The sequence below is a fragment of the Rhodococcus quanlei genome, from assembly GCF_055231015.1.
Window position 1 is genome coordinate 112,662 of sequence record NZ_JBUYWD010000006.1, and the last position, 55,606, is coordinate 168,267.

The 55,606-nt window shown below is 64.2% G+C and carries 56 protein-coding genes, 2 tRNA genes, 1 other RNA gene and 1 pseudogene (2 of these 60 only partly in view); 31 read left to right on the forward strand and 29 right to left on the reverse strand.

Annotation, left to right across the window (positions count from 1 at the left end; translation table 11 throughout):
- Window positions 1-249 carry the end of a hypothetical protein gene (locus ACZI8Q_RS04740; RefSeq protein ID WP_463372476.1) on the forward strand. The gene continues 1,050 nt to the left of window position 1, outside the view, so only the last 249 of its 1,299 coding nucleotides appear in the window; its start codon lies off the left edge, out of view; its stop codon occupies window positions 247-249.
- A 5-nt stretch (window positions 250-254) separates the two neighbouring features.
- Here the strand turns inward: ACZI8Q_RS04740 and ACZI8Q_RS04745 are convergent, their stop codons facing one another.
- The 4 genes from ACZI8Q_RS04745 to ACZI8Q_RS04760 form a co-directional block, all read right to left on the reverse strand.
- Window positions 255-932: a methyltransferase domain-containing protein gene (locus ACZI8Q_RS04745; RefSeq protein WP_463372347.1), complete on the reverse strand. Its 678-nt coding sequence runs from the start codon at window positions 930-932 to the stop codon at window positions 255-257.
- The gene (locus ACZI8Q_RS04750) at window positions 929-1,408 is read right to left on the reverse strand and encodes a hypothetical protein (RefSeq protein ID WP_463372348.1); all 480 of its coding nucleotides are present in this window, start codon (window positions 1,406-1,408) and stop codon (window positions 929-931) included. Before ACZI8Q_RS04750 ends, ACZI8Q_RS04745 begins: the two co-directional genes overlap by 4 nt.
- On the reverse strand, window positions 1,405-2,655 hold the full coding sequence (locus ACZI8Q_RS04755; protein WP_463372477.1) for a molybdopterin-dependent oxidoreductase: 1,251 nt from the start codon (window positions 2,653-2,655) through the stop codon (window positions 1,405-1,407). The genes ACZI8Q_RS04750 and ACZI8Q_RS04755 overlap by 4 nt, the downstream gene beginning before the upstream one ends.
- Window positions 2,656-2,820: 165 nt before the next feature.
- Window positions 2,821-3,789, reverse strand: a complete 969-nt coding sequence (locus ACZI8Q_RS04760; RefSeq protein WP_463372349.1) for a prephenate dehydrogenase — start codon at window positions 3,787-3,789, stop codon at window positions 2,821-2,823.
- Window positions 3,790-3,838: 49 nt separating this feature from the next.
- Here ACZI8Q_RS04760 and ACZI8Q_RS04765 point away from each other — a divergent pair, with 49 nt between their 5' ends.
- The 3 genes from ACZI8Q_RS04765 to ACZI8Q_RS04775 all read left to right on the forward strand — a co-directional run bounded on the left by ACZI8Q_RS04765 (window position 3,839) and on the right by ACZI8Q_RS04775 (window position 5,005).
- The gene (locus ACZI8Q_RS04765) at window positions 3,839-4,393 is read left to right on the forward strand and encodes a tRNA adenosine deaminase-associated protein (protein ID WP_463372350.1); all 555 of its coding nucleotides are present in this window, start codon (window positions 3,839-3,841) and stop codon (window positions 4,391-4,393) included.
- Window positions 4,394-4,852 (forward strand): nucleoside deaminase, encoded by a 459-nt coding sequence (locus ACZI8Q_RS04770; protein ID WP_463372351.1) that lies wholly within the window; start codon window positions 4,394-4,396, stop codon window positions 4,850-4,852.
- A 62-nt stretch (window positions 4,853-4,914) separates the two neighbouring features.
- A tRNA-Ser gene (locus ACZI8Q_RS04775) sits at window positions 4,915-5,005 on the forward strand.
- 101 nt (window positions 5,006-5,106) lie between these two features.
- Here ACZI8Q_RS04775 and ACZI8Q_RS04780 read toward each other — a convergent pair.
- The 4 genes and pseudogenes from ACZI8Q_RS04780 to ACZI8Q_RS04795 all read right to left on the reverse strand — a co-directional run bounded on the left by ACZI8Q_RS04780 (window position 5,107) and on the right by ACZI8Q_RS04795 (window position 7,427).
- Window positions 5,107-5,312: pseudogene (locus ACZI8Q_RS04780) on the reverse strand (tyrosine-type recombinase/integrase).
- Window positions 5,313-5,633: 321 nt separating this feature from the next.
- Entirely contained in the window at window positions 5,634-5,852 is a 219-nt protein-coding gene (locus ACZI8Q_RS04785; protein ID WP_463372352.1) for a hypothetical protein, read from the reverse strand.
- Window position 5,853: 1 nt separating this feature from the next.
- Window positions 5,854-6,375 carry a hypothetical protein gene (locus tag ACZI8Q_RS04790; RefSeq protein ID WP_463372353.1) on the reverse strand — a complete coding sequence of 174 codons (522 nt, stop codon included), beginning with the start codon at window positions 6,373-6,375 and terminating at the stop codon, window positions 5,854-5,856.
- A gap of 65 nt (window positions 6,376-6,440) precedes the next feature.
- On the reverse strand, window positions 6,441-7,427 hold the full coding sequence (locus tag ACZI8Q_RS04795; protein WP_463372354.1) for an alpha/beta fold hydrolase: 987 nt from the start codon (window positions 7,425-7,427) through the stop codon (window positions 6,441-6,443).
- 103 nt (window positions 7,428-7,530) lie between these two features.
- On the opposite strand from ACZI8Q_RS04795, the gene ACZI8Q_RS04800 reads away from it, so the two are divergent.
- From ACZI8Q_RS04800 to tgt, 7 genes are all read left to right on the forward strand, one after another.
- Entirely contained in the window at window positions 7,531-9,276 is a 1,746-nt protein-coding gene (locus tag ACZI8Q_RS04800) for a sigma-54-dependent Fis family transcriptional regulator (RefSeq protein ID WP_463372355.1), read from the forward strand.
- 41 nt (window positions 9,277-9,317) lie between these two features.
- Complete coding sequence (locus ACZI8Q_RS04805; RefSeq protein ID WP_463372356.1) at window positions 9,318-9,773, forward strand: RrF2 family transcriptional regulator; 456 nt, start codon at window positions 9,318-9,320, stop codon at window positions 9,771-9,773.
- Between the two features lie 106 nt (window positions 9,774-9,879).
- Entirely contained in the window at window positions 9,880-10,485 is a 606-nt protein-coding gene (locus tag ACZI8Q_RS04810; RefSeq protein ID WP_463372357.1) for a TetR/AcrR family transcriptional regulator, read from the forward strand.
- Between the two features lie 63 nt (window positions 10,486-10,548).
- Window positions 10,549-12,885, forward strand: coding sequence for an MMPL family transporter (locus tag ACZI8Q_RS04815; protein ID WP_463372358.1), 2,337 nt, complete (start codon window positions 10,549-10,551; stop codon window positions 12,883-12,885).
- 75 nt (window positions 12,886-12,960) lie between these two features.
- Entirely contained in the window at window positions 12,961-14,691 is a 1,731-nt protein-coding gene (locus ACZI8Q_RS04820) for an ABC transporter ATP-binding protein (RefSeq protein ID WP_463372359.1), read from the forward strand.
- Window positions 14,691-16,619 carry an ABC transporter ATP-binding protein gene (locus ACZI8Q_RS04825; RefSeq protein ID WP_463372360.1) on the forward strand — a complete coding sequence of 643 codons (1,929 nt, stop codon included), beginning with the start codon at window positions 14,691-14,693 and terminating at the stop codon, window positions 16,617-16,619. Before ACZI8Q_RS04820 ends, ACZI8Q_RS04825 begins: the two co-directional genes overlap by 1 nt.
- Window positions 16,620-16,643: 24 nt before the next feature.
- Window positions 16,644-17,894, forward strand: coding sequence for a tRNA guanosine(34) transglycosylase Tgt (tgt, locus tag ACZI8Q_RS04830; protein WP_463372361.1), 1,251 nt, complete (start codon window positions 16,644-16,646; stop codon window positions 17,892-17,894).
- Here the strand turns inward: tgt and ACZI8Q_RS04835 are convergent.
- Window positions 17,885-18,610, reverse strand: coding sequence for a queuosine precursor transporter (locus tag ACZI8Q_RS04835; RefSeq protein ID WP_463372362.1), 726 nt, complete (start codon window positions 18,608-18,610; stop codon window positions 17,885-17,887). The genes tgt and ACZI8Q_RS04835 overlap by 10 nt on opposite strands.
- A gap of 133 nt (window positions 18,611-18,743) precedes the next feature.
- Window positions 18,744-19,664, reverse strand: coding sequence for a hypothetical protein (locus tag ACZI8Q_RS04840; protein WP_463372363.1), 921 nt, complete (start codon window positions 19,662-19,664; stop codon window positions 18,744-18,746).
- A gap of 139 nt (window positions 19,665-19,803) precedes the next feature.
- Between ACZI8Q_RS04840 and ACZI8Q_RS04845 the strand changes: the two genes are divergently transcribed.
- Entirely contained in the window at window positions 19,804-20,358 is a 555-nt protein-coding gene (locus ACZI8Q_RS04845; RefSeq protein ID WP_463372364.1) for a DUF4190 domain-containing protein, read from the forward strand.
- Between the two features lie 3 nt (window positions 20,359-20,361).
- On the opposite strand, the gene gluQRS is transcribed toward ACZI8Q_RS04845, so the two are convergent.
- From gluQRS to ACZI8Q_RS04860, 3 genes are read right to left on the reverse strand one after another with little or no spacing between them, the layout of a single operon-like run.
- On the reverse strand, window positions 20,362-21,270 hold the full coding sequence (gene gluQRS / locus ACZI8Q_RS04850) for a tRNA glutamyl-Q(34) synthetase GluQRS (RefSeq protein ID WP_463372365.1): 909 nt from the start codon (window positions 21,268-21,270) through the stop codon (window positions 20,362-20,364).
- Between the two features lie 31 nt (window positions 21,271-21,301).
- Window positions 21,302-21,910 carry a TetR/AcrR family transcriptional regulator gene (locus ACZI8Q_RS04855; RefSeq protein WP_463372366.1) on the reverse strand — a complete coding sequence of 203 codons (609 nt, stop codon included), beginning with the start codon at window positions 21,908-21,910 and terminating at the stop codon, window positions 21,302-21,304.
- 50 nt (window positions 21,911-21,960) lie between these two features.
- Window positions 21,961-22,629 (reverse strand): lysophospholipid acyltransferase family protein, encoded by a 669-nt coding sequence (locus tag ACZI8Q_RS04860; protein ID WP_463372367.1) that lies wholly within the window; start codon window positions 22,627-22,629, stop codon window positions 21,961-21,963.
- A gap of 49 nt (window positions 22,630-22,678) precedes the next feature.
- Here ACZI8Q_RS04860 and ACZI8Q_RS04865 point away from each other — a divergent pair, with 49 nt between their 5' ends.
- Entirely contained in the window at window positions 22,679-23,296 is a 618-nt protein-coding gene (locus ACZI8Q_RS04865) for a TetR/AcrR family transcriptional regulator (protein WP_463372368.1), read from the forward strand.
- Here the strand turns inward: ACZI8Q_RS04865 and ACZI8Q_RS04870 are convergent.
- The 3 genes from ACZI8Q_RS04870 to ACZI8Q_RS04880 are packed head-to-tail and all read right to left on the reverse strand — an operon-like array spanning window position 23,215 to window position 26,066.
- Complete coding sequence (locus ACZI8Q_RS04870) at window positions 23,215-24,684, reverse strand: metallophosphoesterase family protein (RefSeq protein WP_463372369.1); 1,470 nt, start codon at window positions 24,682-24,684, stop codon at window positions 23,215-23,217. The genes ACZI8Q_RS04865 and ACZI8Q_RS04870 overlap by 82 nt on opposite strands.
- 21 nt (window positions 24,685-24,705) lie before the next feature.
- On the reverse strand, window positions 24,706-25,260 hold the full coding sequence (locus ACZI8Q_RS04875) for a TIGR03086 family metal-binding protein (RefSeq protein ID WP_463372370.1): 555 nt from the start codon (window positions 25,258-25,260) through the stop codon (window positions 24,706-24,708).
- Window positions 25,257-26,066 carry a helix-turn-helix domain-containing protein gene (locus tag ACZI8Q_RS04880; RefSeq protein WP_463372371.1) on the reverse strand — a complete coding sequence of 270 codons (810 nt, stop codon included), beginning with the start codon at window positions 26,064-26,066 and terminating at the stop codon, window positions 25,257-25,259. Before ACZI8Q_RS04880 ends, ACZI8Q_RS04875 begins: the two co-directional genes overlap by 4 nt.
- Window positions 26,067-26,132: 66 nt before the next feature.
- Between ACZI8Q_RS04880 and ACZI8Q_RS04885 the strand changes: the two genes are divergently transcribed.
- Window positions 26,133-26,633, forward strand: coding sequence for a COG4315 family predicted lipoprotein (locus ACZI8Q_RS04885; protein ID WP_463372372.1), 501 nt, complete (start codon window positions 26,133-26,135; stop codon window positions 26,631-26,633).
- A gap of 2 nt (window positions 26,634-26,635) precedes the next feature.
- Here the strand turns inward: ACZI8Q_RS04885 and ACZI8Q_RS04890 are convergent, their stop codons facing one another.
- From ACZI8Q_RS04890 to ACZI8Q_RS04900, 3 genes are all read right to left on the reverse strand, one after another.
- Complete coding sequence (locus ACZI8Q_RS04890; RefSeq protein WP_463372373.1) at window positions 26,636-27,379, reverse strand: ATP-binding cassette domain-containing protein; 744 nt, start codon at window positions 27,377-27,379, stop codon at window positions 26,636-26,638.
- Window positions 27,380-27,452: 73 nt separating this feature from the next.
- Window positions 27,453-27,540 (reverse strand) — tRNA-Ser (locus ACZI8Q_RS04895).
- Between the two features lie 59 nt (window positions 27,541-27,599).
- On the reverse strand, window positions 27,600-28,091 hold the full coding sequence (locus tag ACZI8Q_RS04900) for a hypothetical protein (protein WP_463372374.1): 492 nt from the start codon (window positions 28,089-28,091) through the stop codon (window positions 27,600-27,602).
- Window positions 28,092-28,232: 141 nt separating this feature from the next.
- Between ACZI8Q_RS04900 and ffs the strand changes: the two genes are divergently transcribed.
- From ffs to ACZI8Q_RS04915, 3 genes are all read left to right on the forward strand, one after another.
- An RNA gene (gene ffs, locus ACZI8Q_RS04905) (signal recognition particle sRNA small type) lies at window positions 28,233-28,327 on the forward strand.
- Between the two features lie 44 nt (window positions 28,328-28,371).
- Entirely contained in the window at window positions 28,372-29,661 is a 1,290-nt protein-coding gene (locus ACZI8Q_RS04910; RefSeq protein ID WP_463372375.1) for an aminotransferase class I/II-fold pyridoxal phosphate-dependent enzyme, read from the forward strand.
- 190 nt (window positions 29,662-29,851) lie between these two features.
- Window positions 29,852-30,229, forward strand: a complete 378-nt coding sequence (locus ACZI8Q_RS04915; protein WP_463372376.1) for a hypothetical protein — start codon at window positions 29,852-29,854, stop codon at window positions 30,227-30,229.
- A 75-nt stretch (window positions 30,230-30,304) separates the two neighbouring features.
- Here the strand turns inward: ACZI8Q_RS04915 and ACZI8Q_RS04920 are convergent, their stop codons facing one another.
- From ACZI8Q_RS04920 to ACZI8Q_RS04930, 3 genes are read right to left on the reverse strand one after another with little or no spacing between them, the layout of a single operon-like run.
- The gene (locus tag ACZI8Q_RS04920; protein ID WP_463372377.1) at window positions 30,305-30,970 is read right to left on the reverse strand and encodes a response regulator transcription factor; all 666 of its coding nucleotides are present in this window, start codon (window positions 30,968-30,970) and stop codon (window positions 30,305-30,307) included.
- A gap of 2 nt (window positions 30,971-30,972) precedes the next feature.
- The gene (locus ACZI8Q_RS04925; protein WP_463372378.1) at window positions 30,973-32,403 is read right to left on the reverse strand and encodes a sensor histidine kinase; all 1,431 of its coding nucleotides are present in this window, start codon (window positions 32,401-32,403) and stop codon (window positions 30,973-30,975) included.
- A 9-nt stretch (window positions 32,404-32,412) separates the two neighbouring features.
- The gene (locus tag ACZI8Q_RS04930; RefSeq protein WP_463372379.1) at window positions 32,413-32,724 is read right to left on the reverse strand and encodes a hypothetical protein; all 312 of its coding nucleotides are present in this window, start codon (window positions 32,722-32,724) and stop codon (window positions 32,413-32,415) included.
- Between the two features lie 165 nt (window positions 32,725-32,889).
- Between ACZI8Q_RS04930 and ACZI8Q_RS04935 the strand changes: the two genes are divergently transcribed.
- Window positions 32,890-33,471 (forward strand): HhH-GPD-type base excision DNA repair protein, encoded by a 582-nt coding sequence (locus ACZI8Q_RS04935; protein ID WP_463372478.1) that lies wholly within the window; start codon window positions 32,890-32,892, stop codon window positions 33,469-33,471.
- 26 nt (window positions 33,472-33,497) lie between these two features.
- On the opposite strand, the gene ACZI8Q_RS04940 is transcribed toward ACZI8Q_RS04935, so the two are convergent.
- The gene (locus ACZI8Q_RS04940) at window positions 33,498-34,796 is read right to left on the reverse strand and encodes an ammonium transporter (RefSeq protein WP_463372380.1); all 1,299 of its coding nucleotides are present in this window, start codon (window positions 34,794-34,796) and stop codon (window positions 33,498-33,500) included.
- Window positions 34,797-34,978: 182 nt separating this feature from the next.
- Here ACZI8Q_RS04940 and ACZI8Q_RS04945 point away from each other — a divergent pair, with 182 nt between their 5' ends.
- From ACZI8Q_RS04945 to ACZI8Q_RS04970, 6 genes are all read left to right on the forward strand, one after another.
- On the forward strand, window positions 34,979-37,174 hold the full coding sequence (locus ACZI8Q_RS04945) for a DNA polymerase III subunit gamma and tau (protein ID WP_463372381.1): 2,196 nt from the start codon (window positions 34,979-34,981) through the stop codon (window positions 37,172-37,174).
- Window positions 37,175-37,322: 148 nt separating this feature from the next.
- Window positions 37,323-38,537 carry an acetyl-CoA C-acetyltransferase gene (locus ACZI8Q_RS04950; RefSeq protein WP_463372382.1) on the forward strand — a complete coding sequence of 405 codons (1,215 nt, stop codon included), beginning with the start codon at window positions 37,323-37,325 and terminating at the stop codon, window positions 38,535-38,537.
- 28 nt (window positions 38,538-38,565) lie between these two features.
- The gene (locus tag ACZI8Q_RS04955) at window positions 38,566-40,734 is read left to right on the forward strand and encodes a 3-hydroxyacyl-CoA dehydrogenase NAD-binding domain-containing protein (RefSeq protein WP_463372383.1); all 2,169 of its coding nucleotides are present in this window, start codon (window positions 38,566-38,568) and stop codon (window positions 40,732-40,734) included.
- Between the two features lie 159 nt (window positions 40,735-40,893).
- The gene (locus tag ACZI8Q_RS04960; protein ID WP_463372384.1) at window positions 40,894-41,544 is read left to right on the forward strand and encodes a MerR family transcriptional regulator; all 651 of its coding nucleotides are present in this window, start codon (window positions 40,894-40,896) and stop codon (window positions 41,542-41,544) included.
- A 219-nt stretch (window positions 41,545-41,763) separates the two neighbouring features.
- Complete coding sequence (locus ACZI8Q_RS04965; RefSeq protein ID WP_463372385.1) at window positions 41,764-43,209, forward strand: MFS transporter; 1,446 nt, start codon at window positions 41,764-41,766, stop codon at window positions 43,207-43,209.
- The gene (locus tag ACZI8Q_RS04970) at window positions 43,206-43,931 is read left to right on the forward strand and encodes a DedA family protein (protein ID WP_463372386.1); all 726 of its coding nucleotides are present in this window, start codon (window positions 43,206-43,208) and stop codon (window positions 43,929-43,931) included. Before ACZI8Q_RS04965 ends, ACZI8Q_RS04970 begins: the two co-directional genes overlap by 4 nt.
- Here the strand turns inward: ACZI8Q_RS04970 and ACZI8Q_RS04975 are convergent.
- Together ACZI8Q_RS04975 and ACZI8Q_RS04980 are read right to left on the reverse strand one after the other, a co-directional pair.
- Window positions 43,873-45,177: a class I SAM-dependent methyltransferase gene (locus tag ACZI8Q_RS04975; RefSeq protein WP_463372387.1), complete on the reverse strand. Its 1,305-nt coding sequence runs from the start codon at window positions 45,175-45,177 to the stop codon at window positions 43,873-43,875. The two genes, ACZI8Q_RS04970 and ACZI8Q_RS04975, sit on opposite strands and share 59 nt — an antisense overlap.
- Window positions 45,174-46,628 (reverse strand): FAD-binding oxidoreductase, encoded by a 1,455-nt coding sequence (locus ACZI8Q_RS04980; RefSeq protein WP_463372479.1) that lies wholly within the window; start codon window positions 46,626-46,628, stop codon window positions 45,174-45,176. The genes ACZI8Q_RS04975 and ACZI8Q_RS04980 overlap by 4 nt, the downstream gene beginning before the upstream one ends.
- 225 nt (window positions 46,629-46,853) lie before the next feature.
- Here ACZI8Q_RS04980 and ACZI8Q_RS04985 point away from each other — a divergent pair, with 225 nt between their 5' ends.
- From ACZI8Q_RS04985 to ACZI8Q_RS05005, 5 genes are all read left to right on the forward strand, one after another.
- Window positions 46,854-47,288, forward strand: a complete 435-nt coding sequence (locus ACZI8Q_RS04985; protein ID WP_463372388.1) for an SRPBCC family protein — start codon at window positions 46,854-46,856, stop codon at window positions 47,286-47,288.
- Window positions 47,289-47,353: 65 nt separating this feature from the next.
- Entirely contained in the window at window positions 47,354-47,698 is a 345-nt protein-coding gene (locus tag ACZI8Q_RS04990) for a YbaB/EbfC family nucleoid-associated protein (RefSeq protein WP_463372389.1), read from the forward strand.
- Window positions 47,699-47,707: 9 nt separating this feature from the next.
- Window positions 47,708-48,316 carry a recombination mediator RecR gene (gene recR, locus ACZI8Q_RS04995; protein ID WP_463372390.1) on the forward strand — a complete coding sequence of 203 codons (609 nt, stop codon included), beginning with the start codon at window positions 47,708-47,710 and terminating at the stop codon, window positions 48,314-48,316.
- Window positions 48,316-48,876 carry a TetR/AcrR family transcriptional regulator gene (locus ACZI8Q_RS05000; protein ID WP_463372391.1) on the forward strand — a complete coding sequence of 187 codons (561 nt, stop codon included), beginning with the start codon at window positions 48,316-48,318 and terminating at the stop codon, window positions 48,874-48,876. Before recR ends, ACZI8Q_RS05000 begins: the two co-directional genes overlap by 1 nt.
- A gap of 97 nt (window positions 48,877-48,973) precedes the next feature.
- Window positions 48,974-50,392 (forward strand): MFS transporter, encoded by a 1,419-nt coding sequence (locus ACZI8Q_RS05005; protein WP_463372392.1) that lies wholly within the window; start codon window positions 48,974-48,976, stop codon window positions 50,390-50,392.
- A gap of 137 nt (window positions 50,393-50,529) precedes the next feature.
- On the opposite strand, the gene ACZI8Q_RS05010 is transcribed toward ACZI8Q_RS05005, so the two are convergent.
- The 4 genes from ACZI8Q_RS05010 to leuA form a co-directional block, all read right to left on the reverse strand.
- Window positions 50,530-51,237, reverse strand: a complete 708-nt coding sequence (locus tag ACZI8Q_RS05010; RefSeq protein WP_463372393.1) for a type 1 glutamine amidotransferase — start codon at window positions 51,235-51,237, stop codon at window positions 50,530-50,532.
- Window positions 51,230-52,483: a MurT ligase domain-containing protein gene (locus tag ACZI8Q_RS05015; RefSeq protein WP_463372394.1), complete on the reverse strand. Its 1,254-nt coding sequence runs from the start codon at window positions 52,481-52,483 to the stop codon at window positions 51,230-51,232. Before ACZI8Q_RS05015 ends, ACZI8Q_RS05010 begins: the two co-directional genes overlap by 8 nt.
- Before the next feature lie 48 nt (window positions 52,484-52,531).
- A complete protein-coding gene (locus ACZI8Q_RS05020; RefSeq protein WP_463372395.1) occupies window positions 52,532-52,909 on the reverse strand; it encodes a PLDc N-terminal domain-containing protein in 378 nt (125 codons plus the stop codon).
- 102 nt (window positions 52,910-53,011) lie between these two features.
- Window positions 53,012-54,820 (reverse strand): 2-isopropylmalate synthase, encoded by a 1,809-nt coding sequence (leuA, locus tag ACZI8Q_RS05025; protein WP_463372396.1) that lies wholly within the window; start codon window positions 54,818-54,820, stop codon window positions 53,012-53,014.
- Window positions 54,821-55,023: 203 nt separating this feature from the next.
- On the opposite strand from leuA, the gene ACZI8Q_RS05030 reads away from it, so the two are divergent.
- Together ACZI8Q_RS05030 and ACZI8Q_RS05035 are read left to right on the forward strand one after the other, a co-directional pair.
- Window positions 55,024-55,380: a hypothetical protein gene (locus ACZI8Q_RS05030; protein ID WP_463372397.1), complete on the forward strand. Its 357-nt coding sequence runs from the start codon at window positions 55,024-55,026 to the stop codon at window positions 55,378-55,380.
- A 43-nt stretch (window positions 55,381-55,423) separates the two neighbouring features.
- Window positions 55,424-55,606 carry the 5' portion of a hotdog fold domain-containing protein gene (locus ACZI8Q_RS05035; protein ID WP_463372398.1) on the forward strand. It continues 324 nt past the right edge of the window, so only the first 183 of its 507 coding nucleotides appear in the window; the start codon lies at window positions 55,424-55,426; its stop codon lies off the right edge, out of view.

Below are 55,606 nucleotides of genomic sequence, written 5' to 3' on the forward strand. Positions count from 1 at the left end.
GTGTTCACGTGGTCCCGTATTCGGGGGTTGTCGCCGGTGAACGTGCTGGTGCTTGCCGCGCTGGCAGCAGTGGCCGCGGCCGACGCGAGCGGACTGAGCAAAGCCGAGGTGGAACGTATCTGGTTGCCCTTCGCAGTGTGGCTGCTCGCCGCACCGGCGCTCCTGCCCCGCCGAAGCCACCGGACCTGGTTGGTGGTACAGGCTGTCGCGGCGTTGGCGATCGTCCACCTGATCTTCACCAATTGGTGACGGCGTCACAGTAATTCGAGCCGTACGAAGGAGCGGTCCGCGTGTGTTCGCACGTTCACCACACGCAGCCGGGCGGCATAGGCCAGATCGCCGATCGTGGCGACACCCACGCGGGCCCATGCGAACCACTGCCCGACGAGCGTGTCCGTCTCCCACCGGCGAAACTCGCAGCGAAAGTCGATAGCGCGATGTGCTTCCACCTCGGCGACGAGCGTGCCTTGCCGGTCGAGCAATTGGCGTGCGCGGCGGAGTACTTGGACGGGGTCACCGCCGATCCCGATGTTGCCATCCGCCAACAGAACGTGCGCCCAGTGGCCGGTGTGCGGCAGCGAGTCAAAGATGTTGCGGCGCAGAGCGAGCCCACCCCGTTCGATCGTCATCCGCACCGCCGTCGACGAGATGTCGACACCTAGCGCGTCCACGCCCCCGGCGACGAGCGCGGCCGTCAGACGGCCCGGACCACACCCGAGATCGAGGGTCGGGCCGTGACAGTCGGCGAGCATCACCGCGTCGGCGCAGCGGTCTGTAGGGGTTGCGGCTTCGCCGCCTAGCCATCGGCCCGCCGGCACCGGGTGGCGTTGTCCGAACGAGGTGCGAACCCAGCACGGCAGTCCGGCGGCGGCCCGGGTCAACAGGACGTCGGTGGATACCGGGTCGAGTGGGTCGGAGACGATGCGTGTCATGGTCGGCCCGCATCTGCTCGCTGGGCCATGACCGTCCGCACGGCGAAGGCGACACCGGAAGCGGTGAAGAATCCCGCGGTCAGGAATAGCCAGCGGGTCGAGAACGGATCCTGCGTCTGCCCGGTCGCGGCGAAGTAGGCCTCGGACCCTTGCTCGATGATGCCGGGGAAGAAGAGGACGAACGTCAGTGCCGAGGCAAGCGCCGGGACACGCAAGTAGTTGAGCGCTCGCACCCTCACGAGAGGTTCACTTGCAGTGAGCGCCCGGTCGGCGAGCGAATACAACGGGAACAGGGCCAGGTCGTGGAGGACCAAGGCTCCGATGAACCACACCGAGATCGACTGCCACCACACGTCGGGATTCCACAAGGTGCGCACGCCGACCACGTGCAGTGAGTAGGCGACGAGGGCGATCGTGAACAGCATCGCCAGCAGATGGGGGAGGCCGGTGCCGTAGTGCCGGGTGAACCAGGTCATGCGCTCACCCCACGGAATTCGATCGATTGCACCCACTTCGTGTTGTGGACGCCGGGCAGCGCGGGCACGATCACCCGGGCCGGGTAGCCGTGGTCGAGCGAAAGGTCGACGCCGTTGACTCTGAGCGCAAGAAGTGAGTCGTCGTCGCGCGCTTGTCCCTCGTTCAGGATCGCCTGATTGAAGGCTCCCGAGCGTTCCAGCGATATCACCTCGGCGGAGTCGAACGAGTCGATCCCGGCGGCCGCGGCAAGATCGCGCAGACGCACGCCTGTCCAGGTTTCGGTGGTGGACCAGCCTTCGACACAGGCGATCGGCAGCATTGCCGTGTGGAGATTCATGGCCGCCAACTGTGGTCGGCTCAGCTCCAGCGGCGCTGATCCGCCGAGGATCACGAGGTGCCACCTGGAGTCTGTGAGATCCGGCGTGATGCCGGCGGCTTCTGCGGTGCGATTGACAGGGAAGCCGTTCGGGCCATCGCCGTGCGTGCGTCCACGGGGAAGCAAAAGAGCTGCGCCACGCAGAAAGCCGCCGATCGTCTGACCCACGGAGAGCACGGCGAGCATGAGCGCGCCGCCCCCCACGAGGGCCAAGGCGCCGCGTCGGCTCACGGTCGCCTTGTCCGGATGTTCTGCCACCAGCCCGTGCTCGTCACGTGGTTCCGGTTCAGTGCCGGAAACCCCGGTATGCAGAACCTCACGCATCGATCGGGACCGCAACGAGCGCAACATCATCGGGAACTTCAGGCAGGTATGGGAGACGAACCCGGCGATGAAAACCCACGCTCCCCAGTAGTGGGCGGTGTAGAAGTCGAACCCGAAGATGTAGTCGTACTGGATGTTCAGCACGCCCGTCACGATTTGGAACAACACCCCGCCTACCAATGTCAAGAGTGACAAACGCTCGAGACCCTGCGCCACCGACCGCACAGGTGGCCGTTCGAACAGTTTGGGTATCACCGACCACAACTTCGCCAATATCACCGGTATCAGGATCAGTCCGAGAATCACATGCAACCCCTGCGTGAGCCGGTAGAGCCACGACGGGCTCGTCGGCCACGCGAAGTACGGCAGGTGCAGCCAGCCGACGTCGGCCGGCCGGGCCTGCCCGAACTGTGGACCGTACGCGATATACGACAACAGACCGGTGAGAGCGACGATCGGTAAGCCGATCAACAGGACCGAACCGAACACCGAAGTCAACCAGGGCCCACGCAGTGGGCTTCGCCAACGCAGGCGGTGTCTCCTCATCGCGCGCACACCCCGTAGGCCGGACTTACGAGCTTCTGACGGTGATTCGGTGCCCAGGTCGGCGTCGATCGGTCGGCGTTGGGTCAGCGACAGGGGCAGGGCAGACATACCCCTGGACTCGACGTGCTAATCGGATGAGCCACAGCGACGGACCCGGTCCCGCTATTAGAGGCGACGGACCCGGCCGCCGCGCCTTCCAGCTTCGCGCATGGCGTCGATCCACCCGTCGTCGCCCGGAGTGATCCCGGTGATGTCCGACGTCTGCTGATTTTCGTAGGCGGTGCGCGCGGCATGCCCGGCCTCCACCAGCGTGGCGGTGGAGCCGTTCTCGGCAAGATCGCGCCGGGCCCGGGTCAGTAGGTCGAGAGCCTCGTCCACGGCGATGAGCAAGCCGTCGCGATTGCCCTCGCACATGGCGCGCACCAATGAGGGCGCACTGCCCGCCACCCGCGTGCCGTCGCGAAACGATCCGGCGGCCAGACCGAGCGCGAGCGGACCACCGTCATCTCCGGTGACAGCCAGCGTCTCGGCGAGGATGTGCGGCAGGTGGGAAATACGTGCTGCCGCCCGGTCGTGTTCGGCGGACTCGGCGGGAACCACCTCCGAACCGCAGTCCAACGCCAACTGTGCAACCTGAGACCACACCGTCGGGTCGGCGTCGTCGTCCGTCGCCACCACCCACACAGCGCCGCGGAACAAACCGGCGTCACCGGCTGCCCATCCCGACTCGGAGGTACCGGCCATCGGATGCCCACCGACGTATCGGCTCGCGAGCCCGTGGCGTGAGACGGCTGCCGAGATCTCCGCCTTCACGCTGACGACATCGGTGAGTGGGCAGTCGGGCGCATATTCGGTTATCGCCGCGAGAACGGCATCGACTGCCGGGACCGGCACCGCGACGACGATGAGCGCTTTGTCCGCTTCAGCACGCTTCAACGTCGCGACGAGATCGCTGTCGGCGTCGAAACCGTCGGCACGCGCTGCCTCCACGGTGTCGCTCGAGCGGTTGTATCCCCAGGCCACACGTCCTCCAGCCACGGCGGCACGCAACAGCGAACCACCGATCAAGCCCAGACCGAGCACGCAAACAGGAACAGGTTGTCGAGTGTTGGACACCCGAACAGGTTGGCACATTTCGTCACAGACTTCATTCAGTGGCGTATTGCGGGCTACCGTTGCTCGCATGGGTGCACAGCGGACAAGCGATAACCGCACGGTAGAGAGTAGGACCTCTATGGATTCCGCGGAGGATCTGGAGGGCTTCGGTGTTGCTGTCGTACACGAGGACGGCCATTGGAAGGTCAAAGCGCTCGATCAGGCGTGCCTGACCAGTCTTCGCACAGCCGAGCAGGAACTGCGCGGGCTACGAAGCCAAGGTGCCCTGTTCGGTCTACTGGACGTGGACGACGAATTCTTCGTGGTGCTCCGCCCGTCACCCTCCGGTACGCGGATGCTGCTCTCCGACGCCACCATGGCCGTCGACTACGACATCGCGGCGGACGTCCTCGAAGCACTCGACATCGACGTCCCGGATATCGACCCGGATGATCTCGACGATGTCGAGCCGTGGGAAGAAGGCGACCTGGGTGTGTTGTCCGATCTCGGTCTGCCCGAGCCGATGATGGCAGTGATCACCGCGGAAACGGACCTGTACCCGGACGAACAGTTGGGCATGATCGCGCAGCGCCTCGGCTTCACATCGGAACTGTCCGCCGTGATGGACAAGCTCCCGCGTTAGATGGGTCTGCCCGACGACCAGCGCATGATCCGGGTCGCCATCGAGGCGGCACGAGACTCGAACAGCGCAGACGTACCGGTGGGGGCGGTGGTGTTCGCTGCCGACGGGACCGAACTCGCGCGTGCCGCCAACACCCGGGAGGCCTCCGGAGATCCCACCGCGCACGCCGAGATCACGGCGCTACGGGCGGCCGCGCGGGTACACGGTGACGGATGGCGGCTCGAAGGTGCCACGCTGGCGGTCACCCTCGAACCGTGCACGATGTGCGCAGGTGCCCTCGTCCTCGCGCGGGTCGGACGGGTGATCTTCGGGGCCTGGGAACCCAAGACCGGGGCCGTCGGCTCGCTGTGGGACGTGGTGCGCGACCGCCGACTCACCCACCGTCCACAGGTTCGCGGTGGTGTGCTCGAAAGCGAGTGCGCCGCCCTGCTCGACGACTTCTTCCGCGAACACCGATAGCCGCCGCACCCGCCTCACCAGCCGATTTCGGCTCAGGCGTCACCTCCGGTAATGTCTCCGGCGGTGGCGTGTCCGAGCGGCCGAAGGTGCAGCACTCGAAATGCTGTGTACGGTAACCCCGTACCGAGGGTTCAAATCCCTCCGCCACCGCCATAGCTCCCCACTTGTTCACGCAGGTGGGGAGCTTTTTTTTGTGCCCTGATCGAGTCTGATCCGGTGTCCCGTGCCCACGTTTGCCGATGTGTAGGCGTCATTCAACGAGCCGCTACCCCGTCCAAGTCGGAGTCGAACAGGTCGCTGTAGGTGTCCAACGTGACCTTCGCGCTCGTGTGTCCGAGCATCCGCGCCAGCGCCAGTGCGTTCACCCCGGAACTGATCGCCAGCGAGGTGTCGTGTGCCGCAGATCGTGTGGTGTGACCCGCTGGACCCCCCTCGTCGGCCGGACAGCGAACCGTTCGATTGTCTGGCCCCGGCCCTCACCTCGAGATCACCGGCGGGCTTTCTGTGTCTCAGCCCGTGCCCGAGATCGCATCACCGACGCTCGCGCCGAACGCCACGTGCGCCGCAGAAAAGTCAGCGGCACGCATTGCCTCGATTGCACGGACGATTCCGACACCGAGCGGCAGGGCTACGTCGCGGACTGTCCACGCGCCAACTTCTCCCGTGCTCGAGGTCCAGGTCGTAACCGTCTTGCCAGATGTCGCGATTGTCGGACGCTCGTGCACACGGTGGATAGTGCTTCGACGGCCGAGCGTTACGCCCAGTGGAAGAACCAGGGGGGTTACGTGGCCGAAGCGAGTTCTTTGCCGGTGAAGTAGCGCGAATGGGTGCGCTGCAAGGTCGCTAGTGAGCTACTCAACAGTGCGGCGATCTCGACATCGGGGTCTTGCCGTTCCGCCTCCAGACGGAGTCGATAGCGCATCGCTTCGTGGTGGTCGGGGAACTCATGCACGCGCCTGTCGCGAGTCCGACGATTGAACTCGATGACGTATCCTGGCATGTCAACCAACCTCCATAGCGTCAAGAGTACGTGCCATCTTGCGCAAGCTCGTAACATACTCCTCATGCGCTGCTGAAACAGATCGTTCAAGTTCCGCTGCGAGTCGCACGTGAGCATCGTAGTCTCCGTCACGATCAGCCTTCGGCACCGCGTCCAGCCGCGAGTATTCGTTGGCGAGCTGTTGCTGAGACTGCTCCAACGTGGCTATACCGCGCGATGTGGCATGAAGAGCCTCGACAATAGCGCGAATCTCTGGATATTCGTGAGCCTCTCCGTAGCGAATTCCGCGGCCAACCTTGTCGGCAAGACGCTCGAATGCATTCGCCCAAGCGCTCTGTGCGACGGTTCGGAACTGGATCTCGGCACGTCCGGCCGGCACCCGCACCCAAACGTGAACGGCGCGGTAACCACTATGGGGATCTGCCCGTATGTCTCGAACCGAACAATTCTCACCGAAGAACGACGCGACCTCACCCGCCAAGGCGGACTGAACATCAAGGGTGAAGTCAGCATCCACTCGCACCCCTGCCAGATCCTGAACCTGATCGAGCGTCAGCTTGGGGGCGGCCCGGTAGGCCGGGCTCGGACTCAGTTCGGGACCGCGTGAATCCGCTGCCTGCCCGTCAATTCTTCGCCGTGGCGCGCCGCGGACAGGAGTCGGTCCAGGGCGGCGCCGACGACGAGTGGCTTCTCGTCGATGACCATGTGTCCGCAGCCGGGAACGCGTACGAGTTCAGTGTCGGGTAGCTCGTCCGCAATCGATGCGGAGTGGTGGAAGGGTGTGATCCTGTCTTTGGCCCCGCACACGACGACGGTCGGGATGCTCGCGAGCAACGGCAGTGCGGCGGTTTCGTCGTGTTCGGCCAGCGCACTGAGAAAGCCCAGCATCGTGCGGGTTTTCGTGCCACGAATCGTGGCCGCGGTCCGTTCGGCGGTGGGAGCGTCGCAGAACTTCTTACCGAATGCGTAGTGCCGTACCGCGGTGTCGATGACGGGGTTGAGTGCGCCACGTGCGACGTCGGCGAGGGGGCCGATACGCCGGGCAGTGGCCTGAACGGTCGGAACCAAGGGGCCGCGCAGTAGCTGGGCGACTCCCGAGTGCTTCAGTTTGGCGGCCGCGGTGGACAGCAGTGCAGCGCCGACGACAGTGGTACCGACCCGCTCGGGGTGACGGCGAGCCCACGCGAGGATCGTCATGGCTCCCATCGAGTGACCCACGAGAACGACCTTCGACCGCGCGGGCAGGGTGCGCAGCAGCGCCTCGAGGTCGTCGCCGAGTTGCGACACCCGGAACGTGTTGCGGTGACCTTCGCCGGACCGGCCGTGGCCACGCTGATCGTAGGAGACGATTTGGACTTCGGAACCCCATACACGCTGCAGGTATTCCTTCTGGGCGCCCCAGCATTCCTTGCGCATGGTGAAACCGTGAATGAAGACGACGGTGAGCGGAGCCTTGCGCGGACCGCAGGTTTCGACAGCAAGTGGCACCCCGTCGTCGGTGACGATCGTGGATCGCCGCGTGCGAGAAATGACGGTCACATTGGACATGTCGGTGGTTCTGTCGAAACTGGTCATATCTTTAATCAACCATGGCGATTATGTGAGGCGCGTCTCAGTCTGAGACACTTGTGACATAGATCAGGGCGTAACGCTTTGACATGCAGCGAAAAGGTGAAACGTGCCCAAAAGTTCGTCGGCGCTGACGATCCGGACCGCCCGCGAAGCGTTCATCGGCGGTGAAGATGTTGCTTTCGACGCCGTTCCGCGTGCGATTCTCGACTCGTGGAAGCGTTCGAAGGCATGGAAGGTCGATCTCGACCGTCCAGACCTGCGATTCGTGCGTGAACCCAACCCGGAATCGCCGTTCACCAGGGCGGCACTTCCCGTCACGGCCCAACTCATGGGTGATCTCGCAGGGAAATCGGTGGGCATCATCCTGGCGTCGGCGGACGGAGTGGTGCTCGACCGCACGCGAGACGGACGGATGTCTTCGGCCTTCGACAAGCTGGGCGTAGAGACCGGATACAGCTGCGCCGAGGAGTTCTTCGGCACCAATGCGGTCGGTGCAGCCATCGAGTCTCGAGAATCGGTGCGGGTGCACGGCAGTGAGCACTACGTGGAGAAACTGGCAACGGTGTCGTGTGTCGGCGTACCGATCCTTCACCCCCTTTCGGGATCCTTGCTCGGTGCGCTCGATCTCACGTGCCCGGTGACCGATTCGCGGCCGCTCCTGACGGCTCTGGCTCAATCGACTGTCCGGAGCATCGAGAACCGCATTCTCGAAGGTTCCACCATGCGCGAGCGTGCGTTGTTCGAGGTGTATCAGCGCACGTGCCGACGCACCACCAAGGGAGTGCTGGCCGTCGGTGGGGATGTCGTGCTGGCGAACAGCTACGTGCAAAAAGAGTTGAGTAAGAACGACCAGGTGGTTCTGGTCGGCCACGCAGTCGACTTGCTGGTGTCGTCGATCGTGCAGCCGCTGACGGTACGGGTGCCGAGCGGGCGGAGCTTCCGATTGGTCCCCGCGGATTCCGAGATCGCAGGTAGTGGTGCCGTGGTGTTCACGGTCGCAGCCGACGAGCCGAAGACGGAGCCCGCCCTGGCGGCTGTGGCGCCGCGGAGACTGCCCGGCGTGGTCGGCTCCAGTACGTCGTGGGGCCGAAGTTGCGCCGAGGTCGTGAGCCGCGTGCGAACCGGACGTTGGGTGCTGGTCGAAGGCGAGGCCGGGGTCGGGCGCGGGCACCTGCTGGGGGTGGCGGCTGCAGAGAACCTTCCTGGTCGGGCGCCCACGATGATCGCGGTCACCGAGTACGACGACCACCGTCGATTGCTCGCGGACGTCCTGGCGGCAACGGATACGAACGAGTTCAGGCTCGTCTTGCGTGATCTCGACGCGCTGGACCCCGCCGTCGCCGAGGAGCTGAGTCTGCTACTCGAGGAACGCCGGTCCAACGGCTGGGTGGGGGGCACGGTCGGGGCGTTCGGAGGCACCGAACCGTCGGCGTTGCTCGGAGTTTTCGAGCGTGTGGTGCCAGTGACGGCATTGCGGCATCGTATCGGTGATCTCGATCAACTGATTCCGCACCTTCTCGCGCAGCTCGCACAGGGGGCTGGGCCCACGTTGTCCGTGGAGGCCGCGGCCCAGTTCGCGCGCTACGGCTGGCCCGGAAACGTCGCCCAACTGCGCCGGATACTGAGTCAGGTGGTGCACAAGCAGCGATCCGGCACGGTGCCTGTAGACGCACTGCCAGCCGAGTGTCGAGCCGTGACGCGCCGGCGGCTGACTCAGATCGAGGCGCTTCAGCGTGATGCGATCGTGGCAAGTCTGCACGACAACGCCGGCGACAAGAAGGCTGCTGCCGCCGCACTGGGCATTTCGCGGGCCACCATCTATCGACGGATCAGGCAGTTCGGCATCAGTTGATCGACGTCGCACTATTTCTACTCGAATGGTAGGAATTGGGCGTGCACATCACAGCCCGGGTCGACTACGCCGTCCGGACACTGGTCGAGCTTGCCGCTGCCGCCCCTGCGCTGTGCAAAGCGGAATTTCTGGCCACCACACAGACCATTCCGCACAAATTCCTCGAGGCCGTGCTCGCGGATCTCCGGCGCGGCGGCCTGGTCGACAGCCGCCGCGGGCCCGACGGCGGGTATCGGCTGGCGCTCGATGCGGCGGACATTTCGATCGCCGACGTCATCAGAACGGTCGAGGGCCCGTTGGCGTCGGTACGCGGTGAGCGGCCGGAAGATGTCGACTACACCGGCCACGCCCGGACGCTGCGGGACGTGTGGATCGGGGTGCGGGTGAACCTGCGTGCGGTACTCGAGAACGTGACCATCGCCGATGTCGCCGCGGGGCCCTTGCCCGACTTCCTGAACGAGTTGACTGCGGACCCGGGTGCGTGGCGTAGGCGCTGACCTCGGGTGATGTTCGGCACAGGCCGCGGGCGCGTGTGTCGAACGGCACTAATTTGCACCCCTCTGCAAAGTTGCAGAGGAGTGCAAGATCGGTACTGTCGAAGAGGTGACCCCAAGCCCGAGCCTCCGTGACCGCAAGAAGGCGGAAACCCGTGCCGCCTTGAGTGACGCGGCCGCCAGGCTCGCGCGCACTCTCGGGATCGAATGCGTCACCGCGGACGCAATCGCCGCCGAAGCCGGGGTCTCGACCCGCACGTTCCACAACTACTTCGCCAACAAAGAAGAAGCTGTGCTCGAGCACTTCGAGCATTACGTGCAGGACTGGGTCGAGACACTGCGTGCCCGTCCTGCGGACGAGCCCATCCTCGACTCGCTCGAAGAGTTGATGGTGCAGATCGTGGCGGATCCTGCCCGAACCCTCCAGGACACCTACGAACTGATCGAGATCGTCGAGTCCAGTCCGGCGCTCATCGCGAAGAAGATCGAGATGCACGTACGCATCACCCGTCTCCTGGGGTCGGTGATCGCCGAACGCACCGGCACCGATCTCGACAAGGACCTGTATCCGAGTCTCGTCCACATGATGGTCGGCGGGGCATGCAAAGCCTCGCTCGAGCTGTGGATGAGCGGGAAATCCGGAGCATCCGGGCCCGGTGAACTGGTACGTGAATCGTTCCGGCAGATTCGCGCCGGCCTGCCCCAACCCGAGTAGCCGCACCGAACATTCCCCGTCAACCCGACAACCGTCAGCAAACCGACAACTGAGGAGCCGCTCGTGGCCACCTATCTCTATCGGATCGGCAGATTCGCCTATCGGCGAAAAGGTGCCGTCCTCTCGGTCTGGCTGGTGATCCTGGTGCTCATGGGCGTCGGGGCCGCCACCCTGTCCGGACCCACCAAGGACTCGTTCTCCATCCCCGGTACCCCGGCACAGGAAGCTCAGGACCTGCTGGCCGAACGCTTCCCCCAGGCTGAGGGCCAGGATCCGATGACTGCGCTGTCCGCGCGGTACGTATTCGCTGCCCCCGAGGGGCAGACCCTCGAAAGTGAACAGAGTCAGGCGGCGATGGATGCCGTCCTGACCAAGGTTCGCGGTATCGACAAGGTCAAGGACGCGGCCCAGGCTGCGCCGGGTGACTCGCCGCAGGCGCTGGTGAACCCTGTTGTGGCCGACGCGCAGCTGGCCGAGATGTCCAAAGCCTCTGCGTCCGAGCAAGGAATCCCCGAGGACGTTGCACTGGCGAACGCCGAAGCGCTCTCCCCGCTGAACGAAGACAAGACTGTCGGATACGTCGAGGTCCCGTTCGAGGGCAGTGCTACAGATGTGAGCGACGAACTGCGCGAGCAGATCTCGGCAGCAGCCGACGCCGGACGCAATGCCGGTTTGACCGTCGAGATCAGCGGTTCTGCCGCCAGCGCGGTAGAGCCCCCCGGTGGTACTACGGAACTCATCGGACTCGGTGTCGCTGCAATCGTCCTCGCCTTGACCTTCGGATCGCTCGTCGCCGCAGGACTTCCGCTGATCACCGCCATCATCGGCATCGCGATCGGAAGCCTCGGTATCACCGTCGCCACCGGCTTCACGGACCTGAGCTCGATGACCCCCACGCTGGCCATCATGATCGGGCTTGCTGTCGCCATCGACTATTCGCTGTTCATCGTCTCCCGATTCAAACACGAACTGTCCCAGACCGATGATCGGGCGGACGCTGCCGGACGTGCAGTCGGTACCGCAGGCTCCGCCGTGGTGTTCGCCGGCCTCACCGTGATCATCGCGCTGGTAGCCCTTCGCGTCGTCGGCATCCCATTCCTCTCGGATATGGGCGCAGCCGCCGCATTCACCGTGCTGATCGCTGTCCTCATTGCGTTGACGTTGCTGCCGGGCATCCTCGGCCTGTTCGGGCACAAGGCATTTGCGGGCAAGATTCCTTTCCTTTCGGGCCGTGACCTCGAAACTGACGAAGGTAAGCCGAGCATGGCGCTGCGCTACATCAGCGCTGTCGTCCGCCGACCCGCCGTCCCACTGATCGGCGGTGTCGTACTGCTCGGGGCGCTCGCGATCCCGGCGACCGGTCTGAGCCTGGCGTTGCCCAGCGAGGCAACGGGAGACCCGGCGACGAGTTCACGTCAGGCCTACGACCTCGTGGACGAGGGCTTCGGCCCCGGTAAGAACGGACCGCTGCTGGTGGTCGCGGATGCCCAGGGCGCCAGTGTGCCGGCGTCGGAGGCATTCGGAGAGGTGGTCGCCACCATCTCCGAACAGGACGGCGTGGTCAACGCACAGGTCGTCGGTATGAACAAGGCCGGGGACACCGCGCAGATCCTGGTTACCCCCGCCACCGGGCCGACCGAAGCCGCAACGATGGAACTGGTCGACAACATTCGCGGCGCGGAGTCTGCACTCAACGATTCCATCGGTGTCGAGTACGGCGTCACCGGGCAGACCGCACTCGAAGGCGATATCTCCGAGACGCTGCAGGACGCGCTCATCCCGTACCTCGCGGTGGTCGTGGGTCTGGCCTTCATCCTGCTGCTCCTGGTGTTCCGGTCGATCCTCGTACCGTTGACGGCAACCCTCGGCTTCCTGCTGAGCGTGGCGGCCACCTTCGGTGCCACCGTCGCGGTGTTCCAGGAAGGCTGGGGCGGACTCATCGCCAACCCGCAACCGATCGTCAGCTTCATGCCGATCTTCCTGATCGGCGTGGTGTTCGGACTCGCGATGGACTATCAGGTGTTCCTGGTGACCCGTATGCGTGAGGAGTACGTCCACGGAGCGACCGCGAAGCAGGCCGTCACCATCGGCTTCAACCACGGAGCACGGGTGGTCAGTGCAGCGGCCGTCATCATGATCTCGGTGTTCGCGGCATTCATCGCCGAACCGAACTCCTTCATCAAGTCGATCGGTTTCGCGCTGGCGGCAGCGGTGTTCTTCGACGCCTTCGTCGTCCGAATGGTGATCATCCCGTCGGTGATGGCGCTGCTCGGCGACAAGGCATGGTGGCTGCCGAAGTGGCTGGACAAGATTCTCCCGAACGTCGACATCGAGGGCGAGAACCTGAAAAAGACTCTCGATTCGGGGTCGGAGGAAAAGGAATCGGTTCCGGCCTCGTAAGCCGGCTCCGCAGCCTGTGCGTGGTTTGCGAGTCTCTGGACTCGCAAACCACGCACAGGCGTAGCCTTTGACATCATGCTGATCCAACTTCTCAGCACCTACCTCCGCCCCTACAAGCGTGAGCTTGCAGGGGCGGTGGCATTCCAGGCGGTGGCCACAGCAGCGGCCCTCTACCTGCCCAGCCTCAATGCCGATCTCATCGACAACGGTGTGACCAAGGGTGACACCGACTACATCCTGTCCATCGGTGTCGTGATGCTCGGGGTGACGGTGGTGCAGATCTTCGGCTCCATCGGGTCCGTCTACCTCGGCGCCAGGACGGCCATGGGATTCGGGCGCGACGTCCGTAGTGCCGTCATGCGGCAGGTGGGGTCCTTCTCGTCCCGTGAGGTCGGACGATTCGGTGCGCCGTCACTGATCACCCGCAACACCAACGATGTCCAGCAGGTACAGATGCTGGTGGTGATGAGCTGCACCATTTTGGTGATGGCACCGATCATGTGCGTCGGTGGCGTGGTGATGTCGGTACGCGAGGACCCGGGCCTGTCCTGGATTCTGGCGGTCACCGTGCCGATTCTCGCGTTGGCGATGACGTGGGTGATCTCGAAAATGGTGCCCGCATTCCGGGAGATGCAGACACGTATCGATGGCGTCAACGGTGTGCTGCGTGAGCAGATCACCGGCATTCGTGTCGTGCGCGCCTTCGTCCGCGAGCGGTCCGAAGAAACACGTTTCGCTGCGGCGAACGAGCAGCTGACCGAAACTGCGCTGCGTGTCGGCCGGCTCACCGCGATGATGTTCCCACTGGTCATGGTCATTGCCAATGTCACCAGCGTGGCTGTCATCTGGTTCGGCGGTCACGAGATCGCCGGCGGCGACATGGAGGTCGGCTCGCTCACCGCGCTGCTGAGCTACATCATGCAGATCCTCATGTCGGTGATGATGGCGTCGTTCATTGCGATGATGGCGCCCCGTGCGGCCGTCTGCGCCGAGCGGATCGGCGAGGTGCTCGACACGGATTCGACGGTGGTGCCGCCCTCGGACCCGATCACCACCATCGCCAACCCCGGTGTCGTGGAATTGCAGGCCGCCGAGTTCAAGTTTCCCGGCGCCGACGAACCGGTGTTGCGCGGCATCGACTTCCGGGCGGAGCCGGGGAGGACGACAGCGATCATCGGCGGTACCGGTTCCGGGAAGACCACGCTGTTGTCCCTGATCCCGCGGCTGATCGATGCCACGGCGGGCGCGGTGACCGTTTCCGGTCACGACGTCCGAGACCTCGATCTCGATCTGTTGCGGTCAGGGATCGGTCTGGTGCCGCAGCGGCCGTATCTGTTCTCGGGAACGGTGGCCACGAACCTGCGATACGGCAAAACCGACGCCACCGACGACGAATTGTGGCATGCCCTCGAGATCGCGCAGGCCGCCGACTTCGTACGCGCGATGCCGGAAGGTCTCGACACCCCGATAGCCCAGGGCGGCACCACCGTCTCCGGTGGTCAGCGGCAGCGGCTGGCCATCGCCCGCGCGTTGGTGCGGCGACCGTCGGTGTACCTGTTCGACGACTCCTTCTCCGCACTCGACCTCGCCACGGACGCCCGATTGCGCGCCGCCCTCCGCCCCGAAACGGCCGATGCCTGCATGATCATCGTCGCGCAGCGGGTCTCGACCATCGAGGACGCCGATCAGATCATCGTTCTCGAGGACGGAGCGATCGTCGGAATCGGTACGCACCAGGACCTGTTGACCACGTGCCCGTGTTACGTGGAAATTGTGGAATCCCAACGATCCGTGCAGGAAGCGTGATGGCAGAACGCAAATCGGCGGGGCCACCGATCCCCAGCACTCCAGGCGCTCCGGGGACGAAACCGCACGCGCTGTGGCCGTCGATGAAACGGCTGCTCGGCCGGCTGCGTCCGCATCGGGTCGCCGGCATCTGTGTGCTGGTGCTGACCGCCATTTCGGTGCTGTTCACCGCGTTGGCGCCGCGCATGCTCGGTGAGGCCACCAACCTGATCTTCGACGGGGTCATCGGCGAGCAACTACCTTCCGATCTCACCAAGCAGCAGGCCGTCGACAATCTGCGTGACCAAGGCCAGGACACCTTCGCGGACATGGTGTCCGGCATGAATGTGATTCCCGGTGTGGGAATCGACTTCGGCGCAGTGGCTCAGGTACTCGTCACCGTGCTGATCCTCTACATCGGCTCGTCGCTGTTCATGTGGTCGGCAGCGTATGTGCTGAACATCGTGGTGCAGTCGGTGGTCCGGAAACTCCGTGCCGACGTCGAACGCAAGATTCATCGACTCCCATTGCGCTACTTCGATTCCCACGCCCGCGGCGACCTGCTGAGCAGGGTGACGAACGACATCGACAACGTGTCACAGGCCATGCAACAGACCATGAGTCAGCTGATCGTCTCGCTGATGACGGTGATCGGGATTCTCACGATGATGATCGTGATCTCGCCGTTGCTGGCGTTGATCGCGGTGTTGACGGTGCCGCTGTCGGTACTGGTGACAGCGATGATCGCGAAACGTTCCAAGCCGCACTTCGTTTCCCAGTGGAAGTCGACGGGACACGTGAACGCCCACGTGGAGGAGGCGTTCACGGGCCACGAACTGGTGACGGTGTTCGGACGTGGCCGCGAGGTGCAGGCCCGCTTCGAGGAAGAGAACGATGCGCTGTACCAGGCAAGCTACCGCGCCCAGTTCATCTCGGGATTGGTGATGCCGGCCATCATGTTTCTGGGAAACCTGAACTACGTGGCAATCGCGGTGATCGGCGGTATGCGCGTCGCCTCGGGCACGATGAGCATCGGCGATGTGCAGGCGTTCATCCAGTACTCGCGACAGTTCACCCAACCTCTCACGCAGATCGGTGCCATGGTCAATCTGCTCCAATCCGGGGTGGCGTCGGCGGAACGTGTCTTCGAGATCCTGGACGAGGACGAGCAGACCCCCGACCGGGCGGATGCCCCGACGCCGCCGCACCCGAAGGGGCGGGTCGAGTTCGATGGCGTCACCTTCGGGTACTCGCCACAGGTCCCGTTGATCGAAGATCTGAACCTGGTGGCCGAACCGGGGCAGATGGTGGCGATCGTCGGACCGACGGGCGCGGGCAAGACCACGCTGGTCAACCTGATCCTGCGGTTCTACGAGCTCGACGGCGGCCGCATTCTTCTCGACGGCGTGGACGTCGCGCAGATGTCGCGAGACGAATTGCGATCGCGCATCGGCATGGTGCTCCAGGATGCCTGGCTGTTCGGCGGGACCATCCGCGACAACATCGCCTACGGTCGGCCGGACGCGACCGAGGACGACATCCTGCAGGCGGCGCGTGCCAGTTACGTGGACCGTTTCGTGCACTCCCTGCCCGGTGGGTACGACACCGTCATCGACGAAGAAGGCAGCAACATCAGCGCAGGCGAGAAGCAGCTCATCACGATTGCCCGAGCCTTCATCTCGAAGCCGTCGATTCTGATCCTCGACGAGGCGACCAGTTCGGTGGACACGCGCACCGAGTCGCTGGTGCAGCACGCCACGGCGGTGCTGCGTAGTGACCGGACCAGTTTCGTGATCGCACACCGGTTGTCGACCATCCGCGACGCCGACGTGATCGTCGTGATGGAGGACGGCCACATCGTGGAACAGGGCAGCCACGAGGCATTGATCGAGCAGGGTGGCGCCTATTTTCGCCTGTACAACAGCCAGTTCGTCGGTGCGGACGTCTGAGCGTTCTGTGATTGGATGGCCGACGTGAATGCTGTTCCCGCTGCCGTGCCCGCTCCGCCCGATCCGTTCTTCACCGTCGGAACCCGGTTGGAAGACCGCCTCGGTCGGACCGGCACCATCCACACCCCGCACGGGGACATCGCGACGCCGTCGTTCGTTGCGGTGGGAACCAAGGCGACGGTGAAGGCGGTGTTGCCGGAGAGCATGAAGGACCTCGGGGCCCAGTCGTTGCTGGCCAACGCCTACCACCTGTATCTGCAACCCGGGTCCGACGTCGTCGACGAGGCGGGCGGCCTCGGCAAGTTCATGAACTGGGGCGGCCCGACGTTCACGGACAGCGGTGGGTTCCAGGTGATGTCGCTGGGTGTCGGGTTCAAGAAGGTCATCGCGATGGAGCACATCGGGGTGCAGTCCGACGACGTCATCGCCGAAGGCAAGGAACGCCTCGCGCACGTCGACGCGGACGGGGTGACGTTCAAGTCGCACCTCGACGGCTCGATGCACCGGTTCACCCCCGAAGTGTCGATGCAGATCCAGCACCGTCTGGGCGCTGACATCATGTTCGCGTTCGACGAGCTGACGACGCTGATGAACACGCGCGGCTACCAGGAAGAGTCGGTGGAGCGGACACAGGCGTGGGCGGTGCGGTGCATCGCCGAGCACGAGAAGTTGACCGCGCAGCGGACGCACCGGCCGTACCAGGCGTTGTTCGGGGTGGTGCAGGGCGCGCAGTACGAGGACCTGCGCAGGCAAGCGTGCCGCGGGCTCGAATCGATCGTCGGTGAGACCGGCCGCGGATTCGACGGCTACGGCATCGGCGGCGCGCTCGAGAAGCAGAACCTGGGGACCATCGTGCGCTGGTGCAACGAGGAGCTACCCGAACACAAGCCGCGCCACATGCTCGGGATCAGCGAGCCGGACGACTTCTTCACCGCCATCGAGAACGGGGCGGACACGTTCGATTGTGTCAATCCCTCACGAGTGGCGCGCAATGCGGCGATCTACCACCCGGACGGCCGGTTCAATATCAACACCAGCCGGTTCAAGCGTGACTTCACTCCGATCGACGAGAACTGCGACTGCTACACGTGCGCGAACTACACGCGCGCTTACATCCATCATCTGTTCAAGGCGAAGGAAATGCTGGCGTCGACGCTGTGCACCATTCACAACGAGCGGTTCACGGTTCGGTTGGTGGACGATATTCGTGCCAGCATCGACGACGGCACCTTCCACGAGTTCAAGGAGCAGACGCTGGGCCGCTTCTACTCCTGAAGCACGTAGGTCGGCTCGTGCTTCTTCACGTAGGCGATCACCCGATAAGTGATGGGCATGACCAGCACCTCGACGAGGGTCTTCCACAGGAAGCCGACGATCACATAGTTGGCGAAGTCGGTCCAGGTGCTGATGCCGATGGCGGTGGCGGCGATGGAGCAGAAGATCAGGGTGTCGGCGAACTCGCCGACCACGGTGGATCCGATGAGGCGCGCCCACAGATGGTTTTCTTTGGTGCGTTCCTTGATGAGGACGAGCGTCACCGAGTTGAGCAGCTGGCCTACGAGGTACCCGGCGAGCCCGGCGAGAAGGAGTTGCGGGTAGACGCCGACGACGGACTCGAGCGCCGGCTGGTTCTCGTAGAAGTCCGCGGACGGCAGCGCCAGGAGCACCCAGAAGCAGAACGCGGCGAGGATGAGGGCACCGAACCCCAGGTAGATGGCCCGTCTGGTGGATTTGAATCCGTACACCTCGCTGAGCACGTCACCGAGAATGTAGGCGAGGGGAAAGAGGAAGAATCCGCCGTCCGTGATGATGGGCAGGATCTGGAGTGGTCCGATGGCGAACTCGGAATCCCCGAGGAACGCGACCCCCTTGGTCGCGCAGATATTCGAGATCAGCAGTGTCGCGGTGAAAAGCGCAACGATGGTGGGGTAGTACCCGCGACTGACGTGCGCGAATGTGGCCGTGTTTTCCTGCTGATCCTGTGCTGTCACAGCCGCCATCCAAGCACTTCGGCACAGCAGAGCGCGAGCCCGCCCCATCCGAGGCGGACTCGCGCCTCCCGGCGAATGTCACACACGTTCAGCTCACGCGAACCGGTGTGACATTGGTCGGGGTGGGATTCGATCAGGCCGCAGAGACGTAACGCTGCGTCAGAACCCGGTACGCGTAGGTGGATCCGATAATGGTCATCGGCCCGGTGACGAACAATCCCAGACCGCAAGGGATGGCGCCGAGAATGTTCAGGCCGACGAACGCCAATGCCAGCAGCAGCAGCGGAGCGGCGTTGTTCTTGATCAGCTCGAAGCTCGCCTTGATGGCATCGATCGGCTGCTGATCCTGATCGACGACGAACTGCAGCGTGAACCATGTCAGGAATATCACGGCCAGACCGGGGATGATGAAGAGTACGAAGCCGATCGTCGACGCGATACCGATGATGATGCTGGCGATGACGATCGCGGCCACGTTGGTGAACTGGAAAAACGACCCGAAGGCCGGCTTGTTGCCATCGATCTCGTGGAGGGCGCCCCGAACGAATGCGGCGTTGATGAGGTAGCCCACGATGGTGCTGACGAACATGCCGATGATTCCGGCCGCGGAGACCGAGAAGTCACCGGACGCGTCGACAACAAGGCTGTTGCCGAAGATCAACTGAATGACGACGTTGATGAGTATGGCGACCAAGGCGATGCCCACCCACACCAGGGCGTTCTCGCTGAATTTCTTCCACGAGTACGAGATCGCATCGCCGACAGAGATCTGGCCGGAACCGGGGCCGCCCTGCTGCGGCTGCTGGAACGGCGGCGGCGGGGGGTAGTTTCCGGGCGGCGGCGGGTATCCACCCTGGGGGTATCCGCCGGGACCCTGCGGCGGCGGGGGGTAGTTGCCCTGCGGGGGCGGTGGGTAATTACCGGGCGCGTTGTTGCCGGGAGGCTGCGGGTAGCCACCGGGACCCTGCGGCGGCGGGTTGTTGCCCTGTTGCGGCTGGCCGTAGGGCTGCTGCCCTCCCGTCGGGTTGTTCGGGTCGTATCCACCGGTCGTCATGTAATCCCCTCGTTTAGTGCGCGAATGGATATTCGCATGTGCTCCAACCAACTTACGATGAAGTTACTGGCTTTGCTCACCTTTGCATGGCGTCGGGTCACCTCACAACACCACTCACCTCATGTTTTATGCTGGTCGAGTGACGAACACCGGGGGATTCGACAGCAACAACCGCTACGCCGGGCCCGATGGGCCCACCTATGGGGAAATTCCTCCCCTTCCTCGTGACGGTTACGGAGTATCCGAGAGTGGTCAGGCAACGTACTCGGCTCCCACGGAGAATCCCCCCGATTCGCAGCCTGTATACGGCAATCAGACTGTGCCGCCTCAGATGTCGCCAGCACACTATGGTGCGCCGGTCCAGTACGCCCCACCTGTGCAGTACGGGGCGCCCGGTGCCTTCGGCTCCAATCCGTACCCTTACACCCAGACATCGGGAACCAACGGGCTGGCCATTGCCTCGCTGGCCGTCACGCTCCTCGGGGGATTCCTTGCCTGCGGTCTCGGGTTCGTCCTCGGTCCGATTCTCGGGATGGTGTCGCTCGGGCAGATCAAGCAGTCGGGTCAGCAGGGCCGAGGGTTGGCCATAGCCAGTATCGCGATCGGCGTCGTCGGCATTCTGGTGATCATTGCCTACATGCTGTTCTTCGTCTACGCGATCAGGGATGCGGCCACCTCACCCTACGGTTACTGACACCTAGGGGCAGCGAGTGTCCGAGTCGTCGAAAATCCATGCCTCTCGGGGAAGAGCGGCGGGGTCGAAGCGTTCGAGAAGAATTTCCGGACCGACGATTTCACCGGGCTTCGCCATCCGCAAGGATTCGGCGAGTACTCCGAGAACCTGGGTGGGTGTGTGGCCGAGTGCCTTCTGGTCGGCCAGGGTGACGGCACCGTCACGCTTCGCCAAGCGCTTTCCTTCGCTGTTGAGGACGAGGGGAACATGCGCATAGTGGGGGATCGGTAGTCCGAGCAGCTCGGCCAGATATGCCTGGCGCGGTGTCGAGCTCAACAGGTCGTCTCCGCGCACTACCTGGTCGATGCCCTGGGCGCCGTCGTCGACCACCACCGCCAGGTTGTATGCGGGGGTCCCGTCTCCGCGACGCAGCACGAAATCGTCCACCGTTCCCGGGTAGGTGCCGTACAGGAGATCGGTGATCGTGTAGCTGGAGGTATCGGCGCGTAGGCGCAGCGCGGCAGGCCGGGTGGCCGCCTTGTCGCGGCGTTGCTGCGGCGTGAGATCCCGGCATGTTCCCGGATATGCGCCGCTGGGTGCGTGGGGCGCAGAGGGGGCACTGAGAATTTCTTTGCGCGTGCAGAAGCATTCGTACGTACGGCCTGCGTCACGTAATTGTGTGATCGCATGTTCGTAGTGTTCGAGCCTGGCCGACTGGTCGAGGACCTGACCGTCCCAATCGAGCCCCAGTGCGGCGAGGTCGTCGAGTTGGTGTTGCCGCGACCCCTCGCGCACTCGGTCGAGATCCTCCACGCGCAGCAGGAATCGGCGGTCGGTGCTGCGTGCGAACAGCCACGCAATCAGGGCAGTCCGCAGATTTCCCAGATGGAGATCGCCGGACGGGCTCGGAGCGAATCGGCCTGCACCGCCCACGGGCTGTCTCCCTTCTCGTTGCCGAGATCGGTCAGCTGGCGAGTTCGATCTCGTGACGATGTGCGTCCGTTCCGGTCAGCGTAAGCCGGATCTGGGTTTCGAGAACGTGCTGCAGGTATTCCGGCGGGTACAGCGCGGGACTGCCGACGGCGTCGAGAGCGAGCCCGTCGACCGTGGCCAGCAGGAGTGCTGCGCGGGTTTCGGCCTCGGGTGTGCCGATGCCGATGAGGACTGCCGAGATTCCGGTGCGGATCGTGAACAACGTCTTGCGGCGGATCTCGGCGAGAGCGGGCGAGGTTGCCGCACGGACCGCGAAAGCGGTGATGACATGTGCCTCACGCGCACGCTGGTCGTCGAGAGGAAGCAGCTGGGAGAGTGCCCCGAACAGGGCGCGGGCCGGATCGTCGTCCTGTTCGACCGTCGCGAGGCGTGAGAGCACCTTGTCGACGAACTTTCCGAGCGCGAAGGCGAACATGTCGTCTTTGGTCGAAAAGTGGTGCTGTACAGCGCCAATCGAAACACCTGCGCGTTTGGCCACCTCACGCACGCTGGCATTCTCGAGTCCTGCGTCTGCCGCCACGTCGAACAGAGCCGCGGCCAATTGGTCGGGGCTCGTGGAGGAGTAACGCCGCTCTCGCATTGCAGGCACAGTACATGCGTACGGAATGCGGCACCGAATGGGGGCGTGTACTAGCGAGCCCCCCGCGCGGCATACGTGTCGACGTAGTCTTGTCCGCTAAGGTCCAGCAATTTCTGCATCACCGTGTCCGTTGTGGCGCGCACTACATTCGGGTTATCGGCGAGGGGTACGTACCGACTGAGATCGAGCGGTTCGCCCACCGTGATCGACACCTTCCCGAATCGCCACATTCGGGTGCCGATGGGGTTGACCTCACGTGTCCCGTGCATGGCGACGGGAACCACCACGGCGCCGGTCGACAGCGCAACGCGGGCAACTCCGGTCTTGCCTTTGTGGAGTCGACCGTCAGGCGATCGGGTGCCTTCCGGGTAGATGCCCCACACTTTCCCGTCGGCGAGAATCCGGCGTGCAGTGGCGAGCGCTCCCGCCGCGGCATCGCCGCCGCTGCGGTCGATCGGAACCTGGCCGGCAGCGGTGAAGAACCACTTCTTCATTCGGCCGACCACGCCTGGCGCCGTGAAGTACTCGCTCTTGGCGACGAAGGTGATCCGGCGGCGCACCATCAGGACGAGGAAGAGGGAGTCGGCGACCGTGAGGTGATTGCTCGCCAGGATTACCGGCCCTTCTCGTGGAATCCGTTCTGCTCCTGTGATCGTCGGCCGCCCGAATGCTCTCAGGACAGGGCCGATCAGGATGTATTTGAAGATCCAGTACCACACGGGCGTGCTCCGCTCGACTATTCCTGACTATTGGTAGACACTGTCTACCATGGTGGAGCATCGAGACGTACGCGAGCGACTGGTCGAGTGCGGGATCGACCTTCTGCTGGAAGAGGGATCCGAATCCATCGGGCTACGAGCGATTGCCAGACGCGCGGGGGTCTCGCACGGGGCTCCCCGCAGATATTTCCCAACGCTCGAATTGCTACTCGCCGAGATCGCAGCCCGAGGGTTCGTCGAACTGGGGGGCGCAATCACGCAGGTCGACGACACCGTGCCCGTTGCCGAGCGACTCGAGCGGATTGCACTGATCTACACGAGATTCGGGGTTCGTCGACGTCCGCTGTTCGAACTCATGTTCCGACACGACCTGCTGGAAGGATCGGGTGCCCACCTGCGGCAGCACTCCCGTCCACTCTTCGCGGTCCTTGTCGAACTGTTGGCCCAGGCACCGGACCCCGAGGTCTCTGCTGTGAAACTCTGGACGAACCTGCACGGGCTGGCGATACTTGCCGGAACCGGCGCATTGAACGTGGTGGCCGACGGGATCGACACCGACCGAATAGCGCGAACGATCGTGGCCGATCACCTGTCGGGTATCACCGCGCGTGGCACATCGGCCCGCAATTCGAAGTCCACCACGAAATCGCCGTCCTCCGGCGAATAGCGGTGCTGCGGGTCGAAATCCTCCACCCGAAAACTGTTCAGCGCAGGTGAATGCGTGGTGACGGCCAGGGTGCCCCCGTCGATGTCGAACTGCAGCAGCCGCTGAAATCCGGTTTCACGGCGACCGTCCACGGTGAAGTTCTGGTAGTCCGCGAGAAGCTCCACCACGGTGCGATCGCTGTCGCCCACCTTGCGATCGGTGACGGTGGTCTGGCCGTCGACATGGCCGGACAACACCAAAAATACCGATTCGAACGGCACCACGAGCCGATTCCAGATCTGTTGGCCCGAACTACCTCCCACGTCCCCGAACCCGGACATGCGCAGATCCCCGGACTCGTCCAGGTAGTAGTGCGTACCGATGACGACGTTGTGGTCCGGATGCGCGCGCAGCACGTCCTCGGCCCAACTCATCACGTGCTCGGGCGGGTTGTAGCCGATGCTGAGCATCAGGAACTTCGCACCGGCCGCCTCGATCAGGTCGTAGTGGGCAGAGTTGTCGGATGCGGTGACCGAACCGCCCCACCACGGTTGATCGCGGTAGCGGGCGGGGCCGAAGTACTCGTTGTAGAGGGCGTGGTTCTCCTCATGGGCGCCGGGCACGAGTCGCCCCGCCGCATTCCAGATGTTGTCGTGGTTGCCGGGCAATACGCCGTGGGGGACACCGGCCTCCTCGAGGATCGACATGGCGTCGTCGGCAGCCTCGAACTCCTTCCGGGCCTTGTCCGGTGGACGGCCGGGACTGATCCAACTCTGAATCACGTCTCCGGTGTGCATGGCATACGCGATCTTTCGGTGCGCCGCGTTGTCGGCTGTCCACTGTGTCATCGTCTCGAAGACGGCGGGGTTGTCGCGCGCGAGGTATTGAGTGTCGGTGATGTGCTGAAGAGCGAAGTCGTATTCGTCGGGGTCGGCGAACTGTTGATCCGGCGTCGAGTTGGCGCGCCGGAACGCGTCGTCGCGGCGCGGGCTGTCGATCACCAACACGTCCACCGTTTCCGCGGTCCGTTCCAAGGTTGCCGACAATGCAACCGGGCCACCCGGAACGGTAGGCGTTGCGACACTCACCGGCTCACCCCACGACTGGGAGCCCTCGTCCCACACATGCATCGCCAAGTCGTTCAGGTTGACCGAACGGCCGTGCCACTCGAGTTCGACGGAACGGGCTTCGAACCCGAAATTCACCTCGTACCGCAGGTAGGGGAAGGCTTCGTCAGTGGTGCCCGAAAACATGATCGCCGATTCAGTCGGCACCGAAGAGGTCAATCCCCGTGCGGCAACGCCGACGGAGTCACCGGATCGCGGCTCTGTGACCACCGCCGTCGCGTTCGAGGACACGGCCATGACAAGACATGTCACCAGAACGGCGGCGAGCCTCCCGAGCGGCATGGAAGTCAGGCTAGTACGCGCTCAGGCGCTGCGCCCGAGATGCGCCAGAACCTTCGTCTGTGCATCCGCATCACCGGACACCGGTACTGCCGGTCCGCACACACCGGCCATCCGGATGTTGTCGCCCAGCGACGTTGCGACCGATTCGACCCACTCGAGGTCCGGCACGGGAATGGTCTCGTCGGTGCCGGTGGCACGGGCGAGGTCCCACCCGTGAACCACGAGGTCGAAGCAGTGAAACCCGTCGACGGTGGCCGCGAGGGTGGTACGGCCGAAGTGTCCGTCGTAGTCGCGTCCACCGCGCGCAGGGTCGTCGAGAATGCTCTGCATCGAATCGCGGGTGGTGATCCATGCGCCGAGCGGATCGTCGTCGACCGACGGGCCCTGCTCGAGTTCGAGTCCGACGACGGTCACGATGTCACGTTGCGTGTCGATGACGTGGCGAACCACGTCACGTGCGGTCCATCCCTCGCACGGTGACACGTTTTCCCACCTGTCGGCAGGGACGGCTTCGATTCGAGTGGTGAACTTGGCGGCCAGTTCGCGGTAGTGATTCGCAGCAGATGTGGTTGTCATGCTGCTGATTCTGCTCTCGAGGTGGGCATGTGCGATTGAACATTTCCGACATCGACGACGAATGCTTCGCCGTGCCAGTCCGGTGCCGCGGTGGCGAGCAGCGCGGTGGGGGTGAGCGTCGTGATACGCCGGCATTCGCGTGACAGGTGGGCCTGGTCGCTGTACCCGGTCGAGACGGCGAGATCGGCGAGCCCGTTGCCGGTGTCCGCCCGTGCGGCGGCCATGAATCGTTGCAGACGGAGTATCCCGCGAAGCGTTGCGGGACCGTATCCGAATGCGTCGTTGCAGCGGCGCTGCAGTTGTCGTTCGGTGATCGATGCGGCGTCCGCGAGTTCGGCCACACCCCACGAGCGTGTGAAGAGCGCGCCGCGAATGTTCTCGACCAGTCCGTCGGGTGCGTCGTGGCGGGTGCGCCACCGTCGCACGCCGTCCTCCAGCGCAATGATTCGGGCGGCCGGATTCGGGGCATTCTCGATCTGGTCGGTGAGCAATCGGTCCCAGGTGGACCCCAGCACATCCGCGAGGCCGACCCGAATGTTGCGGATATCCGATGCGGGGGTCCGTAGGAGGTGAGTAGCCGCACCCGGACGGAAACGGATGCCGACGGACTCCGTTCCCGGTGGCAGCGTGAACGACCAGGCAGTGGTTTCCGGACCACACACTCGAATGCCGACGCCACGAATCCACAACACGTCCATGCAGCCGTCCGGCACCAGAAGGCATTTACCGTCTGGCCGCGCCTCCCACGCGCACACCAGCGTGTCTGCGAGATCCGGGGCCGCGGGCGTCGGTGTGTACCAGGCCATGGTGATCGAGCGTAGCCACGACCTCCGACACGCCGCCATCGAAGACCGAACCGAACGGGGAGTGTGATGACCAAGAAGTGGGTGTTGGCCGCTCTGGCGGCTGTGGCGATGATTCTGCCGAGTTGCGAGTACGACCCGATGAACGAGGGCGCCAGGAGTCTCGATGTCGAGGAGTCGAGTGCCGCCGAGCCCGCCCCAGCAGGGAAGATGGCGTTGGGCGTCGCGCCGACACAACTGGGTGACATCATCGTCGACGCCAACGGAATGACCATGTATGTGTTCGGAAACGACAATCCGCGCTCCGAGGTCAGTTCGTGCGACGAGAGTTGCCTCGATACGTGGGAACGGGTCACCACGTTGACCGAGACACCGGAGGCCGACGGGATAGAGGCGCAAATCGGGACGATTCCCGCGACGGGCGATGCTTACCAGGTGACGGTCAACGGTCGCCCGCTGTACCGCTACGAGCAGGACAAGCAGCCCGGTGACGTGCACGGACAGGACGTGGGAAGCATCTGGTGGGTGCTCGACCCGGCGGGAAACCCGATCTTCGAAACCGAGGGGTGAGGCTACTGTCCGAACGCTCGGAAGAATCCTTGCACATACGGATCATCGAGCCTGCGTATTTCGGTCGCGGCACCGGAGACTGTGATTTGCCCGCGGCGCATGATCACCATGTGGTCGGCAACGCCGGTGTCGCAGAGCGCGCCGACATCGTGCGTGATGGCGAGTACGGCCGCACCGCTGTCGGCGTATCTACGCAGGGTGTCCCATATCCGGTACCTGGTTTCGGAGTCGAGTGACGCAGTGGGCTCGTCGGCGATGAGAATGTCGGGCGCGGGTAGCAGTGCGGCGGCAAGGGCGGCGCGCTGGATTTGCCCACCCGAATGCTGGTGCGGGTACAGGTCGGCAGTGTCAGTGGGGTAGCGGGTCGCCGCGCACGCACGGTCGATGCTCCATTTCCGGTGGCGGCGTACCAGGGACCTCAGCTGCGCGCCGACGGTGTCGTCGGGATCGAAGGCGCTCACGCCCTCCTGTGGTGAAAGCCCGACGGTGCGGCCGCGCAAATGATGCCACTGAAGCCGGCTGTCCACGGGCGCGCCGTCGACGAGTACCTGCCCCGTGCTCTGTGCCGTACTGGGCAATAGACCGGTCAACGCTGCGGCGACCATGGATTTGCCGCACCCGGATTCGCCGAGGAGAGCGGTGATCTGTCCCTCGGGTACGAGCAGGTTCACCGCTTCCAGCACTGTTGCACTCCATCGGCCGGTATCGATGTGGACAGTCAGTCCACGAAGTTCAGCGGTCGTCATGCGGTCGCCTTCCCGTGCGTGCGCCGAATGCGAGAAGCCCCCGACCGGACGAATCCGATCGGGGGCTTCCCTGTGGCGGAGGATAGGGGATTTGAACCCCTGAGGGCGTTAACCCAACCCGCGTTCCAGGCGAGCGCCATAGGCCACTAGGCGAATCCTCCGCGTAGGAGCATACCCAAAAGCGGCGCCGTACCGTTAAACGGGCTGCTCGGACCGGTTTCTAGGCCCAGCGCAGCTCCTTAACGGCCTGCTCGGCGAGGGGGAGAACGCGGTCGCAGGACGTGTCGGGGTTGATGGCGGCGTCGAGACCGAACTTCGCCTCCACAGCCAGCACGCCGGAATCGCTCTGGAGCTCGAGAATGCAGTGGTACTTGGATTCCGCCAGCACGGGCCCGGTGATACCGCCGACGGTGACGGTGTGCAGCGGTTTGATCGACCGGGGGAGTGCGGCGAGCGTGACTGTCACCGTGTTCAACGATTCCGGGCTACCCCACAGGCAACTGGTCCGCCCCGGCGAATCGGTTGCAACGCCCTCTTCCGGGGTGGGTGTGACGAGGCTCTCGATCGTGTCGGAGGTGGCGAGAGAGCATGGGTCGGCGCCGTCCCAGGTAACGGGACCCGAGCTGTCCACGTCTGTGTCTCCTCCGCAGGCCGAGGCCATCGTGAGTGCGCCTATTGCTACCGCTACCTGCACTGTCTTGACGATCTTCATGTGAAATCCCCGTACTCTGAACAGCTGATGCCGGGCGACGGTAGCACTCGGATAGTTGAAGACCGACAGCACCGAGGAGGTCCCGGAGATCGGGGAGCGGGGCACCTGCCACCGGCCGCTGGGGGTCCGTCTACACTCGTTGGTGGATCCCGCGCGGCGCGCATCCTGTGAACTCCCCCAGGGCCGGAAGGCAGCAAGGGTCAATGGGCTCTGCCGGGTGCGCGGGGTCCCCTTATTTTTCGCATACCCGACCCCGTCACGTCGGTGAAAGGCCGCACGGATGCCTAGCCAAACCCAGATCGGTTTGATGAGCCAAGACGAGCTGCGCTCGGAGCATGAGCGCCAGACTGCGAACTACACACAGCTCCTTTCGGAAAAGCTCACATTGGATCTGACGCGAGGTAAGCCGTCACCGGAGCAACTGGACCTGTCGTCGGGCCTGCTTTCGCTTCCCGGTGACGGTGACTACCGCGACGGGAAAGGAACGGACTGCCGCAACTACGGCGGACTCACGGGTCTGCCCGAACTGCGCGCGATCTTCGGCGAGTTGCTCGGCATTCCGGTCGACAATCTCCTGGCCGGCAACAACGCGAGCCTCGAGATCATGCACGACCTCGTCGTGTTCGCATTGCTGCACGGCAACCCGGATTCTCCGCAGCCCTGGGCCAAGGAACAGAAGGTCAAATTCCTGTGCCCGGCTCCCGGCTACGACCGACATTTCGCGATCACCGAGTCCTTCGGCATCGAGATGATCACCGTCCCGATGAACCCGGACGGCCCGGATGTACATGTCATCGAGGACCTTGTCGCCTCCGATCCGCAGATCAAGGGGCTCTGGGCGGTACCGACGTACTCGAACCCCACCGGCGTCGTCTACTCCGAAGAGGTCACCCACGCACTGGCGACGATGCCGACGGCCGCACCCGATTTCCGCCTGTTCTGGGACAACGCCTACGCGGTGCATCCACTCGTCGGCGAGAGGGCACCGGCCCTCGACATTCTCGGAATGGCTGCGGAAGCCGGGCACCCGAACCGTCCGTACGTCTTCGCGTCCACGTCGAAGGTGACGTTCGCGGGTGCCGGCGTCAGCTTCTTCGGAAGCTCCTCCGACAACCTCGCCTGGTACCAGAGCCACCTCGGCAAGAAGAGCATCGGGCCGGACAAGCTGAACCAGCTCCGTCACCTCCGATTCTTCGAGGATGCGGACGGTGTTCGGGCGCACATGGAAAAGCATCGGGAGTTGCTGGCGCCGAAGTTCGCGCTGGTGCTGAAGATTCTCGAAGACCGACTCGGTGCGTCGAAGGTTGCTTCCTGGACAGAGCCGAAGGGTGGCTACTTCATCAGCCTCGACGTGATCGACGGCACCGCCAAGCGTGTCATCGAGCTGGCCAAGGATGCCGGAATCGCGCTCACCGCAGCCGGTTCCGCCTTCCCCTACAAGAACGACCCGGACGATCGGAACATTCGCATCGCCCCCAGTTTCCCGTCGACGGACGAACTGGCAACGGCTATGGACGGCGTCGCCACCTGCGTGCTGTTGGCGGCGACCGAGATGTCTCTCCGCGACTGATTTCCCCCACCTTCCCCGACGAATGTCACACCCGTTCAGCTCACGCGAACGGGTGTGACATTCGTCGGGGGAGATGGAGGGGTTGGATGAGAACTCCCTCATGATCGTCTCCTGAATGCGTCATCTTCGTTGACGAATGTGGTGTGTGCGAAAAGGAAAGCGCACCGCATCATCGAACGAGGAGACCATCATGGGATTCGACAAAAAATGGGCCGTCGCGGGAATCGCGGCCGCCACCCTTGCGCTCGGGACCACCGGGATTGCATTCGCCGACGACAACGACGACGCCCCTGCTGCGCCCGCGTCCATCGCAGTTCAGAGCCCGACTGAAGGGCAGAGCCCCGCACCCGCCAACGACGTCTCTCAGCCCACTGACGTCGCCGCGCCGGTCGACCCTGCGACCTGTGCGGAGTGGTTCGAGGACTGGGACGACACGGTCCCCGATTCGGTGGAAGACGCATACGAGGCATGGGACGATCGCTGCGACGATCTGCATGACGACGACGTGCATGACGACGATGACCAAGACGATCACGACGATGCCCGGGACGACGACCTCGAGGACTGATCGCTCAGCTCTTCCCGTCGGGAGCCCCGCACCGGTGATGCCCGGGGCGGGGCTCCCTTTGGTGGCAGTCGAGGGTCAGTCCTTCTCGACCAGTCGATAACCCATGCCGCGCACGGTTTCCAGACGCTCGGGGCCGATCTTGCCGCGCAGGTAGCGAACGTAGACATCCACAACGTTGGAGCCGGGGTCGAAGTCGTAACCCCACACTCGGGACAGCAGTTGTTCTCGGGAGAGCACCTGCCCCGGATGCCGAAGGAACGTTTCGGCCACCGCGAACTCGCGCGCCGACAGGTCCACCACGGTGTCGCCGACGGTCGCGCGTCGCGTCCGCAGATCGAGTGACAGTCCACCGCTGCGGAGGACCGTGGCGTCGACAGACCGTTCGCCGCCCAGCCGCAGCCGGATTCGCGCAAGTAATTCTTCGAAGCGGAACGGTTTGGGCATGTAGTCGTCGGCGCCACCTTCCAAACCGGCGACTACGTCGTGTGTGCTGTCCCGTGCGGTCAGTACGATCACGGGCACAGCCGCCCCGTCTGCACGTAACAGCTTCAACACGGCGAACCCGTCCATCTCGGGAAGGCCGATGTCGAGGACGACGAGGTCGTATTCACCGCTACGGGCGCGCCCGTACGCCGTCACGCCGTCGGCCGCGATCTCGGTGGCGAATCCCTGGGCTCGCAGCCCTTTCTCGATGAACGACGCGATGCGCGGTTCGTCTTCTGCGATCAGTATTCGGCTCATCGTTACTCGATCCTTCCGGTAGACGGTGCCGCCGGTACGGCGATCGTGAAGTTCGCTCCCCGTCCTGGCGCGCTGCCGAACGTGACTCGTCCGCCGTGGGCGTTCGCGATGGCCTGCACGATCGAAAGCCCCAGACCCGCACCGTCGGAGCGCCCGGCAGCCGAACTTCCTCGTGCGAAGCGGTCGAAGATGATCTCCTGGTCTTCGGGCCGAACCCCCGGTCCGGTATCGGTGACCCAGAATCGGATCTCCCCGTCCGACAACTGGGATCCGATCCCGATGCGATCCCCGTCCGATGTGTGATGGGCTGCGTTGTCGGCCAATGCCACCATCGCCTGGGTGATCCGTTGCGGATCGAGCATCGCGTGTACCGACGTGTACGTCTCGAGCACCCACTCTCGATCGGCGAGTCGGGTGACCTTGTCGTAGATTTCGGCCGACAGCACAGCCACGTCCACCTCTTCGCGTCGAACGAACTCGGGTTGCTCGGCCCGCGCCAACAGCAGCAGATCCGAGACCATCCTGTTCATGCGCTCGAGTTCGTCGTCCACCAGCGCGATCGTTTGCCGAACATCGTCGGGGTCGTGAGCGTCGACCACCTCCAGATGTCCTCGGACGATGGTGATCGGTGTTCGTAGTTCGTGTCCTGCGTCGTCGACGAATCGTCGTTGCCCGCGCACGCCGGTCTCCACGCGGTCCAGCATGGCGTTGAGGCTCGTCACCAAGGTCGAGATCTCGTCGCCCCGCGCTGATCCGGATTCGGGAATCCGCCCGGAGAGATCCGTATCGGTGATGGTTTGCGCCGTCTCGGCGATGTCGCGAACGGGAGCCAGAATGCGGCCCGCGACCACCCAGGCACCCCCCGCTGCCGCCAGGGAGGTGACAGCGCCGACGATGAGCATCAGGCGTGCGGTTTCGTCGGCGCCTTCTCGTTCCTGGTCGGCGAAGTATGCGGCCACCACGACACCTTGGGAGGCTTGCCCTTCCAAGGACACCGGGACGGCGAGATAGAGCACTTCGCCGGCGCCGCTGTCGTAGGAACCCTCACGGGGTTCGGTGATGGAGCCGACCAGGTCGGTGAACGCCTGATCCTCGGCCAGTTTCACCGGTGCCTGCTGACGGCTCTGGAACTGGAAGACACCGTCCACATACCCCAGGAACTTCTCGTTCGGGCGCGCAAGATTGTAGGTGATCACCACCTTCAGCACGTCCGCGACGGTGGCGAACGGCGCGCCGGTCGCGGGGTCGACGCCGGATTCGGTCAGCGTGGTGAATTCCGCGATCTCGGTACGGAGGGATCCTTGCATCCGCTCATCGGTCGCACGGTTCATCAACAGCCAGGTGACCAAGGTGACGACTGCCAACGAGCACAGAACCAACAGCAGCACCCACCCGATGATCCTGGTTCGGGCGCTGGTGGCGCGAAGTTTCACGCACGCACCTCATTCGTCCATGTCGTCGTCGGGACCATCGTCATTGGGACCGTCGTCGTCGGGACCGTCGTCATGGTCGTCATGATCGTCGTCGATGGGTGGCGGGGGAACAATGCCCTCGTCCGGTGGTGCGGCCGGAGGCGGAGCAGGTGCGGGAGCGTTCACGTCCGGTACAGGAACATCCGGCACTGCGGGCGCGACGATCGGTGCCGGCGGAACCGGTTCGTTCTTCGACGTGGTGTCGAGAGTCAGCCACACCGCGCCACCGACGATCGCGGCCGCCACGACGGCGATGGCACCCACGATCCAGGCAATTCTCATGAGGGCACTCTCTCATCTCACCTTTGCCCGGTGATGGCACGAAGATGAGAACTTTCTCATTCTCCGTCTCCCCGGCCTCGGCCCGATGTCACCCCGGTTCGCGTGAGCAGAACGCGTGCGACATTGGTCGGGGCGGGAGAGGGGCAGGGTGGCAAGATGATGGCCATGGCGCTCACGTTGAACCTCGTAGGTGACCCCGAAGCGGACGCACTCCTGGCCGAGGATCCGCTGGCGCTGCTGATCGGAATGCTCCTCGATCAGCAGGTTCCGATGGAAACAGCCTTCCTCGGGCCCAAGAAGCTCCGCGACCGGCTCGACGGTCTCGACGTGAACACGATCGCGTCCATGAACCCGGAGGAATTCTCGGCACTGTGCGCGCAGACGCCGGCAGTGCATCGCTTTCCTGGGTCCATGGCCGGACGCATCCAATCGCTGTGCGCGTTCCTCGTCGAGCATTACGACGGCAGCGTCGAGGCGTTGTGGACGGCCGGCAACCCGGACGGCAAGGACGTGTTGAAGCGACTTAAGGCGCTGCCCGGGTACGGGGACCAGAAGGCCCGGATCTTCCTCGCACTGCTCGGCAAACAGATCGGCGTTCGGCCCGACGGCTGGCGTGAGGCCGCCGGAGCCTACGGCGACGACGGCGCCCGCCGCTCCATCGCCGATGTGGTCGACGAGAAGAGTCTGCTCGAGGTCCGCGAGTTCAAGAAGGCCGCGAAGGCGGCCGCCAAGCAGGCGAAGAAGTAGTCGGTCGGCCCAGTTCTCCGTGCGGCTCAGTCGTCGGCGGGCTTTTCCAGCAGGTGCGGAAACGGACCCGGCTTCTGGCCTCCGATGGGGCCGTGCCCGAGAACGCCGTGTTCGTAGGCGGTCTCGGCGTGCAGCGCGAAATCGATTCCGCCCGATTCGTCCTCGGCGCTCACTCGGAAACCGAAGGTTTTATCGATCAGTTTGCCGATTCCGTAGCTGGCCGCGAATGCATACAGACCCACCACGATCACCGCGAGAATCTGCTTGCCCAACTGGACGAACCCACCGCCGTACAGCAGCCCCGAAGCCCCACCGGTCATCATCTCGGTGGCGAGCAATCCGATCAGAATCGTGCCGACCACCCCGCCGATCAGGTGGACTCCGACGACGTCGAGTGAGTCGTCGTACCCGAACTTGAACTTCCAACCGACCGCGAACGAGCACACGATGCCGGCCAGGGCGCCGACGACGAGCGCACCGGTCATGCTGACGGTGCCACACGCCGGTGTGATGGCGACGAGACCGGCAACCACACCGGATGCAGCGCCGAAGGTGGTCGGATGCCCGTCCCGCTTCTGCTCGACCAGCAACCAGCCCAGCAGACCCGCACAGCCGGCGACCAGGGTATTGAGGAAGATCGCGGCGGCCATGCCGTCTGCGGCGAGAGCGGACCCAGCGTTGAATCCGAACCACCCGAACCACAGCAACCCGACACCGAGCAGCACCAACGGTAGGTTGTGGGGACGCATCGACTCGGCCTTGAAACCGAGTCGCGGCCCCAGGACCAGCGCCAACGCCAGACCGGATGCGCCGGAGACGATTTCCACGACCAGGCCACCTGCGTAATCGAGGACACCGAGTTGCGCGATCCAGCCGTTCGGATTCCATACCCAGTGCGCGACGGGCGCGTAGACGAGCAACGCCCAGATCGGCACGAAGATCATCCAGGCGGAGAATTTGGCGCGGTCGGCGATCGCACCACTGACGAGGGCTGCGGTGATGATTGCGAAGGTCAGCTGGAAGGTCGCGAACAACAGTTCGGGGACCTGACCGTGCACCGCCGTGGGGTCGATACCGGCCATCCCGAAGTGCTCGAGGCCGCCGATGATGCCGCCGATGTCCTCACCGAACACCAGGCTGTATCCGACGAAAAGCCAGGACACCGTCACCAGCGCGATTGCGACGAAACTCATCATGATCATGTTGAGTACGCCCGTCGATCGGACCATGCCGCCGTAGAACAGGGCGAGCCCGGGCGTCATGAGCAGTACCAGTGCGGTGCTGATCAGGAGCCACGCGGTAGCTCCGGGGTCGATTGCGTGCACGAAATTTCTCCTCACAGGCACGGAGTGGTCGCCGTGCGCAGAAAGTCACGATGACGCCGAACCGTTTCGCCTGCGCTGCCCGGAAGTTGCGAGCGTGTTACGCAATCGGCACACCGGCACCTGCTGGGATGTGAGTCCACACCCTCGCCTTGCTGTCGGAGCTCGCCGGTAGTCTTTGGCGCGTGGCCCTGTACCGGAAGTATCGACCTGCGTCGTTTGCCGAGGTGGTGGGGCAGGAGCATGTCACCGAACCTCTGTGCACCGCCCTGGACTCGAAGCGCATCAATCACGCCTACCTGTTCTCGGGTCCCCGCGGCTGCGGCAAGACGTCGTCGGCGCGCATCCTCGCGCGGTCACTCAACTGTGTGGAAGGACCGACGTCCACACCGTGCGGTGCTTGCGCGTCTTGCGTAGCGCTCGGGCCGGGAGGGCCGGGCAATCTCGATGTGACCGAGCTGGACGCGGCCAGCCACGGCGGTGTGGAAGACACACGTGAGCTGCGTGATCGTGCGTTCTACGCGCCGGCCGAGTCCCGTTATCGGGTGTTCATCGTGGACGAAGCGCACATGGTCACCACGGCCGGGTTCAATGCGCTCCTCAAGATCGTGGAGGAGCCACCGGAACACCTCATCTTCATCTTCGCGACCACCGAGCCCGAGAAGGTGCTGCCCACCATCCGGTCGCGTACGCACCACTATCCGTTCCGTCTGCTCGCACCACCGGTGATGCGTGGCCTGCTCGAGAAGGTGTGCACTCAGGAGAGTGTGCCGGTCGAGGATCCGGTGTACCCCCTGGTCATCCGGGCCGGCGGCGGTTCGCCACGTGATTCGCTGAGCATCCTCGACCAGTTGCTCGCGGGCGCTGTCGACGAGGGCGTCACCTACGCGCGGGCGCTCGCACTGCTCGGGGTCACCGACGCCTCTCTGCTCGACGACGCCGTCGATGCCCTTGCAGACAGCGATGGTGCGGCGCTGTTCGGGACCGTGGAACGGGTGATGGACGCAGGCCACGATCCGCGCAGATTCGCGTCCGATCTGCTCGAGCGGCTGCGCGATCTCATCCTGATGCAGGCCGTCCCTGACGCGTCCGAGCGAGGACTCGTCGACGCACCTGTTGACGTTCTCGACAAGATGCGTGAGCAGGTCGGGCGCATCGGTCCCGCCACGCTGACACGGTATGCCGAGGTCGTTCATGCCGGGCTGGGGGAGATGCGAGGAGCAACCGCGCCACGCCTACTTCTCGAAGTGGTGTGCGCACGGCTTCTGCTGCCTTCCGCATCCGATGCGGAGTCGGCAGTACTGCAACGCCTCGAGCGCGTCGAGCGAGGGCTACCGCCGGCTGGTGCTGTTGCGGCTTCGTCGCCCACGGGTGCCCCCACCTCGGGAACCGGCCCGGCCGCTGCGGCTGCCGCGACGCCGATTCCCGACGTGCCACTCAAGTTCCAGAGGCCTTCCGCACGGAAGGCGGCCGAAGAGTCAGCAGCGTCGCGGCCCGAACCGGATTCTGCGCCCGTGTCGGCACCCGAGCCGACGCCGGAACCTGAGCCGACTTCGCAACCTGAGCCGACTTCGCAACCTGAGCCGACTCCGGAACCTGAGCCGACGCCGGAACCCGAGCCGACGCCGGAACCCGACCCTGTGCCGCCGGAGCCCGAAGCTGCCCCCGAGGTTTCGGCGGCGGTATCGACACCTGAAGCTGTCCCAGCGGCGAATGTCCCGGCAGCGGCGGGGCCCGATGTCGGTGCCGTGCGCGAGGCGTGGAACACGCTGCGTGTGAAGGTCGGTGAACGAAACAAGATTCTTCCGGCCATGCTCTCCGCTGCGACCGTGTACGACGTTCAAGGCAGCAAGGTGCTCCTCGCGCATCCCACGCCGGGGCTGGGCGCGCGCATCGTGCAGCCGCACAATGCCCGTGTCATCTGCGAGGTTCTCGCCGACCACTTCGGAGGAACGTGGGAGGTGGAATACCTGCCCGGTGTCGACGCGCCGGCACCGGCGAAGGTGACACCTCGTGCGAGTGCGGCACCTCCCCGTCCGGCAGGTACACCGAGGTTCTCGCGTCCGAGTCAAGAACGGTCCGCACCGACACCGCCGGCCGAAAGAAGCCCGGCGTCCAGCAACGGCGGGGCGCACTCGGGTGCCGGCGCTGCTTCACCCGTCGACGACATTCCACCCCCCGAAGCGCCCGACTATCCGGACGACCCGGGCCCCGCACCCGTGGACTACGAGGCGACACCGCCGGCCTCCACGCCGGAAGACGAAGACGAGATGTTCGCCGAAGCCGCGGAGCCGGCCGATCCCACCACGAGGCGTGACCCCGAAGACGTGGCGCTCGAACTGCTCCACGACATGCTCGGAGCGAAGAAGATCGAGGGCTGAGGATCATCGCGGTCACGATCTTCGATCGGTTCGGTCCTTCCCCTATTTCTGGAACACGTTCTAGAGTGTTCGTGTCGGGGTCTATTCCCCGGGTAGTACGCCGTGTGCACGGTCGGCGTCGACGCAAATTCAGGAAGGAACACCTCAAGTGACCACAGAGGCATTCATTTATGAAGCCATCCGCACTCCGCGTGGGCGCGGCAAGAAGACGGGTTCACTGCATTCGGTCAAGCCGATCGACCTGGTCATCGGCTTGGTGGACGAGCTGCGCGTCCGGTACCCCGATCTGGACGAAGACCGCATCTCCGATCTGCTGCTTGGCGTCGTCACCCCGATCGGTGACCAGGGCAGCGACATCGCCCGCGGCGTCGTCACCGCTGCCGGACTGCCCGACACCGTCGGTGGCGTGCAGCTCAACCGGTTCTGCGCCTCCGGACTGGAGGCCGTGAACACCGCCGCGCAGAAGGTGCGCTCCGGCTGGGACGACCTGGTCATCGCCGGTGGCGTCGAGTCGATGTCCCGCGTGAAGATGGGCTCCGACGGCGGCGCATGGGCACTGGACCCGGCCACCAACTACGACAACTACTTCGTCCCGCAGGGCATCGGTGCCGACCTGATCGCCACCATCGAGGGCTTCAGCCGCGAGGACGTCGACGCTTACGCAGCGCGTTCGCAGGACCTGGCCGCCAAGGCGACCACCGGCGGCTACTTCGCGAAGTCGATCGTGCCGGTCAAGGACATGAACGGCCTGACCATCCTCGACAACGACGAGCACATGCGTCCCGGCACTACCGTCGAAAAGCTCGCCGGTCTGAAGCCGTCGTTCGCGGGCATCGGCGAAGCGGGTGGCTTCGATGCTGTGGCACTGCAGAAGTTCCACCAGGTAGAGAAGGTCAACCACGTTCACCACGGCGGCAACAGCTCCGGCATCGTCGACGGCGCGTCGCTGCTTCTGGTCGGCACCGAAGAGGCCGGTAAAGCGTCGGGCCTGACCCCGCGTGCCCGCGTGGTTGCGACCGCAACCAGCGGCGCCGACTCGACGATCATGCTCACCGGGCCCACCCCGGCCGCCAAGAAGGTGCTCGCCACTGCTGGCCTGACCGTCGACGACATGGATCTCGTCGAGATCAACGAGGCGTTCGCTTCCGTCGTCCTCAAATTCCAGAAGGACATGAATGTCCCGGACGAGAAGCTCAACGTCAACGGCGGCGCGATCGCCATGGGCCACCCGCTCGGCGCGACCGGCGCGATGATCACCGGAACGATGGTCGACGAGCTCGAGCGTCGCGGCGGCCGATACGCCCTCATCACGTTGTGCATCGGCGGCGGAATGGGTGTCGCCACCATCATCGAGCGCGTCTGACGCTCACACGAACAGGAGACGAGAAACAGTGAGCGAGCAGAACATCATCAACTGGGAGCGCGACGCCGACGGCATCGTCGTTCTCACCATCGACGACCCCAACCAGGGCGCCAACACCATGAACGACTCCTACATCAACTCGATGAAGGAGACGGTCGACCGGCTCGAGGCCGAGAAGGACTCCATCACCGGCGTCGTGCTGACCTCCGGTAAGAAGACCTTCTTCGCCGGTGGCGACCTCAAGAGCATGATCAAGGTGGGTCCGGAGAACGCAGAAGAGATCCACACCCGCAGCGTGAACGTCAAGGCAGACCTGCGTCGCCTCGAGACACTCGGCAAGCCGGTCGTCACCGCGATCAACGGTGCCGCGCTCGGCGGCGGTCTCGAGATCGCCCTCGCCACGCACCACCGCATCGCGGCGGACGTGAAGGGCGTCAAGATCGGTCTCCCCGAGGTCACACTCGGCCTGCTGCCCGGCGGCGGCGGTGTGGTGCGCACCGTGCGCATGCTCGGACTGCAGAACGCCCTCATGGGCGTGCTGCTCCAGGGGCAGCAGCGTGGACCGGCAGCGGCCAAGGAAACCGGACTGATCGACGAGGTCGTCGGTTCGGTCGAAGAACTGGTTCCTGCCGCGAAGGCGTGGATCAAGGCCAACCCCGAGGGCGGTGTGCAGCCCTGGGACCAGAAGGGGTTCAAGATCCCCGGCGGCACCCCGGCCACTCCGGCGTTCGCAGCCAACCTTCCGGCCTTCCCCGCAAACCTGCGCAAGCAGCTCAAGGGTGCGCCCATGCCCGCGCCGCGCGCCATCATGGGCGCAGCCGTGGAAGGTTCGCAGGTCGACGTCGACAACGCCCTGCTGATCGAGTCCCGGTACTTCACCAGCCTCGTCACCGGCCAGGTCGCGAAGAACATGATCCAGGCGTTCTTCTTCGACCTGCAGTCGATCAACAACGGAAAGTCGCGGCCGGACGGCATCGAGAAGACCACCATCAAGAAGGTCGGCGTGCTCGGTGCCGGAATGATGGGCGCCGGTATTGCCTACGTATCCGCCAAGGCGGGCTTCGATGTCGTCCTCAAGGACGTCAACATCGAGGCTGCCGAGAAGGGCAAGAACTACTCGGAGAAGATCGAGGCCAAGGCTCTCTCGCGTGGCAAGACCACCGAGGAGAAGTCGAAGGCGCTGCTCGATCGGATCACGCCGAGCGCCGACCCCGCAGACTTCGCGGGTGTCGATTTCGTCGTCGAAGCCGTCTTCGAGAGCCAGGAGCTCAAGCACAAGGTGTTCCAGGAGATCGAGGACATCGTCGATCCCAAGGCGCTGCTCGGCTCGAACACCTCGACGCTGCCCATCACGGGTCTCGCCACTGGTGTGAAGCGGCAGGAAGACTTCATCGGCATCCACTTCTTCTCGCCCGTCGACAAGATGCCGCTGGTGGAGATCATCCGCGGTGAGAAGACGTCTGACGAGGCGCTGGCCCGCGTGTTCGACTACGTGCAGGCCATCCGCAAGACGCCGATCGTCGTCAACGACTCGCGCGGCTTCTTCACCTCACGTGTCATCGGTACCTTCATCAACGAGGCCATCGGCATGTTGAAGGAAGGCATCGAGCCCTCCACCATCGAGCAGGCAGGATTGCAGGCCGGCTACCCGGCGGCACCGTTGCAGCTTTCGGACGAGCTGAACCTGACGCTGATGCAGAAGATCCGCAAGGAGTCGAAGGAGGCCGCCGAGGCAGAGGGCAAGGAGCTTCCGGCGGATCCGGCGGGCGACGTCATCAATGCACTCGTCGAGAAGCACGACCGCAAGGGCAAGCTCGGCGGCGCCGGCTTCTACGACTACGCGGACGGCAAGCGCACCGGCCTGTGGGCGGGCCTGCGGGAGGAGTTCGGCTCCAAGGAACTCACCGGGGCGAGCGGAGCGACGGGGAATGACACCGTTCCGTTCGAGGACTTGGTCGAGCGCATGCTGTTCATCGAGGCCATCGAGACGCAGAAGTGCTTCGACGAGGGTGTTCTGATGACCAGCGCGGACGCCAACATCGGCTCCATCATGGGTATCGGCTACCCGGCGTGGACCGGTGGTGTGCACCAGTACATCCAGGGTTACGAAGGTGGCCAGGCAGGCTTCGTCAAGCGTGCCGAAGAACTCGCTGCCAAGTACGGTGAGCGCTTCACACCGCCCGCCTCCCTGAAGTAGGCGCCTCCGCGGCCTGTGACTGGTTTGCGAGTGTAGGGACTCGCGACCCACTCGCAGTGAAAGTTGTCCCCAGGCCTGTGATTCGCTCACAGGCCTGGGGATTTTCGCTGTCTGGCCACGCCTTCTCTGGTGAGGACGCGACATGGATACCCTGAACGAATGCGTATCGGCGAACTGTCGCGGCAGAGTGGTGTTTCCGTGTCGGCGATCAAGTACTACACCCGCGAGGGCATGCTGCCACCGGGGGAGCGCACAAGCCCGAATCAGGTCTCCTATGCGGCCGCCCATGTCCGTCGGCTCCGTTTGATCCGTGCGCTCTTGGAGGTGGGTGAGATGTCCGTTGCGGACGCGCGTGAGGTCCTCGCGCAGGTCGACGCTCCCGGAACCAGCGTGCACAGCATGCTCGGACTGGCCCAAGCTGCGGTGAGCCGCACCGAAGACCGCGGCGACGAGGAAGACTGGCAGCTCGCCGCGCGCGAAGTGGACGCCTTGGTGGAAAGGCACGGCTGGGAACTGAAGAAGGACTCACTGGGGGAGTCGAACCCGGGTTGGAAGAGTTTGGTCCAAATCGTCGCGACGTACCGGGCGCTCGGGCAGGGTGAATTGCTGACGTTGTTGGACGTCTACGCAGATGCGGCCGGTCGGCTGGCCACGGCGGAGCTCGATGTTGTTTCCAAGATGCCGACGGTAGACGACAAAGTGGAAGGGGCTCTGCTGGGCACTGTGCTCGGTGACGCGGCCATGGCCGCTCTGCGCCGCATTGCACAGGAGGACGCGTCCGGACGAATCGCAGGTCGGAACACCGGGTAGTTGCGACGCACGTGTGGTTCGTTGCGCCGAAAGCGCCTCTTCCATAAGGGGTCATGTAGTCGGGGACGTTGCTGACCGACGTTCATACGCAGTGCATCTCTCGTTTTGGTGCATCTTGACCCAACAACTGATAGTTTTACTATCGATAGTTATGAAATCTATTGTGGATGCCGATGAGACCGAACCGCATCCCACCGGACGACTGAGGAGACGTATCCGATGACCACCGATGGCCGTGGGGTGCTGTGGGCGCTCATAGCCGCATCGTTGCCGATGTTCATGGGCGCCCTGGACAACCTGGTCGTGACGACGGCCCTGCGCACGATCGCCGAAGAATTCGACACCACCCAGGCTGAACTGCAGTGGGTGGTCAACGGGTACACACTGCCCTTCGCGGGGGCGCTGCTGGCAGGTGCGGTGCTCGGTGACCGCGTCGGACGCCGCCGGGTGTTCGTTGCCGGCATCGCGCTCTTCACTGCTGCATCGATGGCGTGCGCGATGGCGTCGTCGGTCGACTGGCTGGTTTTCGCCCGCGCCGTGCAGGGCGTCGGCGCCGGCCTGATTCTACCGGTGTCGCTCACGCTCGCGGTGGCTTCGGTCGCGCAGGAGCAGCGCAATATGGCGGTCGGAGTGTGGGGAGCCGTCAACGGGATCGGAATCGCTGTCGGCCCGCTGGCAGGTGGCCTCGTCACCGAAGGTCTGAATTGGAGTTGGATCTTCTGGCTGAACGTCCCTTTCGGTCTGATCGCGATTCCGCTGGTGCTGTGGGCGCTCCCGGAGAGTCGAGGAGAGGACCGAAACCTCAACGTGCCCAGCCTGATGGTGTGCGTGAGCGCAGTAGTCGTGGCGGTCTGGGGCATCGTCCGCGCAGCCGAACAGGGTTGGACTCAGCCGGCGACCCGGCTTGCTTTGATTGTCGCTGTTCTCCTTCTGGCCAGTTTCGTGTGGAACGAGCGCCAGAGCCCGAATCCACTGATCCCGACGAAGATGTACCGCTCCCGGGCGTTCATGCTCAGCAACGGTATCGCCTTTGCCATGTACTTCGGCATCTTCGGATCTATCTTCTTCCTCGCCCAGTACCTTCAGGGTCCGATGGGATACACCCCACTGGAGGCCGGTATACGGACCCTGCCCTGGACTGTAGCGCCGGTAATCGTGGTGCCGATTACCACCGCGATCATCGACCGGTTCGGCCGCGGAGGAATCCTCCAGGCCATCGGGCTCTTGTTTCAGGCCGCTGCCATGGGGTGGATCGCCCTCATCGTCGAGTCAGGCCTCTCCTATTCAGCGATCCTGCCCTCGATGACCCTCGCCGGGATCGGCATGGGCATGGTGTTCGCGGCTAACCCCGCCACCTTCATCAGCGCAGTGCACGACTCCGACCACAACAAGGCATCCGGGGTGAACAACACGGTACGCGAGTTCGGTGGGGCGCTTGGCGTGGCCGTGCTCACCACCGTCTTCACCCACGCATACCTCGACGCCGCCGGCGAGGATTTGCCGACTGCCGACGCCTTCGTTGCCGGCCTCCAACCCGCGCTGTGGCTCGGCGTCGTGGTCTGCCTGGCGGGCAGTTTCCTAGGACTCCTCATCCGCGACCCCAGGCGCGTCCCGGCTGTGGGGACAACCCGCGTGCCGGCCGGTAGCCGGACATCGAGATCATGAACACGCTGTGGCTATTCGTTGGTCGGGTCGATGCGTTCGTGGGCGGCGGATGGGCCGAGGTTCCGCCCGGCTGGGTGCTTGCGGTTGCCGCCGGTGTCCTGTTCGTCGAGTCAGGGATGCTGGTGGGCCTCGTTCTTCCGGGTGGCAGTGTGCCGCTGACCCTCGGAGTGCTGGCCTCGGCAGACGTGGTGGAAGTGCCATGGGCGGTTCTGGTTTCGGCGGTGGCTTCGACGGTGGGTGCGCAGTTCGCGTTCGGGCGTGCGCGTAGGGTCGACGGTCGAGTTCTTCCACCCTTCGTGGAGTCCGTGTTTCCAACGGTTGCGAGAGTGCGAGCGAGAGCTATTGCGCTTGTCGCATTGTCAGCGCAGTGGTGCGCCGTTGCAGGTCGGATGTTCGGAGGGCTGCGCACGGTCATGCCACGATTGCTTGCAACCTCACCACTCACGCGTGCCCGGTACGCGCTTCTCGACGCGGTTGCGGCCCTCGTGTGGGCCGCTGCGCTGGTTTCCGTTGGCGCAGTTGCGGGTCAGCACTCGGCCGGACGCATCGTCCTCGTGACGGTAGGGGCTGTGCTGGTGGTGACAACCACAATACGTATCGGCATGCGCCTGAACCGGCCGCATGAGCCCGAGCTCGCCAGCCACTCACAGGCGGCGGAGCCACCTATGCCTGCCACCAAGGCCGCAGCGGTAGGTGGGCTTCACCCTTGGGTCCGAGTTTGACGGCGACTACCTGGTGAAGCTGAACGACGTTGCGCTCGAAGCCGAGGCGAGACCCGGCCATGTAGAGGCCCCACACCCGGGCGGTGCCTTCGCCCACCTCTTCCACGCAGGCATCCCAGTTCTCGACGAGGTTGTTGCACCAGCCGGCGAGGGTCAGTGCGTAGTGCTCGCGCAGGTTCTCCTCGTGCCGTACCTCGAGGCCGACGTTCTGAATCTCGGAGATGATGCGTCCGGACCCGGTTAGCTCACCGTCCGGGAACACGTACCGGTCGATGAACCCGCCGGCCTTCGTCTGGCTGCGATTGTCGGGTCGGGTGATGCAGTGATTGAGGAGCACTCCGCCTTCACGCAACTTGTCACGCAAGAAGGAGAAATAGGCGGGGTAGTTTCCGACACCGATGTGCTCGGTGAGTCCGATCGACGAGATCGCATCGAATCCGGTTTCGGCTACGTCTCGATAGTCGGAGAACCGTACCTCGGCCAGATCGGACAGACCTTCATCGGCGATGGCTTTCTGCGCCCACTCGGCCTGCTCCTGGGAAAGCGTCACGCCGATGGTCTTCACACCTCGGCGTGCCGCGTAGCGGACCATGGAGCCCCAGCCGCAGCCGATGTCGAGGAGTCGGTCGCCGGCTTGCAGACCGAGTTTTTCGAAGACGAGACGGTACTTGTTCTCCTGCGCTTGTTCGAGGCTTTGTTCTGCGTTGTCGTAACACGCGCACGTATAGGTCATCGACGGTCCGAGTACGTGCCTGTAGAAGGCGTTCGACACGTCGTAGTGGTGGTGGATCGCCTCGGCATCACGGGTGCGCGAATGGCGAATTCCCTCGGCAACCCGACGCCAGCGCGGCAGATGCTCCTGCGGTGGAGGGGCGATGGGACGCAACAGATCCCAACCGAGCGAGCGAGTGATACTGGCAAGGGTGAGGGCGGATGGTCGCCGGAAGTGCAACTCGTCGCCCATGACGCGAAGGAGATTGTAGGGGTCGCCGGGATGAACGCCGACAGCCTCCATGTCACCCGAGACGTAGGCGCGCGCCATACCGAGATCACCCGGTGCAGTGGCGAGGTAAGTGGTGCCCCTCGTCGTCTTCAGATGAAGTCCGTAGGGGGCATCTTCGGGTCCCGTGGAACTGCCGTCGTAAGCGGTGAATCGTAGCGGAAGCATTCCGCCGGAGAGGGTTTCCAGAATCTCCGCGATGGAAAGTCTGTGTTCTTGTGTACGAGGGCTCTTCAACGTTGTCATCGTCTTTGTACCGCCTTCGAGAAGAGGTCCAACAACCGGACGTGGGGGTCGTAGCGTCGTTTCAAGTTCGCGTAGAGATCGCCACTGTAATAAAGGCGTTCGAAATCTTCACGTGAGTAGAACGAATCGGAGTACAGCGATTTGTGACCGTCGAATTCGCTGACCTTGTTCTCGATCAGACGGTTTGCAGCACCTTCCGGTTCGCCGGCTGCCACGGGCACCGACGACCAGAATCCGATGTTCACGTAGGTGCGCTTCGGCTCGAGTGGGTAGAGCGGCCACGGACGCGCGGACGACGCGCCTGCGGGAGCGGGTTCACGCAAACGCAATGGGCACAACCACAGTGGTTCGATCGGGATCTCGTCCAGGAACCAGCGGACGAAATCGGCGGTGCGCTCGATGGGTACCTCGACGTCTTGTACGACGCGTTCGCGCGGGGGGTTGCCCTTGCGGTGTTCGATGCGGTCGGCGATGTTCCAGCGGTGATCCAGGGCGATCAGCTTCCAGTAAAAACTGCTGCGCAGCAGGCTGTTCGGCCAGAATCGACGAATCTTCGGGTTCTGTGCACCGAAGGCCCGTGAGCACCAGAACCAGTCGGTGTCCCAGCGCCACAGGTAGTCACGAATGGTGAGTCGGTCAGTCTTCGGATGATTGATCGACGCATGCTGGATCGAGCGGTAGAAGATCTCGCTACCGGTGTAGTCGCTCACGGGACCGCTGTCGTCGGTTTGCTGTCCGAGCGTGAGATAGCTTTCGTGGGCGGTGAAGACCACGCCGTCCAGATAGTCGACGGCGATCCCCTCGTACGCGCGCTCCGTGACGATTCGATCCATGGTCGACTGCAGTTCACCGAGTGAATCGAATCGCAGGTGGCGAAGGACCACATACGGTTTCACGGGTTCGAGCTGGATACGTAGCCGAGTCGAGTAACCGAGGGTGCCGTACGAATTGGGGAAGCCCCAGAAGAGTTCGGTGTGCGCGCCGTCGGGGCGTGCTGTGATGATGTCGCCGTCGCCCGTGAGTACGTCGATCTCGAGTACCGACTCATGGGGAAGGCCATTGCGAAATGACGTGGACTCGATACCGAGGCCGGTGACCGCACCGCCGAGAGTGATCGTCTTCAACTGGGGGACCACCAAGGGGGCGAGACCGTACGGCAGTGTTGCGTCGACCAGGGTTTCGTAGGTGCACATCCCGGATACGTCTGCGGTACGTGCCTCGGCGTCGACCGAGATGACGCCGCCCAGCCCCGACACGTCCAGGCCTGGCGCAGAATTCTTCGCGCGGGCCCGGAACAGATTGGATGTCTTCTTCGCCAAGCGGATGTTCGCATCCGGCGGGATCGCCCGATACGACGCGAGGAGGCGCGAAACCCCCGCCCGATGAGCAGCGATGCCGCTCTCGGGCGTGTCTCGGCGGACACGGCTGGGTTGTCCTCGCCCCGCCCGCATCTTCTTCATGAGTTCGACCGAAGAGTCAGCCACACCACAACGCTAACCCCGAAGTGTTGTTCCGGCTAGGTAAATCATGAGCGGCGCGTACAACTCACAGGTTCGATTCAGGAAAGTGACCTACCTCACGAACGTGAGTCGAGCCTTCGCCAGTTGTCGGCATCGACAGGCAGGATGGTGACGTTCGCTAGTTATCGCAGAGTTCTTACGCCGAGGAGTTTCACAGTGGGTCAGGTCAGCGCGAGCAGTTCCATCACAGTCTCAGCAACGCCGGAGAAGACGCTTGCTGCCCTGTCCGACTACGAGGTCGTGCGGCCCCGCATTCTGTCCGAGCAGTACCTCGATTACCGGGTTCTGGAGGGTGGCCAGGGCAACGGCACGGTGGCGCAGTGGACTCTGAAAGCCACCGAGAAGCGGTCGCGTGACATCAAGGCCACCGTGACGGTTGCCGACAACACGATCACCGAAACCGACGCCAATTCGTCGCTGGTCACCACCTGGTCGGTCGAGCCGAGTGGTGCCGGATCCACCGTCACCACCCACACCGAATGGAAGGGCGCAGGCGGCATCGGCGGATTCTTCGAGAAGACATTCGCTCCGCTCGGTCTGAAGAAGATCCAGGCTCAGGTGCTCGAGAACCTGAAGGCCGAACTGGCCTGATCGGCCACGGGCTACGCTGGCACGAACACCACCCACCTGGACGAATCCTCGAGAGGACCACATCAGTGCAACCAGACGGACAGCCGGACATGTCGCAGCTCCTGGCGCAGGCTCAGCAGATGCAGGAGCAGCTGATGGCCGCCCAGCAGGAGATGGCCGCGGCGGAAGTCACCGGGCAGGCCGGCGGCGGACTCGTGACCGCCACGGTGAAGGGCACCGGTGAAGTCGTCGGCCTGAACATCGACCCCAAGGTGGTCGACCCGGACGACGTCGAGACGCTGCAGGATCTGGTCATCGGCGCAATCGCTGATGCATCCGGCAAGGCGCAGGAGTTCGCCGCGCAGAAGCTCGGCCCGCTCGCCGGAGGTATGGGCGGCGGAGGCGGATTCCCCGGCCTCCCCGGTATCTAGAGGCCGCACGTGTACGAAGGTCCAGTCCAGGACTTGATCGACGAACTCGGAAAGCTTCCCGGCGTCGGACCGAAGAGTGCGCAGCGCATCGCGTTTCACCTGCTCAGCGTCGAGCCGCCGGACATCGACCGGCTGCAGAATGCACTGCAGAAGGTGCGGGACGGGGTGCAGTTCTGCACTGTGTGCGGCACGGTCTCCGACAAGGAGACGTGCCGGATCTGCTCCGACGCGCGCCGTGACAGGACACTGATCTGTGTCGTCGAAGAGCCGAAGGACGTGCAGGCCGTCGAGCGTACTCGCGAGTACCGAGGGCGATACCACGTGCTCGGCGGCGCGTTGGATCCGTTGTCCGGTGTCGGCCCCGATCAGCTGCGTATCAGGGAATTGCTGGCGCGCATCGGGAACCAGGAAGACGGCGTCGATGTCTCCGAGGTCATCATCGCAACCGACCCCAACACCGAAGGTGAGGCGACCGCAACGTATCTGGTCCGGATGCTGCGCGATTTTCCTGGTTTGACGGTATCGCGGTTGGCGTCCGGGCTGCCTATGGGTGGTGATCTCGAGTTCGCGGACGAACTGACACTGGGCCGCGCCCTGTCCGGTCGTCGGGAGCTGTAGTGAGCAGTCCCAAGCGCACTGCCGACGAGACGCGTGCGCTGATCGTCGATTCGGCGGGCAAGGCATTCGCCACCCGCCCGTACCGGGAGATCACGCTCAAGGACATCGCGGATGATGCCGGGGTGAGTGCCCCGTTGATCATCAAGTACTTCGGCTCGAAGGAGCAGCTCTTCGACGAGCTGGTGGATTTCCGGGCGGCCGCCGCGATGGTGTTCGACGGCCCGTTGGAGGGCCTGGGGGAACGCATGGTGAGGTTGTTCACCAGATCGCTCGAGTCTCACAAGCCGCTGTCGATGAACATTCTGATCATGAGTGGTGCCGGCGAGGAGCCGGGTGCGAAGCTGCGTGAGAACTATTCGAGTCAGATGATCGATGGCCTTGCGCAGCGTCTTGATGGCCCTGACGTGCGATTGCGTGCCGAGTTGGCGTTGTCGATGGTGATGGGGCTTGCGATGATGCGCCGCCGGATGATGCTGAACCAGGGTGCGGGTTCGCAGCAGGACGTGGTTGCGTACTACGCACCGCTGGTGCAGCGGCTGTTGGACGGCGAGGCCACCTGATCGTTTGCAAGGTGAACGATTATTCACCTACTGTGGTGAACGTTCATTTACCACAGACGGCAGGCGGTGTTTCTTGGAGACGATCGAGCGTCCGGACGTGAACACCGACGAGCCAGTCGACGGCGGGTCGCGATTTCTCTTCCCGATCCTGTGTGGCGCTGCGATCTTCTACGCGGTGATGCAGACGGTGATCGTGCCTCTGCTTCCGGTGCTGCCGGGGCTCACCGACTCCAGTCAGCTCGCCGTGTCGTGGATGGTGACCATCACGCTTCTCGTGGGCGCTGTGATCACGCCGATCTTCGGTCGGCTCGCGGACATGTACGGCAAGAAGCGCATGTTGCTCACGGCGTTCGTGTTGATGACGGTGGGTTCGCTGCTGTGCGCCGTCTCGTCCGACATCTCAGTCCTCATCGCCGCGCGCGCACTGCAAGGTGCGGGTGCGGCTGTCATCCCCATCGGCGTCTCGCTGCTTCGTGACGAACTGCCACCGCACAAGGTGAACGGTGCCATCGCGATGATGAGCTCCACTCTCGGGTTCGGTACTGCCCTGGGCTTGCCGTTCTCCGCGGCGATCGCGCAATACTCCAACTGGCACATGCTGTTCGTCGTAACGACGCTGATCGGGGTCGTACTCATCGGAGCCACCGCGATCTACGTCCGAGAATCTCCGGTCGGCTCGTCCGGCCGATTCGACGGCGTCGGGTCCGTAGGCCTTGCCGCGGCGCTCGTGTGTCTGCTGGTTCCGGTGACCCAGGGGGGTACCTGGGGTTGGTCGAGTCCGGCGATTCTGTCCCTGTTCGCAACGGCCGCGGTGCTCTTCGCTCTGTGGGGGTTTCACCAGTGGCGGAACGAGAACCCACTGGTCGATCTTCGAGTGTCGATGCGGCGAGCTGTTCTCATCCCCAACGTCGTGGCGCTGCTGGTCGGGTTCGCGTTCTTCGGAAACACGCTGATCACCACTCAGCTGTTGCAGACGCCGTCCGTGGACGGCGGCGCCGGTTACGACCTGACGATCCTGCAGGCGGCGCTGTGTCAGATCCCGCCGAGTATCGCGATGATCGTCTTCGCGCAGGTCGGGGTGTGGATCACGGAGCGGTTCGGTTCGAAGGTCACGATGATGTGTGGTGCGACTGTCCTGACGGTCGGCTACGCCGTCCACTCGGTCGCCGGCAAATCGCTGTGGGCAGTGATCGCCACACTCGGCGTGACCGCGATCGGGACGGCGCTGGTGTACAGCACACTGTCGATCCTGATCGTGCGTGCGGTACCAGCGGGAATGATGGCGGCGGCGAACGGCGTGAACGTGCTCCTGCGTACGGTCGGCAGTACCGTGTGCAGTGCCGTGGTCGCGACGATCCTGGCGTCCCACCTCGTTGCCGGCAGTCATTTCAGCACCGCAAGTGGATTCACCCTTGCCTACCTGGTCTGCGCAGTACTGGCGGTCGTCGTGTTCGTGGCTTGCCTGGCACTGCCGGGGAAGCGGTCCGAGAAAATTACGTCCGACCAAGACTTGTGATGCACATCACACTGCTGTAGCATCAAAAATGCGGAACGAGGAAAAAGTACCTGTGAGCAGAGAAAACTCGTGAAGCAGAGATCCGGCCGAGAATGTGAAAGCATTCCCGGCCGAACCCCTGTTCGGGGAAGAATCTTTTATGCGAGCCGCTCCCGGCGCAACTGCTCGACTTCGGGGAGATCGAGGGGCGCGAGTTCGTCGACTCCCAACGCACGCATCAGCAGCAGGTCCGCCAACTCCGGATTCCGCGCCAGCACGGGACCGTGCATGTACGTACCGATGACCGAACCCTGCACCACGCCCTCCAGTCCATCGCCGACCCCGTTGCCGACGCCGCTGGTCACCTTCGCCAATGCCGTCGCATCGTCGCCGATGCTGGTGCCGCCACGGTGGTTCTCGAAACCCGTGAGTGGCGCGGTCAGGCCGTCGAGCAGTGGGGTGGTGATCACCTCGCCGATCGACCGCTTCTCCTGCGGGGAGGTGGTGACGTCGAACATCGACACGCCGTCCACCCGCTCGCCGGACGAGGTCTCGTACCAGTTCCCGAGCACCTGAATCGCCGCGCAGATTGCGAGTACCGGTGCGCCGCCCTCGGCAGCGCGCTGCAGACCCGGGTGCTTCGTGAGGTGCCGGGTGGCAAGACGCTGCGCCGAGTCCTCGGCGCCACCGAGGGTGTAGATGTCGAGCGATTCCGGGACCGGATCATTCAAGGTGATTTCCACGATCTCGGCGTCGTGCCCGCGCATCCGCAGCCGCTGACGCAGGACGAGCGCATTGCCGCCGTCGCCGTATGTGCCCATCACGTCGGGCAGTACCAGTCCGATGCGCACAGTCGACTCAGTCATTGCGGGTCTCCTTGGCGATCGCGGTGTTCAGGTCACGGAAGGCCGTGTAGTTGGCCAGCACTTCGACCCGACCGGGAGGGCAGGATGCGATGGCCTTCAGCGGGTCTCGCTCGAGAGTGTGATCGACTCCCGCGTACGTGAGCCGGACCGCGAGATCGGTTCCGCGTTCTCCTGCGGACACGACTTTCACGTTCTCGAAGTGTTCGAAGCGCACGTCCCAGAGCCACGACAGATCTTCGCCGTCCGGCACCTGACCGTTGACGGCGATGACCAGACCGTCGACCGTCGGATCGATCATCGACAGGGCCTCCTGCCAGCCCGCCGGGTTCTTGGCGAGCAGCATGTGTACCGAATGCGCGCCCACCTGCACGGTGCTGTACCGGCCGGCGACGTCACGAACGGTGGACGCGGCCGCAACAGCATCCTGCGCCGTAGCCCCCATCGCAACGGACGCGGCAACGGCCTGAGCGGCATTGCCGCGATTGGCTTTACCGGGAAGGGCGAGTTTCATCGGGACGACGAGTCCGTCCGGGCCGTAGAGGTTGGCGTCGTCGAGCCACCAATCCGGTTCGGGGCGGGCGAAGTCGGAACCCGTACTGCGCCAATGCGCGTCCTCCCACACGATCGGCTCCCCGGTGCGAGGGCAACTCGTCGCGTCGCCGACCCAGCCGCTTCCGGCGGCCACCCACACCACGTTCTTCGCGTCGTATGCAACGGAAGTGACAAGAACGTCGTCGCAGTTCGCCACGATGACGGCGTCGGGATGTGCTGCCACGCAAGCGCGCAACTTCCGCTCGATCATGTTGATCTCACCGACCCGGTCGAGCTGATCGCGAGTGAGATTGAGCAGCACGATCGCTTCCGGGTTCATGGCATCCGCGACGTGCGGCACGTGCAGTTCGTCCACCTCGATCGCGGCTAGCGGTGCGTCGATGTGCGAGTTGAGGGCCGCGACGATTCCGGCATCCATGTTGGCGCCGTCGGCCTGCGTCGCGACGTCGTCGAGGGTCGCCAGGGCGGCTGCGGTCATACGCGTCGTCGTCGACTTACCGTTGGTGCCGGTGACGACCACGGTGCGGCGCTCGCGCCCGAGTTGGGTCATCACCGAGGGATCGATCTTCAGGGCGATGAGTCCCCCGATCATCGAACCCTTGCCGCGGCCGGCCTTCTGCGACGCCCACGAGGCCGCCGCTGCTGCGCGCAGCGCCACTTTGCCCCGCGTGGTGATCTTGGTACTTCTGCTCACCGAGCGAGTTTGGCACAGCAGCACTCGCTGCGCCGATTCGCATCTACCTCAGCTGAGCGCCTTGGCCTTGAGTGCTTGAAACTCGGCCTCGGTGACGGTTCCGGAATCGAGGAGCGCTTTTGCGTCCGCGATGTGTTCGGCAGGTGATTTCCCCGCCACATCCCGGATGTAGCTTTCCTGCGCTTCCTGCATGGTGCGCGCCGCCGAGGCGGACCGCTGGGCCATCCCGTCGCCCTTGACGATCAGGTAGATCAGCGAGGTGATCAGCGGAAGGAGGAACAGGAACAGCACCCAGACGGCTTTCACCCAACCGGAGCTTTTGTGGTCACGGAACAGGTCCGTGATGATCAGGAACAGCAGGATCAGGTACGCCAGGAAGGCGAAGCTGACGATAATGACCCACAGGAAATCCCAGAAAGAGTCCATGGGGCCAGTGTTTCATCTTGGTGATGCTGATGTAGCCAAAACCCCAAACCCCTGTGAGTGGTTGTCGAGTCCAGAGACTCGTCAACCACTCACAGGCTCCGCCTAATGCGCGCGGTTGACCGCCGACACCACGGCCCGCAGTGATGCGGTGGTGATGGACGTGGCGATGCCGACGCCCCACACGACCTTCGTCTCACCGGCGGGCAGGGTGACCGCGCATTCGACGTATGCGGCGGCCTGGGCGTCGTCGCCGGCGGACATGGCATGTTCCGAGTAGTCGAGCACGCGCACGTCGTAGTCGACGGTGGACAGTGCCTCGACGAACGCAGCGAGCGGTCCGTTGCCGGAGCCGGAGATGTCCTGCTCCTTGCCCTCGATCTTCACCGTTGCGGTGATCGAGTCGGTGCCGCCGTCCACCTCTGCGGCGGTGACCTTCTGCTTCATCCGCTCGAGCGGGCGAACCGGTGCCAGGTACTCCTCGTAGAAGACGTCCCACATTTCCTTGGGGGAGACCTCGCCGCCTTCGCCGTCGGTGATCTTCTGCACGGCCTGCGAGAACTCGATCTGCAGACGTCTCGGCAGGGCCAGCCCGTGATCGGACTTCATGATGTAGGCGACGCCACCCTTGCCGGACTGCGAGTTGACGCGGATGACGGCCTCGTAGGTACGTCCGACGTCCTTGGGGTCGATCGGCAGGTAGGGGACCGACCACGTGATGTCGTCGACGTCGGAGTCCTGCGAGTCCGCATCCACCTTCATGGCGTCGAGACCCTTGTTGATGGCGTCCTGGTGGCTGCCGGAGAACGCGGTGTACACCAGGTCGCCGCCGTACGGGTGACGCTCGGCGACAGGCAACTGGTTGCAGTATTCGACGGTGCGGCGAATCTCGTCGATGTTCGAGAAGTCGATCTGCGGGTCGACGCCGCGGGTGAACATGTTCAGACCCAGCGTCACCAGGCAGACGTTGCCGGTGCGTTCACCGTTGCCGAACAGGCAGCCCTCGATGCGGTCGGCACCGGCCTGGTAGCCGAGTTCGGCGGCCGCCACACCCGTGCCGCGGTCGTTGTGCGGGTGCAGGGACAGGATCACCGAATCGCGGCGGGCGAGGTTGCGGTGCATCCACTCGATCGAGTCGGCGTACACGTTCGGTGTCGCCATCTCGACGGTCGCCGGCAGGTTCACGATGACCGGTGCTTCCGGGGTGGCGCCCAGAACCTCGGTGACGGCGTCACAGACTTCCTTGGCGTACTCGAGTTCGGTGCCGGTGTACGACTCGGGGGAGTACTCCCAGCGCCACTCGGTGTCCGGGTACTTCTTCGCTTCCTCCACGGCGTACGAGGCTGCGTCGGTGGCGATCTTCTTGATCGCGTCACGATCCGCCTTGAACACCACGCGACGCTGCAGAATCGACGTCGAGTTGTAGAAGTGCACGATGACCTTGTTGGCGCCTTCACACGCCTGGAAGGTGCGTTCGATCAGCTCTTGCCGCGACTGGGTGAGGACCTGGATGGTCACGTCATCGGGGATGGCGCCGTCCTCGATGATCTCACGCACGAAATCGAAATCCGTCTGGCTCGCGGACGGGAACCCGACCTCGATCTCCTTGTAGCCCATACGCACCAGCAGTTCGAACATGCGACGCTTGCGGGCCGGGCTCATCGGATCGATCAGCGCCTGGTTGCCGTCACGCAGGTCCACGGCGCACCACTGGGGGGCGCGGTCGATGGTCTTGTCGGGCCACGTGCGATCGGCCAGCGACACCGGCTCGACCTCTTCGGCGAAAGGGCGGTAGCGGAACGTCGGCATGGACGAGTTCTTCTGTGTGTTCCACGCGGGCTGATCGGCCGGGGCCGGCTTCGTCGGCGGCGTGATGGTGCGCGTTCCGGATGTGAATGCGTCAGCGGGGGACATGGGATTGATCTCCAGATTCGGTGGGGACTTTGTGAGTCCTACGGCTGAGTCGACCGGCGCACGAAAAACCCCGCGACGGGAAGCCAGTCTGGATCAGACCCCGTCGCGGCAACCAAGAAGGAGTGCGCGCTGCATAATCTGCACTCTACTCCTCGGCAGAGAATCGCTGGCAATCGCCGCCGCGGACAGGTACGACTGATGAAATGAACTCTCGAGTCGACGTCGCGCAGTCCTATCTCGATGCGCTGCTCAGCCACGACGGAAACACCGTCCCCATCGCCCCGAACGCCGTTCGTTACGAGGTCGGGCTCAAGACCGCGTTTTCGGGAAGTCATCTGCGGCGCAGTCTGTCCGGCGGTCCGCAATACCACCTGGTTCGCGCGATCCGGGACGTGGAATGGGCGGAGTCCGGTGATGACGTCACTGCCGAGTACCTGCTCGATGCAGGTCTGTTCGGGCGCGATCTGGTGACCGTGCGGGTTGTCGAGAAGTTCCGGATTCCCGGCAACGATCTCCGGATTCACCGGATCGACGCGTCCATCCGGCTCGCCGGAAAGTGAGTGGCGCCCATACCCCGACCTTACTCGTGAGTAAGATCGGGGTATGGGCGATTCGACTACCCCCCGAACTCTCGCGTTGTGGCAGAAACTGTCCGCAAACGCCGCCGGGCGTGTGCTCTTCTCGGCGGGTGTGTGGGCGAAGGCTCCCTATTTCGCGACGGTCCTACCGACCGTCCAGGAGGTAGAGCCAGGCCGTGCGGTGGTCACGTCTGCGAAGTGGTTCGGT

What these genes read in the sequence shown, in the direction of transcription:
- ACZI8Q_RS04745 (WP_463372347.1), bottom strand. Translation starts at nt 932, where the DNA reads ATGACACGCATCGTCTCCGACCCACTCGACCCGGTATCCACCGACGTC.
- ACZI8Q_RS04750 (WP_463372348.1), bottom strand. Translation starts at nt 1,408, where the DNA reads ATGACCTGGTTCACCCGGCACTACGGCACCGGCCTCCCCCATCTGCTG.
- ACZI8Q_RS04755 (WP_463372477.1), bottom strand. Translation starts at nt 2,655, where the DNA reads ATGAGGAGACACCGCCTGCGTTGGCGAAGCCCACTGCGTGGGCCCTGG.
- ACZI8Q_RS04760 (WP_463372349.1), bottom strand. Translation starts at nt 3,789, where the DNA reads ATGTGCCAACCTGTTCGGGTGTCCAACACTCGACAACCTGTTCCTGTT.
- ACZI8Q_RS04765 (WP_463372350.1), top strand. Translation starts at nt 3,839, where the DNA reads ATGGGTGCACAGCGGACAAGCGATAACCGCACGGTAGAGAGTAGGACC.
- ACZI8Q_RS04770 (WP_463372351.1), top strand. Translation starts at nt 4,394, where the DNA reads ATGGGTCTGCCCGACGACCAGCGCATGATCCGGGTCGCCATCGAGGCG.
- ACZI8Q_RS04785 (WP_463372352.1), bottom strand. Translation starts at nt 5,852, where the DNA reads ATGCCAGGATACGTCATCGAGTTCAATCGTCGGACTCGCGACAGGCGC.
- ACZI8Q_RS04795 (WP_463372354.1), bottom strand. Translation starts at nt 7,427, where the DNA reads ATGACCAGTTTCGACAGAACCACCGACATGTCCAATGTGACCGTCATT.
- ACZI8Q_RS04820 (WP_463372359.1), top strand. Translation starts at nt 12,961, where the DNA reads ATGCTGATCCAACTTCTCAGCACCTACCTCCGCCCCTACAAGCGTGAG.
- ACZI8Q_RS04825 (WP_463372360.1), top strand. Translation starts at nt 14,691, where the DNA reads ATGGCAGAACGCAAATCGGCGGGGCCACCGATCCCCAGCACTCCAGGC.
- ACZI8Q_RS04840 (WP_463372363.1), bottom strand. Translation starts at nt 19,664, where the DNA reads ATGACGACCGGTGGATACGACCCGAACAACCCGACGGGAGGGCAGCAG.
- ACZI8Q_RS04855 (WP_463372366.1), bottom strand. Translation starts at nt 21,910, where the DNA reads ATGCGAGAGCGGCGTTACTCCTCCACGAGCCCCGACCAATTGGCCGCG.
- ACZI8Q_RS04865 (WP_463372368.1), top strand. Translation starts at nt 22,679, where the DNA reads ATGGTGGAGCATCGAGACGTACGCGAGCGACTGGTCGAGTGCGGGATC.
- ACZI8Q_RS04870 (WP_463372369.1), bottom strand. Translation starts at nt 24,684, where the DNA reads ATGCCGCTCGGGAGGCTCGCCGCCGTTCTGGTGACATGTCTTGTCATG.
- ACZI8Q_RS04875 (WP_463372370.1), bottom strand. Translation starts at nt 25,260, where the DNA reads ATGACAACCACATCTGCTGCGAATCACTACCGCGAACTGGCCGCCAAG.
- ACZI8Q_RS04880 (WP_463372371.1), bottom strand. Translation starts at nt 26,066, where the DNA reads ATGGCCTGGTACACACCGACGCCCGCGGCCCCGGATCTCGCAGACACG.
- ACZI8Q_RS04885 (WP_463372372.1), top strand. Translation starts at nt 26,133, where the DNA reads ATGACCAAGAAGTGGGTGTTGGCCGCTCTGGCGGCTGTGGCGATGATT.
- ACZI8Q_RS04890 (WP_463372373.1), bottom strand. Translation starts at nt 27,379, where the DNA reads ATGACGACCGCTGAACTTCGTGGACTGACTGTCCACATCGATACCGGC.
- ACZI8Q_RS04900 (WP_463372374.1), bottom strand. Translation starts at nt 28,091, where the DNA reads ATGAAGATCGTCAAGACAGTGCAGGTAGCGGTAGCAATAGGCGCACTC.
- ACZI8Q_RS04910 (WP_463372375.1), top strand. Translation starts at nt 28,372, where the DNA reads ATGCCTAGCCAAACCCAGATCGGTTTGATGAGCCAAGACGAGCTGCGC.
- ACZI8Q_RS04915 (WP_463372376.1), top strand. Translation starts at nt 29,852, where the DNA reads ATGGGATTCGACAAAAAATGGGCCGTCGCGGGAATCGCGGCCGCCACC.
- ACZI8Q_RS04920 (WP_463372377.1), bottom strand. Translation starts at nt 30,970, where the DNA reads ATGAGCCGAATACTGATCGCAGAAGACGAACCGCGCATCGCGTCGTTC.
- ACZI8Q_RS04930 (WP_463372379.1), bottom strand. Translation starts at nt 32,724, where the DNA reads ATGAGAATTGCCTGGATCGTGGGTGCCATCGCCGTCGTGGCGGCCGCG.
- ACZI8Q_RS04935 (WP_463372478.1), top strand. Translation starts at nt 32,890, where the DNA reads ATGGCGCTCACGTTGAACCTCGTAGGTGACCCCGAAGCGGACGCACTC.
- ACZI8Q_RS04960 (WP_463372384.1), top strand. Translation starts at nt 40,894, where the DNA reads ATGCGTATCGGCGAACTGTCGCGGCAGAGTGGTGTTTCCGTGTCGGCG.
- ACZI8Q_RS04965 (WP_463372385.1), top strand. Translation starts at nt 41,764, where the DNA reads ATGACCACCGATGGCCGTGGGGTGCTGTGGGCGCTCATAGCCGCATCG.
- ACZI8Q_RS04970 (WP_463372386.1), top strand. Translation starts at nt 43,206, where the DNA reads ATGAACACGCTGTGGCTATTCGTTGGTCGGGTCGATGCGTTCGTGGGC.
- ACZI8Q_RS04975 (WP_463372387.1), bottom strand. Translation starts at nt 45,177, where the DNA reads ATGACAACGTTGAAGAGCCCTCGTACACAAGAACACAGACTTTCCATC.
- ACZI8Q_RS04980 (WP_463372479.1), bottom strand. Translation starts at nt 46,628, where the DNA reads ATGCGGGCGGGGCGAGGACAACCCAGCCGTGTCCGCCGAGACACGCCC.
- ACZI8Q_RS05010 (WP_463372393.1), bottom strand. Translation starts at nt 51,237, where the DNA reads ATGACTGAGTCGACTGTGCGCATCGGACTGGTACTGCCCGACGTGATG.
- ACZI8Q_RS05020 (WP_463372395.1), bottom strand. Translation starts at nt 52,909, where the DNA reads ATGGACTCTTTCTGGGATTTCCTGTGGGTCATTATCGTCAGCTTCGCC.
- leuA (WP_463372396.1), bottom strand. Translation starts at nt 54,820, where the DNA reads ATGTCCCCCGCTGACGCATTCACATCCGGAACGCGCACCATCACGCCG.
- ACZI8Q_RS05030 (WP_463372397.1), top strand. Translation starts at nt 55,024, where the DNA reads ATGAACTCTCGAGTCGACGTCGCGCAGTCCTATCTCGATGCGCTGCTC.